At 56.8% G+C, this 57,671-nt stretch carries 46 protein-coding genes and 1 pseudogene (1 of these 47 running past the window's edge); 11 read left to right on the top strand and 36 right to left on the bottom strand.

From position 1 onward, the window contains the following. From ACIF4X_RS13855 to ACIF4X_RS13830, 6 genes are all read right to left on the bottom strand, one after another. Positions 1-1,147 carry the 5' portion of an amidohydrolase family protein gene (locus ACIF4X_RS13855; RefSeq protein WP_397482571.1) on the bottom strand. The gene continues 311 nt to the left of window position 1, outside the view, so 1,147 of the gene's 1,458 nt are visible here — the first part of the coding sequence; it begins with the start codon at positions 1,145-1,147; its stop codon lies beyond the left edge, outside the window. A gap of 1 nt (position 1,148) precedes the next feature. Next, a complete protein-coding gene (locus tag ACIF4X_RS13850; protein WP_077570951.1) occupies positions 1,149-2,009 on the bottom strand; it encodes a MurR/RpiR family transcriptional regulator in 861 nt (286 codons plus the stop codon). A 16-nt stretch (positions 2,010-2,025) separates the two neighbouring features. Then, complete coding sequence (locus ACIF4X_RS13845; RefSeq protein WP_397482570.1) at positions 2,026-3,375, bottom strand: GntP family permease; 1,350 nt, start codon at positions 3,373-3,375, stop codon at positions 2,026-2,028. Between the two features lie 340 nt (positions 3,376-3,715). After that, positions 3,716-4,609, bottom strand: a complete 894-nt coding sequence (locus ACIF4X_RS13840) for an NAD-dependent epimerase/dehydratase family protein (protein WP_397482569.1) — start codon at positions 4,607-4,609, stop codon at positions 3,716-3,718. Between the two features lie 103 nt (positions 4,610-4,712). Next, entirely contained in the window at positions 4,713-5,624 is a 912-nt protein-coding gene (locus tag ACIF4X_RS13835) for a LysR substrate-binding domain-containing protein (RefSeq protein ID WP_397482568.1), read from the bottom strand. A gap of 108 nt (positions 5,625-5,732) precedes the next feature. Continuing rightward, positions 5,733-6,323 (bottom strand): NAD(P)H-dependent oxidoreductase, encoded by a 591-nt coding sequence (locus tag ACIF4X_RS13830; RefSeq protein ID WP_108226487.1) that lies wholly within the window; start codon positions 6,321-6,323, stop codon positions 5,733-5,735. Between the two features lie 184 nt (positions 6,324-6,507). On the opposite strand from ACIF4X_RS13830, the gene ACIF4X_RS13825 reads away from it, so the two are divergent. Beyond that, the gene (locus ACIF4X_RS13825; RefSeq protein ID WP_397482567.1) at positions 6,508-6,822 is read left to right on the top strand and encodes a putative quinol monooxygenase; all 315 of its coding nucleotides are present in this window, start codon (positions 6,508-6,510) and stop codon (positions 6,820-6,822) included. Here ACIF4X_RS13825 and ACIF4X_RS13820 read toward each other — a convergent pair. Next, positions 6,812-7,576, bottom strand: a complete 765-nt coding sequence (locus ACIF4X_RS13820) for a sulfite exporter TauE/SafE family protein (protein WP_397482566.1) — start codon at positions 7,574-7,576, stop codon at positions 6,812-6,814. The two genes, ACIF4X_RS13825 and ACIF4X_RS13820, sit on opposite strands and share 11 nt — an antisense overlap. Positions 7,577-7,810: 234 nt before the next feature. On the opposite strand from ACIF4X_RS13820, the gene ACIF4X_RS13815 reads away from it, so the two are divergent. The 3 genes from ACIF4X_RS13815 (at position 7,811) to ACIF4X_RS13805 (ending at position 9,935) form a co-directional block, all read left to right on the top strand. Further along, positions 7,811-8,692 (top strand): LysR substrate-binding domain-containing protein, encoded by an 882-nt coding sequence (locus ACIF4X_RS13815; protein ID WP_397482565.1) that lies wholly within the window; start codon positions 7,811-7,813, stop codon positions 8,690-8,692. A 55-nt stretch (positions 8,693-8,747) separates the two neighbouring features. After that, the gene (locus ACIF4X_RS13810; RefSeq protein WP_141127847.1) at positions 8,748-9,323 is read left to right on the top strand and encodes an NAD(P)H-dependent oxidoreductase; all 576 of its coding nucleotides are present in this window, start codon (positions 8,748-8,750) and stop codon (positions 9,321-9,323) included. Between the two features lie 201 nt (positions 9,324-9,524). Further along, a complete protein-coding gene (locus ACIF4X_RS13805; protein ID WP_077570934.1) occupies positions 9,525-9,935 on the top strand; it encodes a MerR family transcriptional regulator in 411 nt (136 codons plus the stop codon). A gap of 69 nt (positions 9,936-10,004) precedes the next feature. On the opposite strand, the gene ACIF4X_RS13800 is transcribed toward ACIF4X_RS13805, so the two are convergent. The 11 genes from ACIF4X_RS13800 to ACIF4X_RS13750 are packed head-to-tail and all read right to left on the bottom strand — an operon-like array spanning position 10,005 to position 24,691. Beyond that, the gene (locus tag ACIF4X_RS13800; protein WP_397482564.1) at positions 10,005-12,620 is read right to left on the bottom strand and encodes an RND family transporter; all 2,616 of its coding nucleotides are present in this window, start codon (positions 12,618-12,620) and stop codon (positions 10,005-10,007) included. A 33-nt stretch (positions 12,621-12,653) separates the two neighbouring features. Beyond that, positions 12,654-13,490 carry an outer membrane lipoprotein-sorting protein gene (locus tag ACIF4X_RS13795; RefSeq protein ID WP_397482563.1) on the bottom strand — a complete coding sequence of 279 codons (837 nt, stop codon included), beginning with the start codon at positions 13,488-13,490 and terminating at the stop codon, positions 12,654-12,656. A 57-nt stretch (positions 13,491-13,547) separates the two neighbouring features. Continuing rightward, on the bottom strand, positions 13,548-14,846 hold the full coding sequence (locus tag ACIF4X_RS13790) for a DUF1302 family protein (RefSeq protein WP_397482562.1): 1,299 nt from the start codon (positions 14,844-14,846) through the stop codon (positions 13,548-13,550). A 2-nt stretch (positions 14,847-14,848) separates the two neighbouring features. After that, entirely contained in the window at positions 14,849-15,613 is a 765-nt protein-coding gene (locus ACIF4X_RS13785) for an SDR family NAD(P)-dependent oxidoreductase (RefSeq protein WP_397482561.1), read from the bottom strand. Next, positions 15,610-16,347 carry a 3-oxoacyl-ACP reductase family protein gene (locus ACIF4X_RS13780; protein ID WP_397482560.1) on the bottom strand — a complete coding sequence of 246 codons (738 nt, stop codon included), beginning with the start codon at positions 16,345-16,347 and terminating at the stop codon, positions 15,610-15,612. Before ACIF4X_RS13780 ends, ACIF4X_RS13785 begins: the two co-directional genes overlap by 4 nt. Before the next feature lie 9 nt (positions 16,348-16,356). Continuing rightward, complete coding sequence (locus ACIF4X_RS13775; RefSeq protein WP_397482559.1) at positions 16,357-19,227, bottom strand: aminotransferase class III-fold pyridoxal phosphate-dependent enzyme; 2,871 nt, start codon at positions 19,225-19,227, stop codon at positions 16,357-16,359. A gap of 54 nt (positions 19,228-19,281) precedes the next feature. Then, the gene (locus tag ACIF4X_RS13770) at positions 19,282-20,490 is read right to left on the bottom strand and encodes a beta-ketoacyl synthase N-terminal-like domain-containing protein (protein WP_397482558.1); all 1,209 of its coding nucleotides are present in this window, start codon (positions 20,488-20,490) and stop codon (positions 19,282-19,284) included. After that, positions 20,487-21,782: a beta-ketoacyl-[acyl-carrier-protein] synthase family protein gene (locus ACIF4X_RS13765; protein WP_397482557.1), complete on the bottom strand. Its 1,296-nt coding sequence runs from the start codon at positions 21,780-21,782 to the stop codon at positions 20,487-20,489. The genes ACIF4X_RS13770 and ACIF4X_RS13765 overlap by 4 nt, the downstream gene beginning before the upstream one ends. Then, positions 21,779-22,837: a beta-ketoacyl synthase gene (locus tag ACIF4X_RS13760; protein ID WP_397482556.1), complete on the bottom strand. Its 1,059-nt coding sequence runs from the start codon at positions 22,835-22,837 to the stop codon at positions 21,779-21,781. Before ACIF4X_RS13760 ends, ACIF4X_RS13765 begins: the two co-directional genes overlap by 4 nt. A 1-nt stretch (position 22,838) precedes the next feature. After that, complete coding sequence (locus ACIF4X_RS13755) at positions 22,839-24,113, bottom strand: beta-ketoacyl-[acyl-carrier-protein] synthase family protein (RefSeq protein ID WP_397482555.1); 1,275 nt, start codon at positions 24,111-24,113, stop codon at positions 22,839-22,841. A gap of 8 nt (positions 24,114-24,121) precedes the next feature. Next, positions 24,122-24,691, bottom strand: a complete 570-nt coding sequence (locus ACIF4X_RS13750) for an acyl carrier protein (protein WP_310868429.1) — start codon at positions 24,689-24,691, stop codon at positions 24,122-24,124. Positions 24,692-25,203: 512 nt separating this feature from the next. On the opposite strand from ACIF4X_RS13750, the gene ACIF4X_RS13745 reads away from it, so the two are divergent. Further along, complete coding sequence (locus tag ACIF4X_RS13745) at positions 25,204-25,548, top strand: cupin domain-containing protein (protein WP_003177747.1); 345 nt, start codon at positions 25,204-25,206, stop codon at positions 25,546-25,548. A gap of 94 nt (positions 25,549-25,642) precedes the next feature. Here ACIF4X_RS13745 and mmsB read toward each other — a convergent pair whose 3' ends face one another. Both mmsB and ACIF4X_RS13735 read right to left on the bottom strand, forming a co-directional pair. Further along, positions 25,643-26,545, bottom strand: coding sequence for a 3-hydroxyisobutyrate dehydrogenase (mmsB, locus tag ACIF4X_RS13740; protein ID WP_397482554.1), 903 nt, complete (start codon positions 26,543-26,545; stop codon positions 25,643-25,645). A gap of 9 nt (positions 26,546-26,554) precedes the next feature. Beyond that, positions 26,555-28,081 carry a CoA-acylating methylmalonate-semialdehyde dehydrogenase gene (locus ACIF4X_RS13735; protein ID WP_397482553.1) on the bottom strand — a complete coding sequence of 509 codons (1,527 nt, stop codon included), beginning with the start codon at positions 28,079-28,081 and terminating at the stop codon, positions 26,555-26,557. Positions 28,082-28,230: 149 nt separating this feature from the next. On the opposite strand from ACIF4X_RS13735, the gene ACIF4X_RS13730 reads away from it, so the two are divergent. Beyond that, positions 28,231-29,178 carry a LysR family transcriptional regulator gene (locus tag ACIF4X_RS13730; RefSeq protein WP_397482600.1) on the top strand — a complete coding sequence of 316 codons (948 nt, stop codon included), beginning with the start codon at positions 28,231-28,233 and terminating at the stop codon, positions 29,176-29,178. Between the two features lie 186 nt (positions 29,179-29,364). On the opposite strand, the gene ACIF4X_RS13725 is transcribed toward ACIF4X_RS13730, so the two are convergent. Next, positions 29,365-29,907, bottom strand: coding sequence for a hypothetical protein (locus ACIF4X_RS13725; protein WP_397482552.1), 543 nt, complete (start codon positions 29,905-29,907; stop codon positions 29,365-29,367). Between the two features lie 426 nt (positions 29,908-30,333). Between ACIF4X_RS13725 and ACIF4X_RS13720 the strand changes: the two genes are divergently transcribed. Then, on the top strand, positions 30,334-31,761 hold the full coding sequence (locus ACIF4X_RS13720; protein ID WP_397482551.1) for a hypothetical protein: 1,428 nt from the start codon (positions 30,334-30,336) through the stop codon (positions 31,759-31,761). An 89-nt stretch (positions 31,762-31,850) separates the two neighbouring features. After that, on the top strand, positions 31,851-32,813 hold the full coding sequence (locus ACIF4X_RS13715) for an HNH endonuclease (RefSeq protein WP_397482550.1): 963 nt from the start codon (positions 31,851-31,853) through the stop codon (positions 32,811-32,813). A 173-nt stretch (positions 32,814-32,986) separates the two neighbouring features. Here the strand turns inward: ACIF4X_RS13715 and ACIF4X_RS13710 are convergent, their stop codons facing one another. The 5 genes from ACIF4X_RS13710 to ACIF4X_RS13690 form a co-directional block, all read right to left on the bottom strand. Further along, complete coding sequence (locus ACIF4X_RS13710; protein ID WP_397482549.1) at positions 32,987-33,205, bottom strand: hypothetical protein; 219 nt, start codon at positions 33,203-33,205, stop codon at positions 32,987-32,989. Between the two features lie 366 nt (positions 33,206-33,571). Continuing rightward, entirely contained in the window at positions 33,572-36,322 is a 2,751-nt protein-coding gene (locus ACIF4X_RS13705) for a tyrosine-protein kinase family protein (protein ID WP_397482548.1), read from the bottom strand. Between the two features lie 30 nt (positions 36,323-36,352). Further along, positions 36,353-36,814, bottom strand: coding sequence for a hypothetical protein (locus ACIF4X_RS13700; RefSeq protein ID WP_397482547.1), 462 nt, complete (start codon positions 36,812-36,814; stop codon positions 36,353-36,355). 260 nt (positions 36,815-37,074) lie between these two features. Next, positions 37,075-37,803, bottom strand: a complete 729-nt coding sequence (locus ACIF4X_RS13695; RefSeq protein WP_397482546.1) for a recombinase family protein — start codon at positions 37,801-37,803, stop codon at positions 37,075-37,077. Between the two features lie 470 nt (positions 37,804-38,273). Then, entirely contained in the window at positions 38,274-38,504 is a 231-nt protein-coding gene (locus tag ACIF4X_RS13690) for a helix-turn-helix domain-containing protein (RefSeq protein ID WP_397482545.1), read from the bottom strand. A 193-nt stretch (positions 38,505-38,697) separates the two neighbouring features. On the opposite strand from ACIF4X_RS13690, the gene ACIF4X_RS13685 reads away from it, so the two are divergent. Both ACIF4X_RS13685 and ACIF4X_RS13680 read left to right on the top strand, forming a co-directional pair. Further along, positions 38,698-39,054, top strand: coding sequence for a hypothetical protein (locus ACIF4X_RS13685; RefSeq protein ID WP_397482544.1), 357 nt, complete (start codon positions 38,698-38,700; stop codon positions 39,052-39,054). A 34-nt stretch (positions 39,055-39,088) separates the two neighbouring features. Next, complete coding sequence (locus tag ACIF4X_RS13680; RefSeq protein WP_397482543.1) at positions 39,089-39,460, top strand: hypothetical protein; 372 nt, start codon at positions 39,089-39,091, stop codon at positions 39,458-39,460. A gap of 987 nt (positions 39,461-40,447) precedes the next feature. Here ACIF4X_RS13680 and ACIF4X_RS13675 read toward each other — a convergent pair. The 4 genes from ACIF4X_RS13675 to ACIF4X_RS13660 all read right to left on the bottom strand — a co-directional run bounded on the left by ACIF4X_RS13675 (position 40,448) and on the right by ACIF4X_RS13660 (position 45,404). After that, on the bottom strand, positions 40,448-41,728 hold the full coding sequence (locus tag ACIF4X_RS13675) for a primase-helicase family protein (protein WP_397482542.1): 1,281 nt from the start codon (positions 41,726-41,728) through the stop codon (positions 40,448-40,450). A 425-nt stretch (positions 41,729-42,153) separates the two neighbouring features. Then, positions 42,154-42,972, bottom strand: a complete 819-nt coding sequence (locus ACIF4X_RS13670) for a phage antirepressor KilAC domain-containing protein (protein ID WP_397482541.1) — start codon at positions 42,970-42,972, stop codon at positions 42,154-42,156. Between the two features lie 755 nt (positions 42,973-43,727). Then, positions 43,728-44,069, bottom strand: coding sequence for a tyrosine-type recombinase/integrase (locus ACIF4X_RS13665; RefSeq protein WP_397482540.1), 342 nt, complete (start codon positions 44,067-44,069; stop codon positions 43,728-43,730). Positions 44,070-44,243: 174 nt separating this feature from the next. Next, positions 44,244-45,404, bottom strand: coding sequence for a tyrosine-type recombinase/integrase (locus tag ACIF4X_RS13660; protein ID WP_397482539.1), 1,161 nt, complete (start codon positions 45,402-45,404; stop codon positions 44,244-44,246). A gap of 238 nt (positions 45,405-45,642) precedes the next feature. On the opposite strand from ACIF4X_RS13660, the pseudogene ACIF4X_RS13655 reads away from it, so the two are divergent. Next, positions 45,643-45,780 (top strand): annotated as a pseudogene (locus ACIF4X_RS13655) (LysR family transcriptional regulator); the annotation flags it as partial. Here ACIF4X_RS13655 and ACIF4X_RS13650 read toward each other — a convergent pair. The 6 genes from ACIF4X_RS13650 to recC form a co-directional block, all read right to left on the bottom strand. Further along, on the bottom strand, positions 45,777-46,229 hold the full coding sequence (locus tag ACIF4X_RS13650) for an OmpA family protein (RefSeq protein ID WP_397482599.1): 453 nt from the start codon (positions 46,227-46,229) through the stop codon (positions 45,777-45,779). The pseudogene ACIF4X_RS13655 and the gene ACIF4X_RS13650 sit on opposite strands and share 4 nt — an antisense overlap. A 47-nt stretch (positions 46,230-46,276) precedes the next feature. After that, entirely contained in the window at positions 46,277-47,545 is a 1,269-nt protein-coding gene (locus ACIF4X_RS13645; RefSeq protein WP_397482538.1) for a diguanylate cyclase domain-containing protein, read from the bottom strand. Next, on the bottom strand, positions 47,542-48,117 hold the full coding sequence (locus ACIF4X_RS13640; RefSeq protein ID WP_397482537.1) for a YfiR family protein: 576 nt from the start codon (positions 48,115-48,117) through the stop codon (positions 47,542-47,544). Before ACIF4X_RS13640 ends, ACIF4X_RS13645 begins: the two co-directional genes overlap by 4 nt. 119 nt (positions 48,118-48,236) lie before the next feature. Then, a complete protein-coding gene (gene recD, locus ACIF4X_RS13635) occupies positions 48,237-50,345 on the bottom strand; it encodes an exodeoxyribonuclease V subunit alpha (protein ID WP_397482536.1) in 2,109 nt (702 codons plus the stop codon). After that, positions 50,342-54,031, bottom strand: coding sequence for an exodeoxyribonuclease V subunit beta (gene recB, locus ACIF4X_RS13630; RefSeq protein WP_397482535.1), 3,690 nt, complete (start codon positions 54,029-54,031; stop codon positions 50,342-50,344). Before recB ends, recD begins: the two co-directional genes overlap by 4 nt. Then, positions 54,028-57,480 carry an exodeoxyribonuclease V subunit gamma gene (gene recC, locus ACIF4X_RS13625; protein WP_397482534.1) on the bottom strand — a complete coding sequence of 1,151 codons (3,453 nt, stop codon included), beginning with the start codon at positions 57,478-57,480 and terminating at the stop codon, positions 54,028-54,030. The genes recB and recC overlap by 4 nt, the downstream gene beginning before the upstream one ends. Positions 57,481-57,671 lie beyond the last annotated feature (191 nt).

The following is a 57,671-nucleotide window of genomic DNA, read 5'->3' as shown; positions in this document are numbered from 1 at the left end:
CCAACACCCGTGGGAAAGCACCCCACAGACGCGGGTGCGGGAACGGATCTTCCGGCAGTCCGTCAGAACCGACCATCGACAACGGATGCGCGAGGATTCTCCGTACATCCGCCTCGTCCATGCCGTAGTACACCGCGCCCGCCGGTTGCAGGCGTTTGGCGGCGTCGAGCAACGGCAGATTCCATTCCGCAGCGATGTCGATCAGGTCGCGGCCGCTGACTTCCGGGTGCGGCGTCGACCAGGTGATGGTGATGCGGTGGGCGTCGGTGACTTGCTTCAAATCCAGTGTCGAAGAACTTGCTGCATACGGATAGCAATCGCAGCCGACCGGGTGGGTTTTCGCGGCTTCTTCCAATGAGGCGAGCAACTGCGGACTGCGCCCCCAGTTACCGACACCGGCACATTTGAGGTGGGAAATGATCACCGGCGACTTAGCGTGACGGCCGATTTGAAAAGCCTCATCCATCGCTTCCAGAACCGGGGCGAATTCGCTGCGCAGATGGGTCGTGTACACCGCGCCGAACGCCGTGAGTTCTTCGGTCAGTTGCATCACTTCATCGGTGGAGGCGTTGTAGGCGCTGGCGTACGCCAGACCTGTGGATAAACCCAACGCGCCGTCCTCAAGGCTTTCGCGCAACTGCTCACGCATCGCGGTAATTTCATCCGGGGTCGCGGTGCGGAACAGGTCATCCAGATGATTACTGCGCAGCGCCGTATGGCCGATCAGTGCCGCCACGTTCAGCGTGGTATTCGCCGCTTCGACCGCCGCGCGGTAATCGCTGAAGCGTGGATAAACAAATGCCGCCGCCGTGCCGAGCAGATTCATCGGATCCGGCGGATTACCTTTCAGACTGACTGGCGACGCGCTGATCCCGCAGTTACCGACAATCACCGTGGTCACGCCCTGACTGAGCTTGGGCAGCATCTCTGGCTGACGAATCACCACGGTGTCATCGTGGGTGTGCACATCGATAAAACCGGGCGCCAGCACACGACCGGCCGCGTCGATTTCTTCGGTCGCCGTGGCATCGTGCAAGTCGCCGATATGCTCGATGCGGCCATCGCGAATCGCCACGTCAGCGCGGTAACCGGGGGTGTTGCTGCCATCGATGATCAGGGCATTGCGAATCAGGGTGTCGTACAGCATGTCAGTCTCCCAGCGGCAGGTGATCGTCGCCGCCACGGTATTCGTCGAGGGCGAGTTTGATCCGCCGCAGACGTTCTTGATTGTCTTCAGGATTGGCCAGCGCCAGCTCGGTTGCGAGCACGTCGATGGCGAGCAGCATGCCGTAGCGCGCCGCCGTCGGTTTGTAGATGAACGAGGTTTCTGCGCCTTGCAGCGGCAGGACGATGTCGGCCAGTTGCGCCAACGGCGAATCGGCGCGGGTGATCGCCAGAATGCGTGCGCCGTAGTTGCGCGCCAGTTCCACGGTCTCGAGCAGCTCCGGGGTGATGCCGGTCAGCGAACAGACGATAAGCACTTGCTCGGCGTTCAGGCTGGCGGCGGTGACACGCATCATCACCGCGTCATGACACACCGCAATCGGGTAGCCGAGGCGCACCAGGCGTACCTGCAATTCATCGCTGCACAGGGTCGAGCAACCGCCCATGCCGAAGGCGTGAATCATTCGTGCCTGGCCGAGCAGTTTCACTGCGTCGGCGAAGCGTGACTCGTCGAATCCGGCCAGATGCTGGCGCAGCGTGGTTTCGATGTCGCCGACGATCTGCCCGTAGAACGCCGACTGCTCAGGCGTGCCCGCCGGGTCGAGAAAACGGCTGCCAACGCCGCTGGCCTGTGCCAGTTGCAGGCGCAGATCACGCAGGTCGCGGCAGCCGACAGTGCGGGCGAAACGCGACAGCGTGGCGGTGCTGACTTCGGCGCGTTGCGCGAGGTCTTCGAGGCTGGCGCTCGCGGCAAAACCGACGTCGTCGAGCATCAGCCGGGCGATGCGACCTTCTCCGGCGCTGAAGGAATCCTGACGTGCGCGGATCTGGTAGAGGATGTCCATGGGCGGCGGGCTCCGGTTACAGCAGGTAAGAAAGGCCGACGGTCAGGCCGAACGCGACTACCGAGATCAGCGTCTCGAGCACGGTCCAGGTCTTGAACGTCTGCGCGACCGTCATGTTGAAGTATTCCTTGATCAACCAGAAGCCGCCGTCGTTGACGTGAGAAAAGATAACCGAGCCAGCACCGGTCGCCAGCACCAACAGCTCAGGGTGTGGATATCCCAGACCAATGGCCACTGGCGCGACCACGCCGGACGCAGTGGTCATGGCCACGGTCGCCGAACCGGTGGCGATGCGCATCAACGCGGCGAACAGCCAGCCCATGATCAGCGGCGACAGGTGGAATTCATGAGCGAGGCCGACGATCTGATCAGTCACGCCTGCATCCACCAGAATGCGGTTCAAGCCACCGCCAGCGCCCACCAGCAGAGTGATACTGGCGGTGGGTGCCAGGCATTCGTTGGTGAATTTGAGGATCGATTCGCGGTTGAAACCCTGGGCGATACCCAGCGTCCAGAAACTCAACAAGGTCGCCAGCAGCAGCGCAATCACCGAGTTGCCAATGAATAACAGGAACTGGTTGAAGCCGCTGCCCGGCGTAGAAATCAGGTTGGCCCAGCCGCCGATCAGCATCAACACCACCGGCAACAGAATGGTCGCCATGGTGATGCCGAAACCCGGCAGTTTGTCGCGCGGTTCGCGGTCGAGAAATTGCTTTTCCAGCGGGTTATCCGTCGGCAGTTGAATGCGCGGCACGATGAACTTGGCGTACAACGGGCCGGCGATGATCGCGGTCGGAATACCGATGGCAATCGCATACAGCAAGGTCTGCCCGACCGACGCCTGATAGGCCTGCACCGCAAGCATCGCCGCCGGGTGCGGCGGCACCAGCGCATGCACCACCGACAGGCCGGCGACCATCGGCAAACCGACCATCAGAATCGACACGCCGACGCGCCGGGCCACGGTGAACGCAATCGGCACCAGCAAGACGAAACCGACTTCGAAGAACAGCGGTAGACCGACCAGAAACGCGATGCAAACCATCGCCCAATGCGCGTTCTTCTCGCCAAACTTGTCGATCAGCGTGCGCGCCATCTGCTCGGCGCCACCGGACTCGGCCATCATCTTGCCGAGCATCGTGCCCAGCGCGACCACCAGCGCAATATGCCCCAGCGTCTTGCCCACCCCGGCCTCATACGCCCCCACCACACCCGACGGCGGCATCCCCGCGACCAGCGCAAGACCAATGGAAATCAGGGTGATGACGATGAACGGATTGAGCCGGTAACGGGCGATCAACACGATCAGCGCAATGATGGCAACGGCGGCATAGACCAGCAGCCAATAGCCGAAGGAAGGCGTCATGCGGTACTCCTCGAAAGGGTCACGTTCGAATGGGTTGTGAAACTCATAAATCATTTCGAGATCGAGATTTCAAACCGCATGAAAGTAATTTTCGTGGAGAGGTAAGGCGTGTCGCTGATGGATATGTCTTGTCGTGATTAATGAAAATCGCGGGGCAGGATTTACATGGTCTTTCGGTGAACGGGAAACCAATGTGGGAGCGAGCCTGCTCGCGAAGGCGGCTTCACATTCAACATCTCTGCCGACTGATCCACCGCTTTCGCGAGCAGGCTCGCTCCCACAGTTTTGATCGCATTCCTCCAGAGAGGATGCGCAAAATCTGTGGGAGTTGGTGGACGACTCACACCATTTCGTTACGAATCCATTCAACCACCGATGTACGCTTCGGTGCCCAGCCCAGCAGTTCGCGCGCATGTTTGCCGCGCACTCGGCTGTTGGAGCCGAGGCCGTAGTTGGCCATTTCGTAGCCCCATTCGGCTTCGGCGTCTTTCAGTGGCCAGTCTTGTGGTTGGCCGAGATTCAGGGCTTCGGCCATGGCGGTGGTCATGTCGATGAACGAGGCTTCGCCGCTCTCAACGAAGTAGAAAGTACCCGGTACGTTCTTGGTCAGTGCCAGCAGATACAGGGCGACGACGTCTTCGATGTGCACGTTGGACCAGATGTTCTGGCCAGGGCCGACGTGGCGCACTACGCCGCTTTTGCGTGCTTGTTTGAGCAGTCGCGGCAGTTGCACGCTGTCGCGATTGACGCCCAGGCTGTGGCCGTAGATCAGCGTGTTGCAGATGACGGCAGAATTCACGCCATCCTTTGCCGCGGCGAGGATCAGATTGTCGATGGCCACACGCGCAGCCTTGTCGACGGTCGGCTCCGGCAGATTGTCTTCGTAGTAGACGATGTCGCTGGACTTGCCGCCCGACGCATCGCCGACGATGCTCGAACCGCTGGTGTGCAGGAACACTTTGTTGGAACCGCGCAAGGCATCGAGCAACGCTTCAACTGCACCGCGATGGTCACTGCTGGCGGCGTTGATAACTGCGTCGGCAGCGCGAGCCTGTTCGGCGAGCAGTGTTTTGTCGTCGAGGGTGCCGATGACCGCAGTCATGCCGAGTGCCTGGAGCTCAGCAGCCTGTTCGGCGCTGCGCACCAGACCGGTGACTTTATGACCGGCCTGAACCAGACCGGTGGCGATCGAGCCGCCGATAAAACCGGCAGCGCCGGTGATGAATACGTTCATGGAGAAACTCCCTGCGTGAATAAGTGATGGGACGAGTATCTGCCCGTGGGTCCGAGGGAAAAACCCGCCCTCGGCCAATTCACTCTTGCGCAGAGGTCACGAATCAGCCCTTGAAATCGGCGCTGGCGTAAGCAGCGAGTTTGCTCTGGATAAAGTCGAGAAAGCACTGAATGCGCAGCGCCAGTTGCGAGTTACGGTAGTACACGGCGTTGATCGGCTGGCGATAACCGCTGTTGAACTCGCCAAGCAGGACTTTCAAGCGCCCGGCACGAAGATCATCGATGGTCATGAAGTGCGACAGGCAGGCAATGCCCTGCCCTTCCAGCGCCAGATGACGCACGGTCTCGCCACTGGAAGCGCTGATCGCCGGGGTAATCGGCCAGCGGTCGCCGTGGACGTAGCGCAGCGGCCATTGGTTGAGGCCTTCGTTCTGGGTGAAGCCGAGCAAGGTGTGCTCGCTCAGATCGGCGACTTGCTGCGGCGCGCCGTGTTTTTCCAGATAGGCGGGACTGGCGACGATCAGCAGCGGACTGCAACCGAGCGAACGCGCGTGCAGCGTCGAATCGGCGAGTGTGCCGATACGGATGGCGATGTCGGTGCTTTGTTCCAGCAGGTCAATGATCAGGTCATTGCTGTTGAGTTCGAGCTGGATGTCCGGATAGAGACGGCGGAATTCGTCGATGTACGGGACCACCGCGTGAAGCATGAACGGTGATGCGGCGTTGATGCGCAGGCGCCCGGACGGGGTTTGCTGGCGCGAGGACAGGCGCTCTTCGAGTTGATCCATCTGATCGAGAATCAGCTTGGCCTGCTCGAAGAAATACTTGCCCTCCTCGGTCAGGTCCATGCGCCGCGTGGTGCGGTTGATCAACGTGGTGTCGAGCTTGGCTTCCAGCTTCGACAACGTGCGGCTGACCGCCGACGGCGTTTGCCCGACCTGTTCGGCGGCGGCGGAAATCGAACCGCATTCGATCACGCAGACGAAAATCTGCAACTCATCGGATCTGGCTTTCACGGGTGTCCTCTTTGAGATCGCCAAGATCGCAGATGACTGCAACGCGCTGTAGGAGCTGCCGCAGGCTGCGATCTTTTGCTGTTACCACCGATAGTAGCCCGAAACCCTTCAGGCCTTGAGACCAAACACCTCGGTCAAATGCTGCTCATAACGCGCCACGTCACCTTCGATGTTCGGCCGTTTCATCACGTCGACACAGAGGAACGTCGGCAAACCGGTCATACCGAGAAACTCGTTGGCCTTGTGAAACGGGAAGTACACCGCATCCACACCTTTGGCTTCAAAGAAATCAGTCGGGTCATCGAAGGCTTGCTGCGGTGCGTTCCAGGTCAGCGACAGCATGTATTGCTTGCCCTGAATCAGGCCGCCGCTGCCGTACTTCTGCGAGGCGTCGGAACGGGTGCGGCCATCGCTGGCGTAAAGGCTGCCGTGGCCTTCGGTGAAGACTTCGTCGAGGTACTTTTTCACCGTCCACGGCGCGCCCATCCACCAGCCAGGCATCTGATAAATGATCACGTCGGCCCAGAGAAATTTCGCCACTTCTTCAGCAACGTCGTAGCCCTCGTCGATGAAGGTGGTCTTGACGTCGACCCCGCCGCGATCCAGCACGCTCAGCGCGGCTTCGTGCAGGGTGGTGTTGTAGCGACCGTCGGAGTGAGCAAATTTTTTACCGCCATTGAGCAACAGCACTTTTTTCATGAGAAAGCCTCGGCGCAGCCAGTGGGCTGGGTGGAGAAGGGAAAATGGAATGGCGGCAGATTAGCGATCCGCCTCGCGCGGAATAAGGCCTGATTGCGCAAAATACATTTGACTGAAAAGCACGAATCGAATGGCGATTATTGCCATAGCATCCGCAGCCATCTGCATTTGAGGAGTTGTTGTGATGAGTGAACGCCTGGGTTTTATCCTGCACGCCAAGACCCACCCGGAAAAAGCCGAAGCCTTCGAGGCGTTGTTTCGCGCTTACGTTGAGCCGAGCCGCGCGGAGCCGGGTTGCATCGAGTACCACATGCTGCGCGATAAAGAAGATCCAACGCTGTTTATCTTCTACGAGATCTGGGCGTCGCAAGCGCACCTGGATGTGCATTCGAATCTGCCGCACATGAAGGCGTTCTTTGAGCGACGCATGGATTATCTGGAGCGTGATTTTGATATCCGCCAGATCGAAATGCTCAGCGAGGCCTCGGCTAACCGCTGATCAGCAGATGGGCGCCAAGCACGCCCAGACCGATGAAAAACACACGCTTGAACAGCACGGCGCTAATGCGTTCGCGCAGCCATTGGCCGAGCAACATACCCAGAATGGCCGGGATCAGCGCCAGCAGCGACGCACTGAGTTCGCCGCCACCGAGGGCGCCACGCCAGAGCAATCCTGCGGCCAGTGCCAACGTCGAAACGGTGAATGACAGGCCCAGCGCCTGGACCAATTCATCGCGACTCAAGCCAAGCGCTTGCAGGTATGGCACCGCAGGAATCACGAACACGCCGGTGGCTGAGGTGATGACGCCGGTGATCAAACCGCTCACGGGGCCGAGCCAGGTTTCATGGCGCGGCTGGATGCGCTGTGTTGGCAAAAACAATCCACTCAACGCGTAGAGCAACAGCGCCGCGCCCAACCCGCGCACCACCCAATGCCCGCCCGCCATACCGATCCATAACGTGCCGACGCCGGTGCCGAGGAAGATCATCAGCAGCATCGGCCAAAGGCGTTTGATCAGTCCTTTCAAGTGCCCGCCAAAAGCCAGTTGCCAGACGTTGGTCAGTGTTGCCGGGATGATCAGCAATGCCGCAGCCTGTGACGGCGCCATAGCCAGACCGAGCATGCCCATGGCGACCGTGGGCAGGCCGAGGCCGATTACGCCTTTGATCAGACCGGCAAGGATGAAGGTCATCATGACCAGCAAAGACAGGGCAAGGCCGAGGTGTTGGTAGAAGTCTGTGAGCGTGTTCATGGCGCTACTGTGCGCCAGTCCGGGCTGGCTGGAAATCTGCCATATACTGAGGCTGCCTCTTCTCCTACAAGAGGCTGAAATATTCTTTGAAGCTGTTGGCCTCATCGCTGGCAAGCCAGTTCCCACCGTATTTTTGTTGTTCACACATTTTGAGATCAACACTGAAACCTGTGGGAGCTGGCTTGCCAGCGATGGGGTTAGCCCAGACACCACAAAAACCAGAGGCTGCCAATCATGCACTTCGACCTCACCGACCTGCGCCTCTACCTGCACATCCTCGATACCGGCAACATCACCGCCGGCGCGGCGCGCAGCCATTTTTCCCTGGCCGCCGCCAGCGCCAGAATCCGTGCGATGGAAGCCTCGCTCGGCATCGCTTTCCTCGAACGCGGCCGCCGCGGCGTCACGCCGACGCCGGCCGGCAAAGCCCTCGCCCACCACGCGCGCATCCTTCTACAACAAGCCGAACGCCTGCAGCAGGATCTCGCCGATTACGCACAAGGCGTCAAAGGCCAGGTGCGTTTGCTATGCAACACTACGGCGATCACCGAATACCTGCCGGAAGTACTCGCGGACTTCCTGCGCGGTCATCCCAATCTCGACATCGACTTGCAGGAACTGCCCAGCGCGCGCATCACGCACGCCCTGCGCCAAGGTGCGGCGGACCTGGGGATCGTCTCCGACGCGGTCGACACCCACGGTCTGCAAACCCGGCCCTTTCGCGACGATCCCTTGGTGCTGATCCTGCCCCCTGACCATGTTTTGGTGAGTCGGTCGTCGCTGACGTTTGGTGAAACCCTGGCGCACGACTATGTCGCGCTTGGCAGCCGCAGCGCGCTGGCGATTCACCTGGAGGAACAAGCGCTGCACATCGGCCAGCGCATGTCGATCCGGATCCGTGCCGATGGCTTCGAAGGCGTCATGCGCATGGTCGCGCGAGGTGCGGGGCTGGCCATCGTGCCCAAAGTGGCCATCGAGCGCTGGGCGGCGGTGCACTCGGTAACGTGCCGGCCGCTGGACGAAGTCTGGGCGCATCGCACTCTGCAACTGTGCGCGCGGGACTTCGATCACCTGCCCGGTTACGCCCGGGCCTTGTTTGATGCGCTGGTGCCTTGACTCTACCGCTAGGGGCAGACTCTATCCTGTGCGCTTCATTTCAGGAGTACACACAATGAGCAAACGAATGCTCGTGATTCTGGGTCACCCTTCCACCGACAGCTTTTGCGGGGCATTGAGTGACACCTACGTTCAGGCCGCCAAGGACGCCGGGCATGACGTGCGGCTGCTACGTCTGGATGCGCTGGAGTTCGACCCGGTTCTGCACGAAGGCTACAACAAGGTGCAGCCGCTGGAGCCGGATCTGCTGCAAGCGCAGGCCGATATCACCTGGGCCGAGCACCTGACATTCGTTTATCCGATCTGGTGGGGCGGGATTCCGGCGCTGTTGAAAGGCTTCGTCGACCGGATTTTCCTGCCGGGTTTCGCCTTCAAATATCGCGAAGGCAAAGCCTTCCCCGACAAGCTGCTCAAGGGCCGCACCGCGCATTTGCTGGTGACCATGGACACGCCGTACTGGTACTACAAATGGATCTACGGCATGCCCGGGCTGAATCAGATGCGCAAGACCACGCTGGAATTCTGCGGCATCAAGCCACTGAAGACGCTGACCTTCGGGCCGATCCTTGGCTCCAAGCCAAACCAGCGCGATGCGTGGCTGGAACAGGCGCGCGTGACCGCCGCCGTCTAGGTTTTTCCAGCCGCCTCAACTGACGGCGCACCCGCCGCCGTCAGTGCCTCTTCCGGGTTCCCTTCACGAGCCCGTCCGTCGCCTGTGCACGTGATTTACGCGCAGTTGCAATTTTCAGATGGTATTGGACATATAATCGCCGCCGATCCGGCATGACGCCTGATCGCGCTAAGCTATGTTTGATCATCGAGACGGACCTTTATGTATATCGGCAAAGCCGCCCAGCTGTCGGGCACCACTGTCAAAAGCATTCGCCATTACGAAGAAATCGGCCTGTTGCCCGAGCCCAAGCGTGAAGGCAAATACCGCATCTACAGCCAGCAAAGTGTCGAGGTGTTGACGTTCATCAAGTGCGCCCAGCAATTGGGCTTCAAGCTCAAAGAGCTGCAGGTGATCCTCAACAACTACCGCGGCGACGAATTCCCGTGGGACATGGCGCAACGAGCCATTGCCGAAAAAAAAGCCGAACTGGTGACCCAGATCGGCGATTTGCAGCAATTGCATGATGGCCTCGAAGCGTTCGAAAACAACCTCAACGACGCCCGCCAGGAATGTCAGTTCGAACGCATCGCCCGCTATGGCGAAAAAAACCCGGTCAATACACTGAACTGAAAACCCTGCTGCGCCGCATGACCAGACTCGCCTGCCGTCTCAGGGCAGGCGCGCCCACGCGGTGGCGAATCAGCCCGGCACCGGCTCCCCCTCTGTGCGCCGTGCTGGGGCCGGCGCATGCACCGGCGCAATCGCCGCAAAGAACCACGGCGATACCAGCGTCACCAGGACAATGGTCATGACCCCGCTGGAAAACAGCGCCATCGCCACCAGTGCGCCGAGATCGACAATCGGCTTGAAGTCGGAAAACAGCAGCGCCATGAAGCCCACGGAGAAGATCACCACGTTGATCACCGTCGAACGGCCGACGCTGTGCATCGCCTGCAAAATGGCCGCGTCGATCTCAATGCCCTGCTGCACCAGCAACTTGATGCGCGACAGCAGGTGCACCGCGTAATCGACCACTCCGACCACCAGGAACGTCACCAGTGTCGTGCCGATATTCAGTTCAATGCCGAACAGGAACATGAAGCCGTACACCGTCACCGAAGTGGTCAGCAAGGTCAGCATGCCCAACACCCCCAGGCGTACCGATTTCAGCCAGTACATCATCATCAGCGTGACGACCAGCAAGGCCAGCGAAAAACTCAGCACCTGACCCTGAGTGATTTCCTGCAGTACCCCGGTCCAGATCAACGGCGTGCCGGCGTGGGTCACTTCCAGGTTGGCCGGTTTGTTCACCAGCAACCAGGCATCGAGGCGATCGAGCATGCCCTGATAGTCACTGGCGACCGACGAGGTCATGGTGTACAGGGTCAAGGCCTTGGAAAAATCGGCGTTGAGCACGTTGTTCAGGTCCGAGCCGCCACCGTTTTCGAACAGCATCACGTGCTGCTCGATCAGTGAATTGCCCGGCACTTCAAAACGCTCGACCTGCCCGTCGTCATTGACCGACGTCACTTTTTCCACGGCATTCGGCACCCGCAGAAATTCCGGGTTCATGTCGTTGAGCACCAGGTTCATGCGCTTGACGTACGTGGCCAGGGAATAGCCGTAACTGACATTCGGCTGCTGTTTGATGAAGTGGTCGAGCTTGTCGATGAACTGCACCACTTCGGTGGTCAGTACGCCGCGTGGCTCTTTGCTGTCGATGGCGATCCAGCCCGGCGCCGTACCCGCCACTTTGGCGTGGTTGATGAACTGATCGGACACACGAATGTGGCTTTCCGGCTTGAAATAAGCGATGCCGGAGTCTTCGATATCGACGCGGAACGTGAATACGGTGGCCAGCGCCAGCACAGGCAGAATGACCATCAGGATCGGTTTTCGAAAGCGGATCATCCAGGCACAGAACGCGACCAGATACCGCGAGATGATCGATTCCTTGTGCACCTCAGCCTTGGCCTGCTGCGGCTGATCCTTGCCCCAGATCGCGATCCACGCCGGAATCAGCAACAGCGAAATGATCAGTGCCGCGGTCAGGCCGATCGACATGAATACGCCGAAATTGCGAATACTGACAATGTTGTTGGTGGTGGAAATCATGAACGTGGCGATGGTCGTCACGGTCGTCAGCACCACCGGTACCACCATCAAACGCTGGGTTTCGCGGTTGGCCTCGCGATTGCTCTTGCCGGCGCTTTTCTGCTCGTAATACTCAGCCATCACGTGGATCGCATCCGAGCAGCAAATGGTGAACAGGAACACTGGCAGCACACTGGTCAGCAGGTCGAACGGCACCCGCAGCAGCGCCATCAGGCCCAAGGTCCAGATGGTGCAGAACAGAATATTGAACAGCGGCAACAGCACGCCCAGCGGTTTGCGGAAGAAGAAGATCAGCAGCAAGGTAATCAGCAAAAACACGATCGGGAACAGCACGGCCAGGTCGTGATCGATGATTTCCTGCTGCGCGGCGATGAAAATCGGCATGCCGGCAATGAAGATGTCGTCCTTGTACTCCGGGTGCTCGGCCTGATATTGCGCAACGATTCCGCGCACGATCTGATAAGCCCGCAGTTGCGCCTGAGCGTCGTCCTGCTTGGTGCCGAGTTCGGCCACCAGCATCGCGACTTTCTTGTCCTTGGACACCACCCCGTCGACCATCAGTTCGTTGCCCATGATCTGCGACTCGACCAGCGCCGGGTCCATGTCATAGGCATTCAGGGTTTTGTGGATCAACAGCTCGCCGTCGTCGGTCAGGACGATGTTTTCCAGGTCGCCCATCGAGGCCATTTCGCGGATCGGGTTGATCCGCTCGGCGAGAAAGGACAGGAACAACTGATCATGGGCATCCCAGTTTTGACTCTGGGCATGATCACGCAATGCCTTGGCGCTGGCGTAATCGTTCTGCGAAAAACCACTTTCGAGAATGTCCCGGGTCAGCAACTGCGCACGGCTGTCGTCTGGGTGCCGGGCGACAATCTGCGCCAGCTGCTCCTTGTCGGCATCGTTGGCCAGAATCATTTTGCGCACCGATTGCGACATCGAAAACAGCGCGTTGAGCGTCGATTTGTTGAACACCGTTTGCGGGTTGTTCAGCGCCACCATCACCGAGTCGAACGTGCCGGTGAACTCACCCTGCAAATCGATGATGGTCTTGCGCGCCGGGTGGCTTTCCTTGAGCAGATAGGGGTTGGTGTCGTACACCAGCGCGCCCAGCGTATAAGTGAAATACGCCGTAATCGCCACCAGCAGGAAAACAATCGCCCGCGCATAGCGCTCGACGAAATTCAGATATCTTTCCATGATCATGCGGTTCCAGGTCGTCGGGGTCGGCGCTTAGCGGGCAGACACGGCAAAGTCCGGCAGGTCACCGGTTTTCAGCCCGCGCTTGATGGCGGTCTGGGTGAAGAGGCGGTCTTCCAGAGAAACGTTGTACTGCAACTGGTTGAAGCGCATTTCCGAACGGGTGCCGTCGATAAAGTGCTCGGTCTCACTGAGGACGATGCTGTCGATCGAGTCGATGGTTGCGACTTTCTGCGTGCGCATCTGCTTGATCAACACGCCTTTGACGTCGAAGAAATCCTGACGCATGACCAGGAAGTTCTGCTTGTCGATCCACACCTTCAGCTTGTTGTAACCGGTCTTGGCCAGCACCTCTGGGGACGCCGGTTCGCGCTCGATCACGTAGCAGTCGCGGCCCTTGATCTGTTCTTCGCCGACGAGTTTCTGCGAGTAGTCCTTGACGCGAATCTTGTCCAGATCGGCGTACGAGTATTCACTGCCCATGAACGAGCCGCGCTTGTCGGTGGTGGAGATGCGGCGGGTCTGGCGGCTGACTGGCAGGTACATCCACTGGCTATCTTCCTGGCCGAGGGTTTCGTGCGGGTTTTCAATGTGGAAGGCGACGTCACGCACGTCAGTCGGCGCGGAAAAGTACATGCTGAACTTGTCGCTGTCCGGGTAATCCTTTTGCAGGTAGGTGAACTCGCGAACGCGGGTATTGCCTTTCTTGTCATGCAGGATCAGTGAAACCTGGGACATGAAGCTGTTCCCGTCATTGCGATCGCGTACCTGACGGATAATCTCATCGGCATTGCCGGCCTCGGCGGCACTGGCGCAGGCGCTGCCAAGGATCAGAGCGGCGGTGGTCAGACTTTTCAAAAACGGCAACATGACAACTTCCTTTTCGTTGGATGAATGCACCTGCGCGAGCGCGGCAGGCATGATGGGTCAGAACAGATAACCGGCCGACAGCCGCACTTGGTCGCGCTTGCTGTACTCGCCAAAAGACCTGTCGGGTTTGCCGAAGAACACATCCACTTCCAGGCCGAGCTTGATGTAGTCGACCGGCTTGTAGGTGAAGATGCCTTGCAGCAAGGCGTTGTCCTGAAACGGTGGTGAGGCGGCGGCCACCAGACGACTCTTGAGGCGGTCCTGCCAATGGGTGCCTTCGGCCGACAGGGTGAACAGCGGTTCGCGTTTGTCCTGCAACATGCCGTCCTGCCAGTCGAGCAGCACTTGTTCCTGCCACTGCGCGGAGATCAGCCAGTCGCGCAACAGGTAGTCGACGCCCAGCAACGACTTGACCATGGGCGTGCTGTCGGCACCGTAGGCACGCGTCGGATTGGTCACTCGCCAGTTGTCGAAATACGCGACCTCGCTACGCACGACGATGCTGTGCCCGGCGTCGATCGCCAGCCCGGCACCGCCCATGGTGTAACGGGGAAACTGCCGTTCCAGCCTGGTGCGACCGTCGTCGGCGAGGCCTTCGACCGCGTACACCGGGTCTTGCTGACGGGCGCTCAAGGCAACAAAACTGGTGTCCACCGCGCCGATCCGGCCGTTGGCGCTCAGGCCATAGGAATAGCCCTTGTCACCGTCATAGCCGGGTTTGGAATCGAGCAGGAAATACTGCGGATCCGGCGTGGCAAACAGTGGCGCGGCAAATTCACTGCCCTCTACCGGCGCCCGGTTTTTCACGAAATCGGTGATCCACAGCGCCTCCAATTCCCACTCGCCCACCGGTTGCGCAAAACGCACCATGGGCACAGCAATGCGGCTGTCTTCGAGCAGCGGCGTCAGGCCATCGCGATAGTCCAGCGGGTTGATTTGATCGAGCACGCGCAATTCATCCGCGCGGCCCCAGACCACTTGCTGCCAGCCCACCGTCACTTCGCCGTCACCTAGGGAATGGCCGACGTAGAGGTGCCGCCAATCGGCATCGAAACGGTACTTGTCGCGCGCCCGCTCGCTGTACGGATTGTTGCCATCGTAGCGCGCGTCGTAACGCACGCGGCCCTTGGCCTTGTAGTAACCGCCCTCCCAGTTGTCTTCCAGATTGGCTTTGAAATACACGGCTTTTTGCGTGACCTGATCGTCGCCGTGCAGGCGCAAAGCCGTAGCCACGCCGACTTCACCGTCGGCGTAATCAGGCTTCAGATCATCGACGGTCAATTCCGCCATCGCGCCGGGCGCAGCCATGCACGCCCACACCGCACACATGATGTGACTGTTGTGAAATCGAGGCATCGCTACATTCCCAACCCGACACCGCCATCGATCACCAGACTCTGGGCAGTCACCCCGCCAGCCTCGGGGCTGGCCAGGTAACGCACCATCGCCGCCACTTCTTCGCTCTGGATGAAACGGCGCATCGGCAGTTTCTTCTTCGCGTTGCGCACGATCTGTTCCTGGGTCAACCCGGCAATCGCCGCTTGCGTCGCCAGTTCACCCTGCAACATCGGCGTATTGATCCACGCCGGCAGAATCGCATTGACGGTGATCTGCCGCGAAGCGAGATCCAGCGCCAGCGCCTTGGTCATGCCGACGATGCCGTGCTTGGACGCGCAGTACGCAGTGTTGCGCACTTTGCCGGCGCGGCCGAGGATCGACGACATGTTGATGATCCGCCCACGGTCGGGCATCAGCGCCAGGCACAACGAGGTCACGTAGAACGTGCCGTTGAGGTTGACCGAAATCACCTTGTGCCAGTTGTGCAGATCTTCCGGTTCGTTCTCGTTGCAGATGCCGGCACTGTTGACCAGTACATCAACGTATTCGACTTGCGAACCGAGGGCTTTGAAGAACGCTTGCATGGCCGGCAGGTCGGCAATGTTCGCCGCATGGGTTTCGACTTTCGCCTTGATCTGCTCCTGACGCTTGTCGACCCAGCGTTGCAGTTCCGCCAGATCGAGATCCAGCAGGATCAGGCGATTGTCGGCGTCGGCGGCAAAGTTCTCGGCAACCGCGCGACCGATGCCTTTGGCCGCACCGGTGATCAGAATGGTCCGGCTCATGGCATTTTCAACCCGCCGTTGACCGACAGGACCTCCCCGGTCAGGTACAAACCGCGATCGGCGAGGTACAGCACCGCTTCGGCAATTTCTTCAGGTTCCGCGTAGCGCTTGATCAGCAGACGCGACTGGATTTCTTCTTCCTGACTGCCGATCAGCGCCGTACTCATCTCGGTCTTGACGATGCCCGGGGCGACCGCGTTGACGCGAATGTTGCGCGGCGCCAGCTCCACCGCCAAGGCACGGGTCAACGATTCGACCCCACCCTTGGCGGCGGCATAGTTGCTCTGCCCTTTACCGGGCTTCTGCGCCGCCACCGAACTGATGTTGACGATGCAACCGCTGCGCTGGCGCAACATGCCCGGCACCACCTGCTGACAGCAGAGCATCGTGCCGATCAGGTTGGTCTGGATCACCTCAATCAAGTCACGCGCCGACATCGTCGCCAGCAAGCCGTCACGGGTGATGCCGGCGTTGTTGACCAACAGATCGATACGCTGAAAATGCTGATCGACCCGTTCGAAAAACGCCTTGATGCTATCGCCGCTGCTGACATCGCACTGCAACGCCAGGCAATCGATCCCCGACGCCTGTACCTCATCGCGCAAGGCCATCGCCGCGACTTCATCGCGTACGTAACTGAACGCGATCTGATAACCCGCCCCGGCCAGTGTCTGGACAATCGACCGACCGATGCCACGACTGCCACCGGTCACCACTGCTACTTTATTCGGCATGACCGTTCCTTAGAGCGAGTTGTCGGTTTTGAACTGCGCGAGGCTGAAGCCGTGGGTCGCCGCCAGTGCACGAATCTGCTGCACTTGCTCGCGGCTGATGTCGCCGTAGGAGTAGTGCTGTTTCATCCCGGACAGGCCCATCAATACCGACTCGGCCATGCACGCGTACAACTGACCTTGCTTGAGATAGGCACGAACGTTTTTCACCAGGCCATCACCCAGCGGCGTCTGCACGATGCCGCCGTGCATGTAGAGCACGTCGCTGCGCTGGCTGGCGAGGTTCTGGTCAACGTTCAACGGTACGGCGATGTCGCAGATCACGCTGCTTTCGGCGAAGTGTTCGGCCCCTAGAAACGGCTGCGGTGCGTTCGCCGCGCAGAGGACGATGCGCGCCTGTTTCAGCACGTCAAGATCGTTGCTGACGGTGATGAAGGCATTCGCGCCCAGGCGTTCTTCGACCAGTTTCGCCACGCGCTGCCCTAGATCGGCACTGCTGCCGTGGGCCTGCAAGAGTCCATCGATTCCATCAATTTGCTGCAGGCGACGGGCGAGGCGATCGTGTTCGGCGACACCCTTGAGAATCGCGCGGGCGGCTTCGGCGTAAATCTGTTGCGCGGTTTTTTCCAGACGACGCAGGGAACCGTCGCGACCGCTGCCGATGAGAATCAAATGCTCGACGCTGGTCGACAGCAGTGAGGCGTAGGTCGACGCAATGTTGCCCGCCGCACCGACCACTGCAGCGGTCTGCTCGCCCAGCTCGAGACCTTGCTGCTTGCAGCCCTGTTCGATGGCTTCCAGGCCCATGCCGATGGTCAGGGCGTTACCGGAGGTCAGCGCCATGTCGGGGATCTGCAGCGCCTGGCAGTTATTGGTGACGATCGAGGTGTACATGCCCAGCCCGGCGACGGTGTAACCGTCAGCGCGGGCATCCTTGATGCGATTGCCGACTTCTTCGCGGATGGTTTGCAGATCGCCGCTGGCGATGTACGCCGCCATGGCATCGGAATCCATGCACAGCGGGTACAGGGTGAACTCCACGGCAGTGCCGAGTTTCGAGCGGATCTGCACCGGGCCGATGGGCGCGGCACGGCGCTCGGGGGCCATGCGTTTGATGAATTCGCGTTTCTGCTCAGCGCTCAGGGTCGACAGTGAAGGATCAACGTCACTGAGCATGTCCGAATCAATCAAATGGTTGATGAACGCCACGCGAGCCACCACGCGCACGTTCTCGTCAGACTTTGGGCGGTTTTCGCTCTCCTTGAAGCTGACCTCGCGGGCCGGCACTTGCGCGATGCTGTCGGCGCACACACCGGCCGCCAGCGGGAAAGCATCGCGGCGGCGCAGCATGTCGCAGACTTTCTGCAGGGAGCCGATCAAGCCATCGATTTCTTCGAAGGTGATGCACACCGGCGGTTCCAGACGAATCACATTGGCGTTGCTGCCCGACGGCGCCACGCGCAGCGATTCGAATTGCAGCAGGTAGCCGGCAATGATGTAGCCCAGTGCGTCGTTGTACTGCGCCGAGGCCTGAACCAGCGAACTGGTGCCGGTCAGGTCGTGCAGTTCGAAGCCCAGCAGCAAGCCGCGACCGCGCACGTCGGCGATGACGTCCGGGTACGCTGCTTTGAGTTCCAGCAGCGAAGACTTGAGATACTCGCCCTTCTTGTTCACGTCCTTGAGCATCGCGCTGTCGTTCTCGAACAGACGGCGTAAAGCCGACAGAGCGATATGGCAAGACGCATCATCTTCGGCAAAGGTCGAACTGTGGATGTAGCTGAAATCGTTTTCGTAGTGGCTGGCGCGGATCACCGTCGCGGCGATTTTCATCAGGCCACCGCCCAGCGCTTTCGACAGGCAGTAGTAATCGCCCTGCAAATTGAAATGACTGGCACCGAGCAAAGTGCCGGTGCGGCCGAAACCGGATTGCACTTCATCGATGATCAGCGGGCACTGCTGTTCGTTGCACAGACGCCGCAGGCCCAGATAAAACTCATTGGCGAACTCGTTGATGCCGCCCTCGCCCTGAATCGGCTCCAGCAATACAGCGGTGATCGCACTGAACGCCTCACGGCGCACCTGCAGGGTTTCGCCGCTCCATTCCAGGCTCAGCCAGTGACGCACGTGACGGACCGGCAGATCCTGCAATTGCTGTGGCTGCTGCGGGTCAATGAACTCGACGTTGAGGCCGAAACGGGCGAACGGTTTGCGGTACTGCTTGCCGTACGTCAGTTGAACGGTGTTCACCAGTTTGCCGTGGAAGCTGCCGCGCACGGCCAGGAACACCGGCTCGACATGCAGCTGCGCCAGGTTGTGCTGACGCGCCGCTTCGGCCACTTGGCGCACGGTGACGCAGGACAGATTCTGCGGCAGCAGACCAGCTGGCAAATCGAGATCGTCGATATCCAGTTCGACGTAAGCCTTGTCACTGGCGACCAGATTGGCGAGGGCGAAATCGCGCTCGTCGAATTGCTTCTGCAGGTTCTTCTGACGGCGGTATTCGGCGTGCTTGACGGCGATTTCCACCGACTCGGCGCCACTGTTGGAGAAGGTCGAAATATAGCGCTCGCTGTTGTTCAGCTCACGGTTGAACGCTTCACTGAGTTCACGCCCCAACTGCCCCGCCGCACCGCGCACCGACATCTGCGCGTTGAACGGTACATCGGCACGCAACAGGTCGACGAGTTGATCGACAAATTGCGGATCGTTGTGGCCGTACAGCGCGGCGCCGTAACCACCGAGGAAGTCGGTGACGGTCACTTCATCGCCCTGCCGGTCGCGGTAAAACAGCTTGCTGCCCAGCGCTCTGTGGAACTGGCATTCCAGGCCCAGAGCCTGCATCAATTCAACGAATTTCGGCCGTACGTAATCGCGGTAATCCATGACAGTTCTATCCCTTGAGTAAAAAATCAGCTGCGTTTCGTTGCGGGCGGACGGTCAGTCGGCCGCGTGAAATTCGAGTTGGTAGCCGGCACTGAAGCCGTTGTCGTCGCGGTTGATGACCAGGCAATCGTGCAGCACGGCATCGCGCGGCCCGCCGATCACAAACGGCAGGTGCGCATCCACCGGTTGCTCCAGACCGCTGACCGGCGGGATGCTTTGCGCCTGCAAGGCCTGCCGCGCGAGGATCAGATCCACCAGGCTCGGCGCACCGCTGAGCATGCCGGTCAGCGGTGTGCTGCTGGTGATGTGCGCGGCACCTGTTCGCGCCAGCGTGCGAGCCAGATCGGCATCCTTGTGCGCATCGCCAGTGGCGCTGCTGATCAGCAGATCCACCTGTTTGTCGGGCAAGTTCAGCGAGTCCAGACGCGGATGGGCGAACAGTGCTGTCAGGCAGGTTTGCGGCCCTGCCGGCAGGTCATCGGCGCGGCGCAGTACCAGCGCCGCCGCACCTTCGCCGGCAATGCCGCCACGGCCCTGGCGATCAAAGGCGCGCAGGCTTGGCGAAGCGTCGGTGCTGATCACGCCAGCCTCGGCCAGTGCAGCCAGCGCCAGCGGATCAAGCTCACTGCCGGCGCCGACCACAATCGCCGCATCCACTCGACCGCTTTGCAGCGCGGCGCAGGCCTCGCGTAGCGCCGCCAGATTGCCGGCCACGCCTTGCATGTAGGCGTTGCTTTCGCACTCCAGTTTCAACGCCAGACTGACCACTCCGAGCAAACCGTTGCTGAGGCTTTTGAGGACCAGAAACGGATCGAGCGCGCGCTCCTGCAACACGCGTCTGGCCAGACGCTGCATGTCGGCACCGCTCTCGGTCTGACACTCGTGCAACAGTTCGCCGTAAGACGCGAGCGAGGGATGGGTGTAACCGCCCTGGCAGCAATAGAGACCAAAACGCACGTTGTCGCGGCCCGGTTCAAGCCCGGCCTCGACCAACGCCTGGCGCACGGCACTGACGCCCCAGATCACTGCCGGCGGGCAGTAACGCTGGAGGTTTTGCGCGACATCCTGACGGCTACGTTGATGGTCTCGATCAGCGATGTGCCCGAACGCGGTGACACGCTCGCTGTGGAACATCGACGAGTTCAGGGGCGAGATCGCGCTGCGACCGTCGCGGGCCGCCGACCAGAAATCCTCAACGCCCCAGCCTGTGGGCAACACACAGCCGCTGCCGGTGATCGCTATACGTACAGTGGCGTCAGTCATTGTCCGTGCTCCCGATATTTGCCAAGGGCCAGTGAGGTGTTGAGGCCACCGAAACCGAAGGAATTGCTCAGCGCGTAATCCACTCGACGACTGACGGCCTGACCGGCGCAGTAATCCAGATCGCACTGTTCGTCGGCGTCGTGCAGGTTCACCGTGGGCGTGACCAGATCGTTCAGGCAGGCCAATGCGGTGACGATGCATTCCGGTGCGCCAGCGGCCGCGATCAGGTGACCGAACTGTGATTTGTTGGCGCTGACGGCCAGGGTTCGATAATGCTTGTGCTCGGCGAAGACACTTTTGATCGCGAGGGTTTCGGCAACGTCATTGAGCGGTGTCGAGGTGCCGTGGGCGTTGATCAGATCGATCTGCTGCGGGCGTAGCCCGGCGTCGTCGAGCGCGGCCTGCATCGCCAGTGCCGCGCCACGTCCCTCGGGTTGCGGTGCAGTGACTTTGTAAGCGTCCAGGCTGCTGCCGAAACCCAACACCTCGGCATATGGCGTGGCGCCACGGGCCAAGGCATGTTCGAGGCTTTCCAGCACGACGAAACCACCACCCTCGCCGGCGATCAGTCCGCTGCGATCACGATCGAACGGCCGACACAGGTCGGCGCCCCAGCGTTGTTCGCCCGACGCGGCGCCGAGCAAGTACAGCGCGGCCATGGTGTCGAGATTGAGCACCGAGTCGGCGCCACCCGCCAGCGCCACGCTGACTTCACCACGACGAATCATCTGAAAGGCATTGCCAATGGCTTGTGAAGCGCCGGCACAGGCACTGCTGATGTTGATCACCGGTCCTTCACAGCCCAGATCATCGGCGATTACCCGCGCCAGACGGTCGTTGCTCTGACGCAGCGAACCATCGGCATTCACTTGCCCGGCCCGCGGCATCAGGTGTTGCCAGCCAGGGGCAGCGCCATCGGGGGCGGCGGTCAGCAACATGTCGGCGAGCATGTGCTGCGGCGCGCCCGAGGCACACAGGACCGCTGCGCCACGCAATTGCTCCGGTTGCAGGCCGCTGTCGTTGACCGCTTGCGTAGCGGCCACCCAGCCAAAACGGCTGCGTTTCTCCAGTGGCATCGTCCACGCCGTGTGGTTGTGCAGTTTTTCCGGCAACAGGCTCATGTCGACAGGCGCTGCATAACGCACCGCGAACGAAGCCTCTTGCAAGTCGTCCGGCTGCCATGGCCGCACACAATGTTCGGCGCCGAGCATTTTTTCCCAGAGGGTCTGCCATTCGAAACCGAAACCGGTGACGGCGCCCATGCCGGTGATCACAATCCGTGTCGCACTCATGCGTGCTTCTCCATGGTTTCACTGGCCAACAGCAATGCGCCCCAGTGACCGGCGCGAGTATGGCTGACAAGCAACGTGTAACCCGGCGTCGCCGCTACTTCACGGCTGAGGTGCAAGGTCAGTGCGACCTCTGTCAGCAAGCCGCTGGCGCCCAGTTCACCGGTCATGGCGCGGGTGCTGCGAATCTCGCGCGGGAAAGCTTCGAGCAACTTCATCACTTGCCCGTCAGCGCAATGGCCGACGATATGCTCGACGTCGCCGACACGCAGTTTCTCGACACTCAGGACCTGGTCGATCACGCGCCGACCCACCGCCACAGACCGTTGCGGATCGGTGCTGTAACCACGGGCAAACCCGGCAATGCGCACCGCGTGTGCCGCACCCGGCGGTGGTGTCGACGCCAGCAACAGCGCGGCGGCGCCCTCACCGAAAAGCGGTTCGCTCGCCTGATCGGGCTCACGCAGGTACAGAGCCGGGGTCAGGTTCGGGCTGCTGCTGACCACCAACGCGGCGTCGGCATGCCGCTCGCCAATCTGCTGGCAGGCTTCGATCAGCGCATCCAGCCCGGCGTTGTCCTGGGAACAAAATCCGCCCATTGGCCCGTGACAATTGAGCGCTTCAGCCACATACGCCATCACGCTGCTGTTGAGCAGGGTCAGCGCATGCAGGGGGGGCGTGTTGGCCAACAATTGGCTGAGTTGTTTGTGGGGCTGTTCGATGATCGCCTGCACCGCATCCCAGCAAGGACTCGGCGCATCGACTTCGGGAATGGCCGCTGTCAGGGCAATGCGTGACGCAGGCAATTGCAGCGCCGCCAGTGCAGGCGCCAGCCGTGCGGCGCAATGCAACAGACGCAAACCCTGCGGCTCGACGCTGCGCTGGATCTTGCGGTCAAACAGGTCACTGGCCAGTCGCGGCGTCGGCAATGCATACGCCCGACGCTGTGCGTCAAATGCCAGCGGTTGGGCCGCGCAGGGTGTGCCGAGCAAGTCAGCGCATTCACTGCCCGCCACATTCAGCACCGCAGCGGCATTGAGATAGATGGCTCGGTTCATGTCATGCCCTCCCCAGAACCAGCGAGCTGTTGATGCCGCCGAAGCCGAACGAGTTGGACATCACCACGTTGATCGGTTGTCGCACCGGCTCGCTCAAGAACTTCAGCGAAGGGTATTCGGCACGCTCGTGGTCGTAATTCAGGGTGGGCAACAGCACACCGTCACGCAAACTCATCAGCGACAGCACCGCTTCGATCGCGCCACTGCCTGCCAGGGAATGACCGATAGCGGACTTGTTGGCGGTGAAGGTCATGAAGTCCTGGCATCCGCCAAACAGTCGCTGCAACGCCAACGCCTCACAACTGTCATTGGCCTGCGTGGAAGTACCGTGGGTGTTGACGTGTTGCACGGCGCTGCGCAGCAGGCCGGCGTCTTCGATTGCTGCTTCCATGCATTCCTCGTATTTACTGCCGTCGCGGCTGCTGGAGGTCATCTTCTGAGCCTCGCAGACATTCGCGTAACCCAACACCCGGCCCAGTGGCGCAGCCTTGCGCCGCCGGGCGTGCTCAGCGGACTCGAGGACGATCATCGCCGAGCCCTCGCTGAGTACAAACCCGCTACGGTCAGGCATGAACGGACGGCTTTGTTCGCTCGCCGGCAAGTCGGCCTGACAGAGCGCGCCGAGACTGTTGAACATGTAATAAGGCAGTTCGTTGGCCATCAGCTCGACGGCACCACAAATGGCCAGATCAATCTCACCGCGCTCGATGGCCCGGTAAGCACTGCCGATGGCCATGGTGCCGGCGGCACAGGCATCGGAATGGGTCGAGATGTGATCGCGGATGCCGAGCCGATCGGCCAGATGCTGCGTCTGTTGATCGACCCGCCGGATGAAAGCCGCACTGGACGCTGCCGGACTGTCCAGCAGACGGTCGAGGTCGACGCGTCCGGCCTTATCCATGCAACGGCTGAGCCGCTGCAGGTCGTGGCTGTCGGCACAGTACTTGTTGGCGCCCAGAAACAGACCGCTGCGACTGTGGGCAAAGTCTGCCGGCGTCAGGCCGGCGTGCTCCAGCGCTTGTCGGGCAACGTATTCGGCCAGCACACTTTGCCGTGGGTGCAGCGCCGCGTTGCCGCCGAAACCGGCACCGATCAGCTGCCACTGCGTATCGTCGATAAATCCGGCTGCGCTGTTGTTGAATCCCAGCGCCTTGAACCGAGGATGTTCGCGGACACAGGATTGCTTCCGGCAAATCCGCTCGAACAACGTGGCAGCGTCCAGCGCCATGGGCGCCACCAGACCGAACCCGCTCACATAGACTTCTCGTGCCCGCATGAGAACTCCTACACCGCTTCTTTGATGTGAGTGGCGACGAACTGCTCAACCAGTTGACGGGACACTTCATCGCCATCCGCCGGCACCAGGCGCGCACTGCACGCGCCGCAGACCACTTGTTGGCGCTCGTTCAGAACTGCCTGGTGAGCGTTGCAATCCGGGCAGGTTGCCGGCAGGTAGTTGAAGAGATTACGGCACTGATTGGCCCAATTACGCACGGTGGTCGCGGCGAACACTTGAGCCGGCTGCATGCCCGCCTTCAGTTGATCCGGGGTGTAGGTGCTGAGGCTTTGCTCAAGCAGTTTCTTGCCGCTTTCGGTAATGCGACCGTTGGCGAGAAACTCGCTGGCATCACCGCAAACCGCCACCGCATGGTCGAGCACGCTGGTTTTCGGCAGTGTGCAGCCATATTGGCGGCCCAGCTGGAAACTCAGGTCAACGATGTCCAGCGAGTCGGCACCGAGGTCTTCGACAATGCTGCTGTTTTCTTCGATGTCATTCGCATCCATCACCAACAGCTGTGCGAGGATTTCGCGAGTGCTGGCAACGACATGTTCCAAGTCCAATGGATTGTTCATTTCTATCTCCCTATATGTCGTGACTACTTCATGAATTCGACTTATGAAAAGTAACTTTTCCCACAGCAACTTCTCACGCGGCGGAAATCTAAACTCTGCCCTTAAGGGGAGAGTCAACGAACTATTCAAGGTTTTTTTACAACTCGAAAAAAGTCTGCAAAACCCCACAGACACCGCACCTCATTGGTGCGACGGACGACTTATTTACTTAACAAAGACGGGGTATGGTGAGGCGCCCGCGCTATCGGGCAGGCTGACTATCGAAAGCAACTAAGGCGGCAACGGAACCGACGCACTAAAAGCAAAAACCAGACAAGTAAAATAGTTATAACTTCATAACCTTTGTTTCAGATCAGTACTACCGCTAATTGAATTTGCTGGAAGGTTTACGCCTCCATCCGTAAAACCTGGCAGCGTTTATGGATATCTGAATGTCGAGCACAGACATCTGGGCCCAGGCACGGCGCTATAGGGTGCAGCTTCCGTTTGATCGCCTTGTCTGGAGCCGACACATGACCGCCCCTATCACCGTTCTACGCGACACCCATCCGCTGCCGGTTCTCGATGCCTGCAAATGGGAAAAACTCGAAGGCGACCCGCACACCGTCAACCTCAACGCCTACACCAGCGAAGACGGCAGCAAGATCATGGGTACGTGGATCTGCACACCGGGCAAGTGGCGCGTCGATTATGTGAAGTGGGAGTACTGCCATTTCCAGGAAGGCTACTGCGTGATCACCCCGGACGGCATGGCGCCGATTCATCTGCGTGCTGGCGATATTTTCGTGGTTGAACCGGGCATGAAAGGCACGTGGGAAGTGGTCGAGACCGTGCGCAAATATTTCGTGTTCGCCTGATGCAAAAAAGCCGGGAGATCACCCGACGTGATTTCCCGGCAAACAATGTCTGATACACACAAGTCCCCTGTGGGGGCTAACTCCCACAGTTTGTTCAGCGCTGCCCTTCTATTGCAGGCTTGCGATAGCTGTTGATGATCGCCGAGAAATCTTTGCCGCCATCCCCGCGCTGACTCATCGCCTGATACAACTGCTGCGCCACCGCGCCGAGCACCACCGGTTGGTGCGCCTGACGCGCCGCTTCCGTCGCCAGCCCCAGATCCTTGAGCATCAGTTCCGCGCCAAACCCGCCGGTATACCCACGCGAAGCCGGCGCCGTTTCAACAATCCCCGGCCACGGGTTGTACATCTCCGAACTCCAGCAACGCCCGGTCGAGCTGTTGATGATCCCGGCCAGCACCGAGGTATCGATGCCCAGCGCATCACCCAGTGCCATCGCCTCGCTGACGCCCACCATCGAGATTGCCAGCAGCAGGTTGTTGCAGATCTTGGCGATCTGCCCGGTGCCGACTTCACCGCAATGCACGATATTACGGCCCATCTGCGCCAGCACTGGTTGCAGCGTGGCGAACAGTTCCGCAGTGGCGCCGACCATGAAGGTCAGCGTGCCGGCGGTCGCACCGCCCGTGCCACCGGACACTGGCGCATCGGCCATGGCCACGCCCTGCTTCGCCGCAGCGGCCGCCACATCGCGAGCCGTTTGCGGATCGATGGTGCTGCAATCCACCGCTGGCACGCCTTTGCCGATGCCGGCGAGCACACCGTCCTCACCGAGCCAGACGCTACGCACATGCACAGCGGCCGGCAGCATGGTGATCACCAGTTCGGCATCCTCAGCCGCCTCACGCGCCGAAGCGCGAATGGTGCCGCCCAGTTGCTCCAGTTCCGCCAGCACCGTTTTATTCAGGTCGACCAGGTTCAGCGAGTGGCCAGCCTTGATCAGGTTGCGCGCCATCGGCGCGCCCATGTTGCCCAGACCGATAAATGCGATTTTCATGGCCGTTCCTCAGCGCAGGTTGATGGTGGTGTTCACGCCGTCGTTGACGCTGTCGTCATCGAACCAGCGCGCCGTGACCGTTTTGGTCTGCGTGTAAAACTGCACCACTTGCTTGCCGTACGGGCCGAGGTCGCCGAGTTTCGAACCGCGCGAACCGGTGAAACTGAAGAACGGTACTGGCACCGGAATCGGGATGTTGATGCCGACCTGACCGACATCGATTTCAGTCTGGAACTTACGCGCCGCCGCGCCGCTCTGGGTGAACAGGCCGGTGCCGTTGCCGAACGGGTTGGCGTTGACCAGCGCGATAGCCTGATCGAGGGTGTCGACTTCCAGCACCACCAGTACCGGTCCGAAAATTTCCTGGGTGTAGATCTGCATGTCGGTGGTCACGCCCGAGAACAGGGTCGGGCCGACAAAGTTGCCTTGCTCGTAGCCCGGCACCTTGATGTCACGACCGTCCAGTTCCAGCTTGGCGCCTTCCTTGATGCCGCTTTCGATCAGCTCAAGAATTCGCGCCTTGGCTTTCTTCGAGATCACCGGGCCAACATCGGTGCCCGGCTCGTTGCCGGCGTTGACGGAGAGTTTCTGCGCCAGCGCTTTCAGGTCCGGCAGCCATTGTTTCGCCGCACCGACCAGCACAACGACGGAGGTGGCCATGCAACGTTGCCCGGCCGCACCGAAACCGGCACCGACCAGCGCGTTCAGCGCTTGCTCGCGATTGGCATCGGCCAGCACCACGGCGTGGTTCTTCGCGCCCATCATCGATTGCACGCGCTTGCCGTGCTTGCCGGCCAAGTCGTAAACGTGGGTACCGACAGCGGTCGAACCGACGAAGGACACCGCTTTGATGTCCTTGTGCGTGCACAGGCCATCGACCACGTCTTTACCGCCGTGCACCACGTTCAACACGCCGGCCGGAACACCGGCCTCGATCGCCAGTTCCACCAACAGCATGGTCGACAGCGGATCCTGTTCGGACGGCTTCAAGACGAACGTGTTGCCGCAAGCGATGGCCATCGGGAACATCCACAGCGGAATCATCGCCGGGAAGTTGAACGGGGTGATGCCGGCGCACACGCCGATCGGCTGACGCAAGGTGTAGGTATCAACGCCGCCGGCGACGTTCTCGGCGAACTCGCCCATTTGCAGGCTGCCGATGGAGCACGCGTGCTCGACCACTTCCAGTCCACGGAAAATATCGCCCTCGGCGTCGGCAATGGTTTTGCCTTGCTCGGCGCTCAGGACCACGGCGATGCGTTTGGAGTGTTCGCGGATCAACGCTTGCAGCTTGAGCATGATGCGCATGCGTGCGCCGATCGGGGTCAGTTTCCAGGTCTGGAACGCACGCTGGGCGGCGCTGACGGCAGCATCGACTTCAGCGGCGGTAGCGAACGGGACTTTCGCCAGCACTTGCTGGGTCGCCGGGTTGACGATGTCGTGCCATTCGGTGGTCTGCGACTCGACCCACTCGCCATTGATCAGCAGCTTGACCTTCTGGACCGTGGTTTCGTTGGGCGTAAGCGATGCGTTCATGCTGGTCTCCGAAACTTGTTTTTATCGTAGGAGCCAAGGCGAAGGGTTCGCCTTGAGATGAGGCGTGTGTCACGAATTGGTTGTCGGACTGTTTTTGGAGTATAGATGTGCAAACTTCTAATAAGAACGCACATATAAGCCCGTCCATCATGCAAAAAAACATCACCTCACTAGGTTCGCTGAACTGGGACGACCTCAAGTTTTTCCTCGAAGTCGCCCGCACCCGCAAGGCCAGCACCGCCGCCAAACGGCTGGCTGTCGACTACACAACCGTTTCGCGGCGCATCAGTTCGCTGGAAGCGGCGTTGGGGACTTTGCTGTTCGAGAAGTCGCGGACCAGCGGCTTCGTCCTGACCACCGAAGGCCAGCGTTTGCTCGGTTATGCCGAGTCGATCGAAAGCACATTGCACATGGCCTGCGAGCAGGTATCAGGCTCCGGCGTGGCGTTGTCCGGGCATGTGCGCATGGGTTGCACCGAAGGCTTCGGCAGTTTTTTCATCACCCCGCAGTTGAGCCATTTCATCGACGCCTACCCGGCGATCTCGGTGGACATCCTGCCGCTGCCGCACTTCATCAGCCTGTCCAAGCGCGAGGCCGACATCGTCATTGCACTGGAGCGCCCGGAGCACGGGCCGTACGTGTGCTGCAAACTCTGCGACTACCGTTTGCAGCTCTACGCGACTCAGGACTACCTGGACAAACACCCGCCGATCCGCCGTCCGGCCGATTTGAGCAAGCATCATTTCATCAGTTATGTGGATGACCTGGCGTTCAGCTCGGAGCTGCTGTACCTGGCGAACGTGCTGCCCGGCGCCAGCGCCAACTTGCGCAGCACCAGCGTGATCGCGCAGTTTGTCGCGGCGCAGCAAGGGCGCTCACTGGCGATTCTGCCGTGCTTCCTCGCCGCGCAGGATCCGCGCCTGCTGCCGGTGTTGCCGGAGGAAATCGACATCACCCGGCAGTTCTGGATGTACTGCCGGGAGGATCTGAGGAAATTAAAGCGAATCACCCTGTTGTGGGATTACATCCGTGAGGTGACCGAGCGCAATCAGGGTCTGCTGATGGGGCAGACCCGCGAGATGCAGTTCGCCGACTAAAAATTTTCAAGAAATCAGGCAGCGGAATCGTAACCAAGTCAGCAAGCCTTTTCCAACAGTTTGTAACAGGAATTGGTACTCAACTTGTAACACCTCGACGTCAACATTCAGAGACGCACAGGCACGCGATAAGGACCACGCGAGGGCTCTCATGGGGGGCGCCTGCACATTTGCGTACTGAGGTGGTCACTCAGGTTTTTCTGTCAGATTCTCAAGGGACTTCTTAGGGGCCGATGGTTGTATTGGAACTACCGGTCCTTGCGTCCAGGAGGCGGCTTCTTGCTTGGCTATCTCGGCATTGACGCTGCTTTCGACCGCATGGATAAGCTCTTCGATTTGAGGAAGCTTATTCAACAGAACCGCATAGTCGTACCCCTTGAATATCATGGCGTAGCCATGGAACTCACCATTAGGCCCATTGAACGCCTGCGCTTCTGGGGAATAGTAGGTCAGGTCGGTGTGTGCGAACTGCTCCATTCGGACCCTCACGAGCTCGTTGTGGAGGGGTTTCATAAGCGTAGGCACGTGCTGTTTAACGCTGAGAGTATGCTTGGATAGAGGCCCTTGATTTGTCGAAAAGGGCCTCACATAAACAACAATAAGGTCTCGCAGTAGAGCGTATTGAACGTCTGGACGCCTGTAGCGCTTCAGAATCTTAATAGCTCCACGCGCAGTGCTGAAGTCAACTGAGTACATCCGAAGAAAGTAATACAGTTCGTTGAATTCCAATTTCAGCGCTCCTTCAAGGGTGATCTTAATTCTAGCCGAGGCGACATCAGCAAATTCGCGAGGTCAACCATCACAGCCGCCAAGCAAAACGCAGACGACATTCACAAGGACTTCGATCAAGCCTATCCATGCAAATGAGTATTGCTGCATGATTTCCAGCCCCGCGAAATTCGGGATTGCACTTCTCATGTGATCTCCCAAAATCCTGCCCTAAATAATGGCTCTGGGTTCGGAAGCCTCCCTTTTCATGTTGAAAACGGTCGGAGTGGGCTAGGTGCTTAGCACCGCACCAGCAGGCCAGGCGGCATCCCCCATATCACCTTGCTTCCCGCACGAGCGCTCTGCCATGATTGAGATAGCTGGTGGCACTCTGATCTCGTCTTGGCCACATGAAGGATTTACTTTTGGGGCGAATGGAGTCGGTAAATGGCAACAATTAAAAGCCCTGCAACAATCAGTACCGAGTTTGGAATTGATCCAGATCGTCTGCTCGAGCTGGGGATAATTGACACCCAGTTGGCGAGTGATACCAATCTATTTATCGACCCTCTCCTGCTGGCGGAAAGTTTTCATCCAGAGATAAACACAGGGGCTGTGACTGCTTACGAACAACGATTTGAATGGATAGTTAAACTGCTCATCGCCTCGAAAGTGAAGGGAGATGTACCTTGGCGACAGGTTGAAAAACTCTTTAAATTTTCCGAGGTGAGCTGGACTTGTCTCGGATATAGCTCTTCAGTGCATGGAGCGGGGTTTGGGAAAGAGCTGGCTGCTCATGCACTGGATACGGCATTGGAAATTGTTAAGCTAGGCATAACCGATGTCGACTTCTTTATGGGGCTTTCTCTTTTCGAAGAGGGGATTGGTGCGGATCGTATAAGCGATATGACAACCAATATCATATTAAAAGATCTTGTTCAATTGACTCAGCGGGTGAACCTAGAGCTCGGGATTCCGTCTAAGGAATTTGATGTTGTGGGTGGCAAGGAAGTTTTGCCGATAAATCCTTACACGAATGACCCGTTGATATTTGTTCCTACGGATATTGTGCGTGATCTTCCAATCGCAACTGACTGGAGTGATATTTCACGTGCTGTTAAGGCTAACGAAGATCTGCGGGAGCGGGTAAGCGGTAGAATCGGAGAGATTTGGGCCACGATGAGCAGGAAGGATAAGTCGCGTGTTAAGGCGGCGGCCTTGTCGAGCAAAGAATCGTTTGAACAACTGCTAGAGATGCTCAGAGAAGTACCGAAGGAGTCCTATGACTTTGCGAAGGACGAAAATGGCGAGGTTTTCTGGGCAAAGCTGACGAGAATTGCACAAGAGCATCCGCTGAAATTTCAAGGGGCTACTTCTCCATCCTCTCCAGAAGAAGCGGTCAAGCTGGTTGAGGAAATAGTGCTTCAGTTCCAAGATCTCGTCGAGAACAAGGGCATCTGGAAGGAGCTTTGGACTGATGAGAAGAAGCCCAGGAAAGAGAAGGCCGCTCAGCGATTATTCTTCACTGTGGCCTATTCTTATTGCAAGGCGAATAATTTGGATGTCACTCCCGAGGCGGATGCTGGTAACGGACCCGTAGATTTTAAGTTTTCGTCAGGCTTTAATGCTCGTGTACTGGTGGAGATAAAACTTTCAACGAACTCTCTGTTGCATGGATATGAAAAGCAACTGGAGATATATAAAAAGGCCGATGACACCGACCTAGGAATTTACTTGGTGGTCGATGTCGGTGGGATCGGTCAAAAGTACGCCGAAGTACAAAGATCTAGGCTTGCGGCAATAGAGCGTGGAGAGAAGACATCTAAAATCTTCTTGATTGACGGGAATAGGCGAGCTTCAGCCAGTAAGCGCTGATGTCGTTAGATTAGTACTGACTGCCACTGATTAGCTCCCGCTGAGTAGGTGGGAATGTCAGTTGCTGGAAATTGATGCGGGGGTGGGTCGTGGCAGTTTGGATGATTGCGGCTGGTGGGCTGGTAGATAAGGCTGCCATTGACAACTATAGCAAAACTTTAAGCTCGCCGATCTCTGCTGCACGGCGAGCGCTTATACCTAGCAGTGTTAGTCTTCCGTTTGGTGATCTTTACGCCTGGGGCTTTCCAGATACACCGAAGGGTGGAAATCGGAAGAAGATTGCGGATATTGCTATAGGGGATACCTGCTTTTTTTGTACTACCGATGTTGCTGGCAAACGAACAGATTGGAAGAATGCTTACCGTTGGGTCGCAAGGGTCAGCGGGAAAATTGATCCTGAGTATTTCTCAAGCGTATCGTTAGCGTTTTGGGATTCCGAAAGATTTTTGCCTTACCTACTCGAAAAGCCAGTTCCAATTAATCTGAGTTTTGAAGAGTTTTCTAGACTGATAGATCCCTCTGGAGCTTTTTATAATAGAAGCCCTCAGGGTTCGACTAAGCTTGCTGATCCTTTCAAGCTTGCCCATCTAATAGGTCACTATGATTCAATGGACAGCTGGGCCGAGAACTTTATCCAAACAGTTTTACAAGGGTCCAAATCTTTTGGGAAAGGGGATGGTAAAACCACTACAGGATTACCAAATAGAAGTTCATTAGAAGATCGTGCTGCAAAATTTTGTAGTGTGGAGGTTCGTCCCGAACAAGCGTCCTTCAGGAGAAAACTGTTTATTGCGTATAACGGACGATGTGTGATTACAGGTTGCTCTGTCGTTCAGGCATTAGATGCGGCTCATCGGCGTGGTAGTAAGTGGCGCGATGGGCAGAACGACATAAGTGATGGCTTATTGATGCGTAAGGACTTGCATGCACTCTACGATGCCGGGCTACTTCGAATCTCAGATGATGGATATGTACATATGGTAGAAGGAGCGCTAGAGCATTACCCAGAGCTTGATGGTGTGCAGGTCGCCTGTGTTGGCCAGGTACTGTAGCGAGTCAGCTTTCTGTATAGCAGTGTTACGGTAGCTTTGTCGGATGGATTATGCCATACAACTCATGATGCGATCCGAATTCGCAGGAAGAAAGGTAAACAACCCTAGGTGCTTGGATCGCTTAGTAGGTGGCTCCGGGCTCAGGGGTTGCGAGCCGAGGGAGTTATCTAAAGCTATGAACGCCGTATCCGCATGATCGCATCCGTGATTGCTTGTGCATTCGTGTCCAGCGTTTCCATAGCTGCCGTAGCGTTCGCGGCAATATTCCCTACTCCGTTCTCTGAGAGCCACATGGTTACCTCTTCAATGGCCGCAGCTAGGGCATGTTGGTTATGGAGCAGCAGCGTCAGTGCGTCTGCAGTGTCGATTGTAATTCCTGAGGCGCTCGACATGACATTGTCCTTTAGTGATGGTGCCTCAAGCCTAGCTCATCACACGGCAGGCTGGAGGTCGATTTGTATTTACTCAAATCTACGTGAATGTCCGTTTCGACTTTGATCGTGAATTGGGCTCGATTGAAATAGCAACCTTCTTTGTCATGTTTCATAGTGCTTACCAATACCTGCTATTTTGACAGGCGGATTTATTGATCAGTGAAGGCAATACTAGAAAACCAAGCCAATGCCCAAGAGATACAGTCAGATGTTTGAAAAACCACGCCTTGATTAACTCTTATACTACCATTAGCTTCACTCTTAATCTCTCAAATTGCTCCAATGCCCAGCGGGATACCACTGGGCATTGAAGTTATTGAGCAACTATATCCCTAGATAGTTGGTATACAGGTATGCAAAGCCATAACGTGTTTTGCTTCCTACCATGTACGGAGTGATGATTTTGTTGGCAATCAGCGTTTGCTTGAATTCTTCTAAAGTTCCGTTCTTGATCGTAGGGTCATCGTTGTTGTTGTTTTTTATATCCTCAAGAAGCCTGTCAAAATCATCACCATTAAGGACGTTCTTCTTGTAATCTGTATTGATTTTATTGTTGGCAAAATCCAAGCAAAAGATTTTTACAAACTCGTTGCCTTTTTCGTTCCACAAATCCTCTAGATAATTTACTACAGCATCCTTTCGAACTTGGCTGCTGGTGCAGTAAGCAATGCCAAGAATGGAATTCTTACGATAATTTTTTTCCTTATCCTGCTCTTCTTGCTCTTTTATAGCGTTGGTTATCAAATCGATGAAGGGACGAAGGTTAACTGTCTTGTCTGCACTTTGAATGTTTCGATAGAGGTCTTCGTAAGCAGTGCTAGATGTACCGTTACGCTTAGGTTTTGGAGCTCCAAAAAATGCGTTGATTACCGGCTGAATTAGGTACTTGTCTAATGGTAGCTGATTATGTTCGTGCTCTCGAGTTTTTAACTTCTTTCGTATTTGACTAATGAAACTTTGATTTGAAAGTGCGCGACTGAGGAACTCGAAAAAATTATCTTTAGAGTAGCTGAATACAATTTTCAGGAAATATGAGAATATTTCGTTTTGCGACCACTCAAGATTGATGGTGCGTGCGCTAAACGAGTTTTTATTTGTAAGGTTTCCAAGGCGGTCATATAAGTCTCGTCGAAGAAATAATTTTGGGTGTATGAAATCGTAAGAGAAGCGCATAACAATTTTAACGAGAGGAGCAATGACGTCATTCCATAGAAATGGTTTTACAATATTGTCTAGCTGATCAAAGGTTACTATGAGACGTCTATCTTTCCTTTTGAGATCGGCATTTATCTCCGACAAATCTTCCTCGATTTTTGCGTAGGCATCTGCATTACTTAGAAGTGCTTTGATTTTTTCTTGAGCTGCAAAGTTATCGAGGTTAATAAGCAAATGTTTGTTTTTTCCGCCGTAATCGCTTCTAGAGCAAATAGCATTCCAGATATAGAACATCCAAAATCTTTTGATTGATAGCTCATCCTTGATGAGTTCGTCGAGGCCTAAAAATTCAAAGTTATCATTTTCAAAGTTGGTAATATTTAGCACGTGGTAATCAAGATGCTTTTTCTGTGCTTTGGAAATAAGCATTTGAAAAAAGCTGTCTATTTGTAGTGCTTTATAGAAGGCAGTTTTTCCTGTGCCTTTGTCCCCCAACAAAATGCACTTTTCAGGTATGAGTAAATCTTCCATGCAAGGCCGAAAATAAAAGAAGTCTCTAATGTATTCGGGTGAGTACTCAATGTTCTCTGCATACAAGTTAGGAAGCCGCCCTTTGATGTCATTAAGGACTTTATCTTGAATTGTAGTGTCGCAAGTTATTGCGCTCACTTCCACAATGGCAACTGAGTCACTGTCTGAAAGGATAGATATCTCTTCCGAATCATCAATCGAGACGAACGCTTCGTCTAGTGTGACTGTCTGACTGGCTTTTTCGGACGGGGTGGTTATTTCGAATATATATTTGAAGAATTTTTGATATTGTGCCGAGCCATTCTCGCCATTGATGAAGTCATCCAAGTCATCCTGATCTTCGAGCGAGGTACCGATAAACTCCAATGTGTTTTGCCGATCAAAGTAAAATACCTCAGCATCAAAAGATGATAATCCCTGAATTTGGCTGGCAAAGTTACTATAGCGCTTGCTAAAATTTGCGCTTATTATGGAGAGAACAAAGCAGGCGCTGATATTCATTTCGTTCAGCGTTTTAGTGACATACTCTGTTCCTGGTTGGTTTTGCGCATCATCACCTGCCAAGACAACCACAGAATTGGAAAGCTGGGCTAGTGCGCCAAATGTATTATTAAAGCCTGTCCGAGAATCTATGAGTATGACATCAGGGCTATATTTGGAATTTATGTCATCAATTAGGCTGCCTAAAACCTCCACCAACCCTTCACCTTGCAGGTCAATTTTAGCTAAACCCTCAAGATAGCTAATGAGATCTTCATTGCTTTCCATTATATTCCCGGCCGGCATTAAGTTAATGCTGCCGCTACCAGAATAACTTTTCTCTATGTCGTACACATAATCTTCAATACTACAGCTACCCAAAAATCTTCGATCGTTAAGATATTCGACTAAGCCGCTTTTAAATTTGTCGACTTGGGACGTGTTGAAGAAATTAATAAGACCAGGTGCTTCGAAGTCGCAATCGATCACAAAAACCTTTTTTCCCTTCCGGGATAGATAAGCTGCTGTGAGCGCTAAAGAGGTCGTACGGCCTACTCCCCCTTTATAACTAAAAAAAGTTACTACATTGCTTCTTTTGTGTTTCTTGTTTTCGTCCATAGCCAATAACGCACCAAGTGAGCGGCGTAGCCCAACTGATTTCTTTGTTCCAGAAAATAAATAGCTATAATCTTCTTCCTGAGATTTCTTCTCACTGATGAAGGTGTACTCAATATTGGCATTCTGCAACTCTTCAATAGTAGTTGCCTTGGTGTATAGTTCGCTGTTTTTTTCAATCGAGTCACTAACGATATAGACCTCAATGTTTTGATTTATTCGGAGCTCTATATAGAAGTCAGCAATATTATTTTGAAGGATATTTTCTCGAAGGTCGTCTTCGAGTCTGTTCATGAAACTGATTGATTTGAGCATGCCGTGTTCTCACATTTTTCTTAAATATTGACTTGAGTGAGCATAAAACTCTTTGATCTGATCGTACTCCAGATCAATATGCGAATAGCGTATTTCAGGATTCCAATCATTCAAAAGTCTATTGATTTCACGCTTGTCGCTTATATGGGAGAGTCCGGTTACCAGTGAGTCTAAATAGTTTTGCAAGGAGCTGAAATTGTGGGTTTTTATTCTTTTTTTGTAATTTATACCGGCATTGGTGCAATTCGCCTCGTCCACCTCTAGAGCAGGATCGTACTGTTTTAGTTCGAATATCTTAAACTTCAGTGCGCACTCTATGATGTATCCAGATAAGTAATACATGCTCAAGACTAGGAATTTGAATTCCTCGCTTCTGATGTCATTCTCATCGAATGTGTCTAGCTTTGCCTTCAATACCCGACATGCATGATTATGTCGCTTCGCAGATATTAAATACTCTGTGTATTTCATAGGCCATTCCTTTGGTTTGTATAGTGGCACTATAGCATTGGGCGAGGCAGAGTATACTCAAATGTAGGTCTTCAAAATGCAACTTCGCTCCTATGATGAAATACCCGTTGTGATCCTACAGATAAAGCATTTGAGAGTGCTACGCTCAGGCAACTAGCAAAAAATGAGGGGCGGTATCAAGCGTTTAGCTGGTGATGGGAGCGCTTGTCAGTGGCTAATCGCCAAATATCGCAGCCCCAAAACGAACCAGAGCGTAGCTCCTAGGAGCATCCGGACACTGAATCCGCCTTGTTCAATTCTAAGCCAAGGCGCCGCATTACACGCATCACTGTGGTCGGCGACCATTGGCCACCACGTGGTGTGGGTATGTTGCGGGAGATTAGGCACTCCGCAACCATCTTTAGGCTGCCGGCTCCTTTGAGAGTGCAAAGTTCGATAACGTCTTTTATCAAAGCCGCACGCTCGTCTGCTTGTTGACGTTGGGTTTCGTGACCTTTTGAGCGGTTCAGCAGATTGCGGCCCTTAGCAAGCGCCTCAGATCGGTTGCTAATCTTTTGTACTGCCTCAGTATCACCCCTAGCGGCACGTACTTTCAAAGCTCTTAAAGCCTCCTTGGTGCGTTCGCTGATGAAGGTGCGTTCCTGCTCCGCCAATACCGCGTAGATGTGCAGTTGAAACGTGTCAGCAGTGGGCATCGTGGCTACCCGGAATTTGTGTCGCTTCATTAGTCCGGCGATGTGTTCAACGTCCCGACTCATTCGATCTAGCTTAGCCACCACAATAGGACGCCCATCAGCGAACGCCTTTGCGCTTGCTGGACGCTCCAGAGGGTGAATCGCCCCTGATACGCCCACGTCTTCAAACTCTGCCGCCACTATCCATCCTTGCTGCTCGGCGGCAAATTTAACGTATTCTCGCTGGGCATCGAGGCCGAGGCCCGACTCACCCTGACCTTTGGTGGATACGCGGTAATAGGCGATAACTTCCATGCTAAGGACTCTTCAAAAAATGCTGGCGAATCAAATTTACAGCTGTTAGAACGACCGATCAACCATTGTAATGGCAAAAACTCCGCTTTTGTAGGCCCGGTTACAGGGGCTTTGGGTAGAGCTGGCGCCTCATATCAGAGCGTGTGCAACGACATTGCGAGTGGTGTGCAAATTGGTGTGCAGGCCGCTTCGGGTGGTGCAGCTCGATCCGGCGATGCCGCCCCCGCTGTAGCGCAGGTCTGGCAATTCCTGGTGCTGTAATCAGGCTGGTGTGAGGAATCTGGCGTTACGGTGGGAAAGCGCGTGTCGAGAGGACTTGGCTTGACCCGGCTGTAGCGTAAACCCCGGAAATAGGTGCTTTGGCGAGCCTAGGGTGGTGTAGGGGATGTGACCGACGCCTGAGAGAGGATAGATGTTGATTAGTTTTTGATCAGTTGGATACAGGGTGGCTGTAGGGAGATCGACATCCTTCACTTGCCGAGAACAAGTGCCTCCACATCAGCTATGAGTGCAGATGGCTGGCATTTCAATGCAACGGCAAGCTTGAAGATGATGTTGATGGTCGGTTGATTGACGCCTCGTTCGATGAGACTTACGTAATTCCGCTGAACATCGGCCTCCAGTGCCAGCTGCTCTTGGGTCAGCCCTGCGAGCTTCCGTCTCTCGCGAAGAACCCTACCGAATGCCAACCCTGCGTCCAAGCCGTAACCCCCTGTGTGAGGGGTGAACTGTCGTTCCCAAGACTTATTACGTCTTCACAATATACTGTGAATATTCGGTTCTACATGGCACTATTCTCCATTGCGTTGTTGGCATTATTGGTCAGCCTGAGGGCCAGGCTAGAGCCATCGTGTGAGCTAGTTAAATCGACTACAGACCCCTCGGAGCTACGTGATGAGCGAACAGAATGTTTCAACCCCATATGCTGCTGACGGCGAAGATGAAACCGTATACGCCAACCCATTATTCTTAGGGAAATTGAGTGGGATGAACCGAACAAATCCCCACGCAACGTCAGTCATGCTTATCCTGATGTCGAAAATGGCTGGCAATGGGTCGGTGAGGGTTACTCAGGCGACCATAGCCAAGGAGTGCAACAGCACGCTACAGCAGGTCGAGAAGGCCATCGCCGACCTTGCGGAGGCTGGTTGGATCTACTCGGTGGATGCGAGTACCGAACCTGGTGGTCCGCTGGTGTGCTTTGTGAGTCCTGACCTGGCTAGAGCGGAAAAGCCCGACGAGCAGGTGTAAACCAACTCTCGGCTCCATGGTAGAGAACTGAGTGATGACTGATCGAAAAGTACCCAAGCACCAAGCAGTACATGTGCCACGGTATGCTCTTGAAGCTATGGCAGCTTGTGCAGCGCTGGACGGGGACAAGGTAGTAGTGATGCTGCTTCTGCTGATGCGAATGGACAGTAACGGTGCTGTGAGGATCGACACGTCTCTGTTGTCTGATTTTCTTACGCTCAGTATTGAGCGGATGGAGCGTGCGATCTCGGGGCTCATCAAGAATGGCTGGGTAGACTCAGTTGATGATCATTCGATGCGATATCGCATCCTCGATTGCGTTGTCCACCCAGCGTTCATCCACGCAGACTTCGATACGCTGATGAGGATAGTAAATACCCGCTTAACGGCGGTGGGTGTTCACTAGGCGGAGAACGGTCCCAAGCCCATCTCTGTACATTAATGATCACATCTGGACGTTAACGTGCGTGGGATGGACTACCCCTAGCCCATCCAGGTGGGCTACTTAAAAGAATCTCAATCGTCGCCGCTGCATTCCGATGCTCGGCATCTGGGTGCTAAGGCGCTTCCTGTGAGCTACTTATGCGGCTTAGCCACGGGTAACTATGCATGTTCGAGATCAGTTCTTTCAGGCTCCTTATGCCGCTCGGCATGGTCAACATCAAGACCAAGAGCAGGGTGGTGGCTGAGCACCCTATCCTCCCTATTGAATAGATTCTTGCCCCACTGGGTGGCATGTAATCGGTGGGGTAGGAGCAGACAAACCCCACATGCTTTTGATCTGAACCGTGTAGGTGTGGTGACTGACAGTCACGGATAACTGACTTCCAAGTCTGTAATCTCCATTATCCCTACCTGTGCCTCAGGGCACGATTAACAACTGTACATAGAGCAAAGAGAAGATGGGGATAAACCCATCCCCTGATCTTGCTTTAAATTTTACAAGGGAGATGGTGCCCGTAGGCACAGGCAAATTTCCCTGTGACCGTAGTCACCGTTAATCTTCATACGATTGGTTAATCGTGGCTCAAGCCACAAGTTATCCCCGCAAGGTTCAGTGCAAAAGCAAGAGCGGGAGGGGCTTCTGCCCCTGTCTCCCTGAACTATATAGAGTTGGTTTCCGTGCCTCGGGGCACAAGGATTATGTTGTGGCGTAGGCGCCACCGGATAACTGTTTAGACGCGCAAAATCTCTAGTCGAACGCATTGGTGCTGCTTGGTCTTATCCATCTGCGGTAGCCGTGAACATATCGTGCAGCCATGTGAATCTCCCTTACTACAAGAAAGCGCCGCCAACCCGTCATACCCTACATAACATTGCTCAAGCCCTTGCTGCGTGGGACGTGTAGCCATGACGGGTTGTTTTGTAACCCGACATGAACCCGTCATACCCGTCATGGCCCCCTCGTGCTTGAGTAAGCTCGTCGCAGCTCTGCGGGCGGGGATGACTCCGATAGGTCGGCTGCCAAACCCTTGGGAGTAATCCAGAATCTCCCGTCGGTAGTTCGTTTCGACTTGCATCCCATTTCGAGTAACTCGCCAGCCACAGCACGGTTGCCAAGGACCTCCTCAGTGTCTGAGTAGTATCGCGCTTCGATGTCCAAAGCTTTCACAACCATATGGTCTGCAATGTAATCAGCAATGAACTCGGACAGCCTTTCCCTAGGGCAGAAACCGATCATTTCCCGTTTGCTGACGGTCATCGGTGGATCACCCCAAGGATGGAACTCAGACAGATCGACCGTCTCTAGTAAGTCCCGCACGATCTGCATCCCACCCTGTTCCAGCAGCCACGGCTTCAACTTTGTGTTGATGAATTCCATGGTTTCCGCTTTCGACTCCCTGTGTTTGATGAAAGCAGGCACCCAAAAGCGGCGGTCCTCCTGCTCCAGCGGCAATGGAAATTGGTCATTGCTCGACATAATGAAATTCAAGAAGTTATCCACCGTGGTATCGGGGATATGCTTCCGTCGCAAGGTGATCGTCTTGTTCCCCTGGATGGATTTCAGGGTGTTAACCGTCGACTCGGGATTTTTGTAAACCTCGTCAATCAGAATGACGGTCTTACCAACGAGGGCGTCATTAAAGTTACCCACCACTTCACTTAAAGCCACCGTGCCTACGCTGGACTTTCCCAGCAGACCCGGCAAAAGCGTTTCAGCCAAGAAACCCTTGCCGACCCCATGGTCTGAACGCAGCAAGACTGTGGCATTGATACGCTGGCCGGGATAGCGGACGGTATGAGCTAACCAATCTCGGAAGTAATGTCGCTCTTGGGGGATGGGGAAGAGGCGTTGTAGGAATTCAATGAAGGGCCCTGCGTCGCGTCTCGACACCACATTGCCACTCGCCCGGATATCCGGTCCGGTCCACATGTTCAATAACCTATTACCGCCGTACTCTATGACTCTACGGTAATCACCGGGGCGAAAGTCCTCAGCGAATACGATAGGCAGCTTGTTGAGCAGGCTTTCGCCTGTGACGTCTCCAGTTCCACCAGCATCTCGGTAGGCCTGGACTAGCATCATGGGGTTGCCTTGCGGAGCGACTCCCATGTTTAACAGGTCGCGAAACTTGGGGCGGCTGTCCGTTGAGGGGACAATCACGAATCGATCCTGCACAGCACGAATTGCTGCAATGTTTGGGCTTGCTTGTTTAACGATAGTTGTTGGCATTTGCGTCTTGTTGATTTGAGTGTACAGATATTACCTCTCTGCAAACCGGGGGCTTCCCGTAAGTTAGAATGATTAAGCCAGAGTGGCATTAGGCCGATCAAGGTTTTTGCCTTTTCCCAATCAAAGCGAACCCCGCTTCTGCTCAGCGAACTATTAGCCTCAGCAAGAAACAATGTCTGTATGGAGGTTCTGTCGGGCTTGGTATTTGTCGCCGGAGATTATTTCGGTAATTCGTTGTAATGTGCATAGTAGATGGCCAGTGCATTGCGCTGTCACCAGCCACCTTCTAAGAATATATCGCCAAGATCGGTGCATAAGGTCGCTCCCGGCTCAGTATTTTCCCAGTTTTAACTACTCACTTAATTTGCAATGATGATGTTGTGATACGCATCAATTGCCAACTTTGCAGCGTCAAGCCAATCGTTTTACAGACCATCTCGACCGTTCTGCTCAATGAACCGGCTCAGCCAAATCAAACCTTTTCCGGTGAGCATTGGATGCGCCTTTGCTTCAATCTCTCCAGTCTTACGATTTTCGTAGTCACCCAGCTTAACCTGAAACAGTCCGGCGTCCAGGTACTTCTGGTATGGCATATTGATACGGTTCGGACGACTCATCAGAATCTTATGGTCACGCAGATACTGTAAATAGTTAGTGCGTCCTGTACCGAAAAGTTTAGAGGCTGTGATTGGGTTTAATAGGTCTTCTGTGCCAGTCATACTGTCATAAAAACTCACCTTTACGGCGTCCTGTTGAATCTTCTCATCCTGCTTCCGTAGATGATTCGTGCAGGTGAACACTAGGGCCTGAAGGGTGGGGATATCGCTCAATGCCCGGAATGGCTTCAAGATGTCTCCCTCCAGTTCATGCAATCGATCAATAACCTTCGCCCGCAGGGATACGCTATAGCCTGTAAGCAGGATTTCTACCTCTCGGCGTGGAAGCATAATTTCCGAGGTGTATCCGCGAGAGTCTTCGCGAATTTCTACATGACGCAATTCTGCGTCATCCTCCAGACCAAGGTCCGTAAGCATCACCTTCACGTCGCGAATTACATCTCCGTGGCGCTTTTTTGTTAGCTTTGCTAATTCTCTAGTACTCATGGTGATGAGGGGGGCTGAATTACCAATGTAATCAACCGCGTCGCTCTGCATATGGTGAGCGATAGGGCTCCCATTAGCCATGATGACAGCAATTGCGGTTGGGCTGTGTGAAGCGCTTGCGTATGTGTTTTGCATTTTCATATTATTCGTATCTTTATAAATTAAGGATGAAGCTTCCCGTCGCTACAACTTAGTAGCGTTTGATACGGGAGTAGGTAAACGTGTCTCGCACATTGTTGCAATACTGGGCGAGTTCAGTAGGTGTGTGGAGCGGTGCTAGGTCATAGCTGTGTCCTATAGTGTGTTATTCGGATTTCTCGGGGCAGCAGAAGGACGCCACGGGAACTTAGAGTACCGTTGTATTGTTAGGGGTTTTGGAATCAAAGTGCTTTTATGGCTCTATGCTCAGCCAAGTATGCGAAGGCGATTCACTTATGTCATTTTATGTTCTCCGTCATTGATTGAGGGGTGGCACAGTCTTATCTTGCAGTTATGGCATGGTAGTTACTCGTATAATTGAAACTAGAGCTACAAGTTATGGATTTGCCAAATCGCAGGCACGCAAAAAACCCTGTGCAGTTCTCGGTATTTCCCGAGCTCGGCAGAGAGTTGTGGTGCTTCTTTGTCCGATGGACCTGTACATCTGGGTGAGGCGTGCTGCTAATCTTAGCGAGTTGGTCATCGCTGTCAACAGGTATTCGCGATTTTTTGTAACTTGGTGGAGGCACCTTTGACAGGGCTGTTGTTTCGTGTTGCTTTTTGTTGGTCTGAATACTATCAGGGTGGTGCGGATTGTCAAAGTAAACTTTTTCGTAAGTTCGGGGTATTTGAACTTCTGGCAACTTTGGTGTCAGTGCGACATCAACTTCTAGGAAGAGTAAATGACGCCGGCTTGTTTATCGTAGCGACACATCTTTGTATAAGGTGACTTTGTCCTGAGCGTCGGGCATCGCCTTCAGCGGGCTGCGTCTGCCATAGATGCTGAACGTGACCAAACCTTTTTCGTGCCCGACAATCCGTTTGATCAGCGAGTCCTGCACCCCGGCATCCCGCAGGTCGTCAATGAGCGTGTGCCGGAAACTGTGAAAGGTCTTCCTCGGGTCGGTGATGCCCTGCTTGGTTTTGTACCGACCGAACCACTTCGACGGTGCGCGACCAAGCTTCCCCCGCACAGCTTCCAGTTTAGGAAACAGGCGATCTGTTCCGGTGCTTCTGAATGACTCGACGTTGAGCAACAACCCCAGGCCGATCAAGGCCGGGGGGCAAGGGCAGCATGCATCGGCTGGTGTTCCTGAGGTTGTCCTTCACGACTATATCGATGCGGATGCACGGGATGCCCTGTTGGTGAGGACATTCTGTGTCATGTCGGGGTCGACAGGTAGGGAGGCGTCAGAATAGTCCCCAGCAAACCATCACTGATTAACGCCAACGAACAATTCCGTAAGCATCTCCGCGATGGTCGCAACGGGCACCCCTGAACCGTAGACATCAAAAGTTATCGTGCCCGACGCATGCCCCATCACGGCCTGTGCGTAAGCCGTAGGAACTCCCTTGGCTTGCATCAAAGACGCCAGCGAGTGTCGCATGGAATGGAACGTTAAGCCGGGACCAAAGGACTCCCCCAGAGCCGCTGGGATTGCCTGTTGGTTAGCCCACTCACCGCCTGTCTTGTAGCCAATCTGAGCTAATGAATCCGACCCACTGAACTTGCACGCCTCGACGTACCGCAAGAATGCTGCGAGGTCGAAACCGTAAGCGCCTTCCGTCAGTGGTACCAATCGTTCACTACGCTTGTTCTTGATTGACTTGCCTTCGCCTGCTTCGTTGATGTGAATGGCTGTGATACCTGACGCAAGGGTCTGTACATCTCTTACCGTCAACTGTGAGATTTCATTCAGACGCCCGCCAGTGATAGCCCCGAGACTCAGAAGCCAGCGCTTCCACGAAGTCTCAGGCAGCGTATTGGAGTAAGCCACCAGCTTGCCTACCTGATCCTGTGTAAACGCCCTACGACTCGACTCAAGGCCCTTTGTGAGTTTCAGCTTCTTGTCGTAAGACTTGGGGATGTGGCCATTTTCAACTGACCACGCAAGAACAGCTGACAGCTTAATGAGCAGCTTATTGACCGTTGAAGGCATGCGACCATCTGAAAGGCGATCACGCAGGGACACGAGGTCAGCCCGCGAGTGCGTCCCCATGTCCACTTCACCGAGAGCCGCAGAGATGGTCCCGTGGCAAATCTTGGTTTCCTTCAGGGTCGATGCCTTCTGGTCCTGTGCACGGTCAGCCAAGTAGAGGCCCGAGAGAATCTCAAAGGTCATCATGGGAGCCAATACAGATATCGATACCGGAACGTCCGCTACTGACTTCAGGGATCGCGAAGAGCTACCTACAGAACCCGAGTAGCCATCATGCAATCCGCCCCACACCTGCGTAATGTCGCCATCACGTCCAGACGCAAACAGCTCCACCGAGACAACACGAAAATGTTCTTTCAGCTTGCTCCACGAAGCATCAGCGTTATCCAAATGGAACGCCCTGACGAACCCCGCAAGCTGTTCTGAAGCATCCAAGGCGTCCCGCCTGTTACTCGTCTGGAGGGAAACTGAAGCGAACTCAGTGGTGCTGCCCGTGGCCCTGAGACGCATGTAGTAAATCCCGTTACGCCTGAAGTGATACGGCTTGGCGAGTCTGGTTGTCGGCTTCACGGGAACAGCGAGGTTTGTAACAGTGTTTGTAACAGCAGATCGAACTTCAAGGATGCTCATAGCGATTAGCCCCTGTATTCATTGGGTTAACCTGAGTTCCTTGAAATTCTGGATGTACTGCCGGGAGGATCTGAGGAAGTTGAAGCGGATCACCCTGTTGTGGGATTACATCCGCGAGGTGACCGAGCGCAATCAGAGTCTGCTGATGGGGCAGACCCGCGACATGCAGTTCGCCGACTAGTCGGCGCTGACCACAATCGAGACCCGGCGGTTTTCGGTGCGACCGGCCGCCGTGTCGTTGGACGCCACCGGTTCTTTGCTGCCCAGACCCTGCAACTGGATGTTCTCTTGCTTCATGCCGACCGTGCCCAGCACGTTGGCGACACTTTTCGCACGGCGCAGGGACAGTTGCTGGTTGTACGTCTCTTTGCCCGATGCGTCGGTGTGACCATCGACGCGCACGCGCTCGATGCCGACACCCAGCAATGCCTTGCCGATGCGTTCGACGATCTCGGTGCTTTGCGTGTTCAGGCTTTCGACATCGCTGCCAAACAGCACTTTGCCGGACAGGCCAAACTCCCAGCCCTCGTCAGTCAGTTCAAAGCCCTGTTGTTTGAGAACGGCGACTTGTGCCGGGGTCAGGCCTTTTTGCGGCGCAGTCTGGCAACCGGTCAGGGCCAGTACGGCCATCAACAGCACAGCGTAAAAAGATCGAATGGACAGTGTGAACACGAGAGTCAGCTCCTGGTGTGAAAGGAATCGACCGGGTGCTCCGCCCCGGCCGTGAATTGGGCGCCGCGCGACAAGCGCTTGGCTTGATACATCGCCGCATCGGCGGCATCGAGCAAGGCGCCCGGCGTGGCACCATGATCGGGAAAAACCGCAATGCCGATACTGAGCGAGGTCACCACACTGGTGTCGCCCGGAAGCGCGATAGGCATATCCATGCTGGCGAGGATCTTGTCGGCAATCCGCTCGGCATCTTCGACCTTGTGCAGCGGCGTGAGCAAAACGGCGAACTCGTCACCGCCCAGCCGCGCCACCAGATCCTCTTCGCGCAATTGCGCGCGAACGCGATTGGCCACCGCCACCAACACCGCATCACCGGCGGCATGGCCGAAGTTGTCGTTGATGCCTTTGAAGCGGTCACTGTCGAGAAACAACACGGCAACGCGCTCGTCGTGTTTGCTGGCATTGCGCAACGCTCGGATCAAGCGCCCTTCGAAAAACGCTCGGTTTGGCAGACCGGTCAGGCTGTCGTGACTGGCCTGATGAGCGAGGGTTTGGTTTTCGTTTTGCAGATGGGTTTGCCACGACTCCAGTTCGTCGAGCAAGGCGTTGAAGTCATTGCCGAGGTTGTCGAGTTCGGCGATCTGCGCCGGCGGCACACGGCGGTCCAATGCGCGTTCGCTGCGTGCGGCGTGGGCCACATTGGCCAGACTGCGCAGAGGACCGGTGATCGCGCGTAACTGCCGGCGCGCCAGGTAGAGCGCAACCCAAGCGCTGATCGCGGTGCAGAGGATGATCCCCGCCAGACCGCTAAGCAGAAAGCGCATCAGGCTGCCACCATGGCCGGTGAGCAGCACACGACCGATTTCACGGTCCTGATGCTCGATCGGCAGGCTGATGGGTTTTTCCAGGATGGCGCGGGTGATCTGCATTTCCAGCTCAGAGAACAAACCGTTTTCCGGGCGTTGCCAATGCGCGAGCAGTTGTCCCTGGCTGTCCAGCACCTGGGCGTCAGCGACCTCTTCGGCAGAAGCAATCAGCGCCAGCGATTCGTTAGCGGCCGTCTTGTCGTTGAACACCACCGCGGCTTCCACCGTGTAGCTGATCGAACGGGCGATCAAGTGCAGGTTGTGGTCGGCGTACACCCGTAGAGCCAGCACGCCGAGCAACGTCAGCGAAACGCTGGCCATCGCCACGCCAACCAGCGCGACAATCAAATGCCCTCGGCCGATGACCGAACCCAACGTCGGGCGGCTACTGGTTCTGAACAGTTTCATGGCGCCGCCGGTTTGCGACGCGACAATTGCAGCACGCTTGGGTGAATGCGCACGCCGCTGCGGGCAACGGAGTCGAGATTGACCTCGAACGACACTTGTTCATCGCCAACGCGCAGACAGAACAGGCTGCCGACCGTGCACTGATCGCCGCCTTCACTGATGCTCAGCACCGGGTGACCGATCAGCGAAGCGAACAAGCGAGTGCGTTCATCGGGCGTGAGTTTGCCGATATACACCGCATCGCATTCGCTGACGATGGCCGGGTTATCGGCCAGCAGACGACGTACGGTGACCGGCCGGCCGGTGGCCTGAGTGGTGCCTTTGACCAGATCGTCGGTGTATTCGGTCGGGCCGACGATGCACAGGCGCAATTGCGCCGGTTCCACTGGCCAGCGTGCGTAACTGAGAATGCCAAGAACAACCTGCGTGACAGATTTGGCCCGCTGTTCGGCCATGCCTGTCGGCGCTAGTGGTTGCGCGAAAGCCGCACCCGTCAACAACCAGAGCAGACCGACAAGCAACGCGTGCTTGCAGACAACTACGCGCTCTGTCGCCCAGACAGACACCTTCATGCAGGGATTCTCTTGGATCGTAGCAAAATGATGCCGCAACGATAGCACAGCAGTGAAACGCCAGCGAGACAGTGACCTCTGACCGGTTGGTCAGTAATCGCCATCAATCGTCAGGATTTTCACCTCGCAGGCACGCCCCCCTCCTCCAGTTCCAGCATCAGCCCGCTCAGGCGTTTGACCCTGCGTTGCACCGCCTCCTCGAACACCCCGGGTCGGGACTCGATCAAGGTGAACCAGTGTTTGGCCCGGGTGATACCGGTGTAGATCAGTTCTTTGGTCAGCACCGGATTCAAGGCATCGGGCAGGATCAGCGCCGTATGGGCAAACTCCGAGCCTTGGGACTTGTGGACCGTCATCGCGTAGACGGTTTCGACATCATTGAGCCGGCTCGGCAATACGAAGCGCACACCGCCCTGGCCATCGTTGCGCGGGAACGCCACGCGCAACACCGGTTTTCCCGCGTCGGGACCTTCGCGCTCGGGCAGTTTGAGGGCGATGCCGATGTCGCCGTTCATCAAGCCCAGACCGTAGTCATTGCGGGTCATCAGCACGGGCCGGCCTTCGTACCATTGCTGATCGTTTTCAATCAGACGTGCTTTGAGCAGCGCGGCGGTGATGCGCTGATTCAGCCCTTCGACGCCCCACGGCCCTTTGCGCACAGCGCACAGCAACTGGAAGGTGTCGAACGCCTGCAGAACGTCACGGGCCCAAATGACCCAGTCCGGATGTTCGAGTGGCCGGCCCGCGGCTGGACGCTGATCACGCAGCACAGTCAGATAATGGCGGTAGCCTTGTGGGCCGTCGCCATGTCCCTCCAGCAACAGTCGCTCCAGCTTGTGATCGTGCTCGCCCTTGAGCGGCAACGAATACACATCATCGTAGTGGCCGGCCGTAAGCAACTGGCGCGCTTCATCCGGCAGCTGTTGGTTGACCCGACGCGCGAGCTGGCCGATCCCGCTGCCCTCGCCGAAACGCCGGGAGTGACGCAGCATGACCACTTGCTGGGCCAGCGGGTGAGCGCCATCGACGTCTTCATGCAAGCCACTGTCCTGCAGCGCCTCACCGCTGACCGACTCCAGCCACTGTCGGGTCTGCGGGTTGTACCAGCCACCCTCGGCGTCACGGCACAAATCCCCCAGCACCGCACCGGCCTCCACAGAGGCCAATTGATCCTTGTCGCCGAGTAAAACCAGTCGAGCATGCGTAGGCAATGCATCCAGCAGGTTGGCCATCATTTCCAGGTCGATCATTGAAGCTTCATCGACCACCAGCACATCCAGTGGCAGGCGATTGTCGGCATGGTGCCGAAAGTGCCGGGTGCCAGGACGACTGCCCAGCAGACGGTGCACGGTGGTGACGTCGCAAGGGATCTTCGCCCGCACCTCCTCGGTGACTTTCAGCGACTGCACTTGTTGGCTGATGGACTCGGTCAGCCGCGCCGCCGCCTTGCCCGTCGGTGCCGCCAGACGAATCCGCAGCGGATGACCGGTAGCGACTGCGGGCGCTTGAAGCAGGGCCAGCAAACGCACGACCGTGGTGGTTTTGCCGGTCCCGGGACCACCGGTGACGATGCTGAAGGCACCACGGGTCGCGATGGCACAGGCGAGTTTCTGCCAATCGATTACCTCGCCGGCTCTCGCGGATCCGAACAACTCATCCAGGCGCTGCGGCAGATCGTCCGGCGTCGGCTCGACTTGTTGCAGGCGCTGGCGCAACGCCGTGTCGATGCGCCGTTCGTAGGTCCAGTAGCGTCGCAGATACAGGCGTTTTCCCGCCAACACCAACGGGCGTTGTTGTGCGAAATCGCTGGTATCCGCCGCCAATGCGATCAGAGCGCTGCCCGCCAGCACCTTGCACCAGTGAGCACCATCAAGCGCCTCGAGCAATTGCGAAGGCAGCAACAACACACCACCTTGTACGTCCCCTTCGGGGGGCAGCGAAAGTGCGAAGTCGGGAGCTTTCAGGGTTTCGTACAGATCAAGGCAGACGTGACCGTGGCCAAGTTGATGACTGGTCAGGGCCGCAGCGAGCAACACCAGCGGATCCGTGTCGCGCTCGAGTTCGTGAAGGAATGCGACGAATGCTTTGTCCAGCGCTCGCAACCAGCCGCGCTCGACCCAACGCGTCAGCAATATCAACAAGTCATCGGCGCTGGTCAGTGGCGAAAGTTTCGACAGACTGTCGGCTGCCAACGGCGTGGGTAGCAGGTCGGCAAAGGTGCGGCTCATAGCAGGACTCCCTGTTCCCAGGCGGGTTCAGTCTTGGGTTCGGGTTTGCCTTGGAACATCCGGTCGAGGCGTTCGATCAGCTCGCGGGGCGGACGAATAAAATAGACACCGCGACTGTCGGCGCGAGTACCACGCAGAAACAGATACAACGCCCCGCCGACATGCCGGTCGTAGTCATAATCAGGCAGCCGGGCCTTGAGTTGGCGGTGCAACGCCAACAGGTACAACACATATTGCAGGTCATAACGGTTGTCGAGGATCGACTGTTCCATGGCCTGCTCGGTGTAGGCCAGCTCATCCACGCCGAGCCAGTTGGATTTGTAGTCAGCCACGTAGTAACGGCCATTGTGTTCAAAGGTCAGGTCGATAAAGCCTTTGAACATACCGTTGAGTTGCACCGGTTCTGCCGCCACGCGGGCCACGCCTCGGTGAGTGTGCTGACGCACCAGTTCGTCGAGTTTGAGCACGTCGACTTTATGGCTGGCGAACCAGAACTCCATCTCGACCCGGTATTGCTTCAGCTGTTCTAGAACAACAGACGGCTGCCCGTCTGCAACTGGCAGTGGCGACTTGAGCAGATGCTGCAGCCAATCACTCAGGGTAGTGATCCAGCCCTCCCAGCCACGCAAGTTGCAGCGACGGGCGATCGCATCTTCCAGCGCCTCGCGGGTAACGGCAAAGCCGTCATCACCGGCCCATTCCAGCAAACCGTGAAGAAACGTTCCTGGATTGGGGCCACGAGGAAAGCGATGGATGTCGGCGCCACCGGCAATGATTTCCCTCGGGGCGTCGGGATCGAGGCGCTCATCATCGAATAGTTTTTGCGCTTGCGGACTGTCCGGAGCCTCATCGCTGCCGACACTCAACACGTCGCTGATGCGCAAGGCGCTGTAGGAGGCGATCCACCAGTTTTCGCTGGCCTTGCGCTTGGGCAACAGCGTGGCACTCAGCACGGCGTCATTGCGTGGCGGCTGGTAATGCTCATCGGTAGGTGGCGGTATTTCACCGGTGCTGATGGCCGGGCAATCTTGTTGCAGGTCTTGCAGCCAGCGTTTCAGTTCGCTGGACTCGCCTAGAGATACGCCACCACCGAGCAAATAACCCAGCGCAGAGAGGTGCAGTACCGAGCTGTTGTTGTTGCCACGCTTGAGATCCGTCACGCCCAACCAACAGGCGTGCTGCGCCCGCGTCAGGGCAACGTAGAGCAGGCGCAGGTCTTCGGCCAGACGCTCGTCGTCCGCTTGCGCAATCAGTTCAGCGGTGGGCTTGAGGCTTATCTGGGCCTTCCCCGCAGCGTCGTGGTAATGCAGCGGCAAGCGACTGCCATCCACGGGTTTCGCCGAACAAATGAACGGCAAGAACACCAATGGATACTCCAGGCCTTTTGACTTGTGGATGGTCACGACTTTGACCAGTTGCTCATCACTTTCCAGACGCAGAATCTGCTCTTCACCGGCCTGACCGGACACGGCCAGCAGTTCGCCGAGATGGCGGATCAGCGCTTGTTCGCCGTCCAGTTCCGCAGCCGCTTGCTGCATCAATTCCGACAGATGCAAAAGGTTGGTCAGCACGCGCTCGCCATCCGTGCGTGTCATCAGGGTTTGCGGCAGGTGGAAGTCGTGCAGCAGGCGTCGCAACATCGGCAGCACGCCTTGCTTGCGCCATAGCTCGCGATAGCCACGGAACTGCATGACCCGGGTTTCCCATACCAGCTCGTCCTGGTTCAGACGTTCCAGCTCTGCCAATGGCAGGTTCAAGGTGATACAGGCCAGCGCGGCTTTCAGGGAACGTTCGACATCCGGTTCGGCACAGGCCTTGAGCCAGGACAACAGATCGTGCGCTTCTTGGGCCGCGAATACCGAATCCTTGTCCGACAGATAAACACTGCGCACACCTCGGCTGGCGAGTTCACTACGTACGGCCTGGGCTTCTTTGCCGTCGCGCACGAGAATCGCGATGTCGGACGGCCTCAGGCCTCTGAAGTCTTTGTCGTCCTGAACAAACCCCGCGCTAGCGTTTTGCCCGCCATTGAGCAGCGCAGTGATTTCGCTGGCACATGCCGCTGCCAATTGCTGGCGATAGACCACCCCCGACAGTGGCTGATCGGTGGGTAAATGCCAGACATTCAAGGCCGCGACTTCCTGCCCGGCAACCTGCAGGCGCTCTTTGCGGCCTTGAGATTCCACGGGCAGGAACGGCACCGGATTGTCGCCGTTTTTTTCGCGGAACAAAAACGCGCCGCGTCCCCGCTCACGGGACTCGGCGCGCTCGAATACATGATTGACCGCGTTGACCATGCCATGGCTGGAGCGAAAGTTGGTGCCCAGCGTATGCAGCCGGCCAATGGTGGCCTGACGTGCGCGCAGGTAGGTGTAGATGTCTGCACCACGGAAAGCGTAGATCGCCTGCTTCGGATCACCGATCAGAAACAGGCCGGTGTCAGGACTGTTGTCTTCGATGCGATAGATGCTTTCAAAGATGCGGTACTGCACCGGGTCGGTGTCCTGAAACTCATCGATCAGCGCGACCGGAAATTGTTCGCGAATCAACGTCGCAAGGCGTTCACCACCGTCGGATTGCAAAGCCGCGTCCAAGCGTAACAGCATGTCATCGAAGCCCATCTCGGCGCGACGCCGCTTCTCTTCTTCAAAGCGCGTGCCTACCCATTTGGCGGCATGTTGCAGCACAACGGCATCCGGGGTCGGCAATGCATCCAGACTCGACTTGAGTTTTGGCATGGCGTCCAGGCCCGGGTGGTTCGGGGCCTGACCTTTCCACGCTTCGGCCATGCCGTCGGGGGTCAGTCGGGTGAAACCGGTGCCGATATCCAGTTGCTCCAGCGACTCGTCTTCAGCCCATGCCTTGAGCTTTTCGAACCACGGTTCGAAGTAACGCGCCTGCATCTTGCGCCCGTCGACGGTTTTGCTCGCAACGCCTTGCTGACAGATAGCGAGCAATTCGTCTGCCCACTGCCGCCAAGGCATTTTCAGTTCGATCAGCGCTGCACGGCGCTCTTGCAGGCATTCATCGATCAGCTCTGCCGGAGCCTTTCCCTCGTCACTCTCGCGCTCACTCGCAAACAGGCCGCGCACACGAGGCAACAATGCCGCAGGCCCGCCCCAGTTGCTACGAACCCAGTTCAAGGCATCGCCCTGCATCGGGTAACAGAACAGTCGCCAGTAATCGCGCAGCACTTCGCCGAGCAAATCGCTGTGATCTGTTTCCAAAGATTGGGTGAACAGGCTACCGCTGTCGAACGCGTGCTCACGTAACATGCGCTGACACCAACTGTGGATGGTCGAAACGGCGGCCTCGTCCATCCATTGCGCAGCGACATCGAGGCGGTTGGCACAACCTGGCCACTGCTGTGGTTCGAACTGATCGCGCAACTCAGCAATCAGTCCGTCAGGGGCAGGCGTTTCGTCTCGAAAAAATCGCGCAGCCTCAGCCAGACGTGTGCGTATGCGCTCACGCAGTTCCTTGGTCGCGGCATCGGTGAAGGTTACAACGAGAATTTGCGGCGGCAGCAATTCACGACCAAACCCGTTCGACTCTCCACCGTGCCCCAGGATAAGCCGCAGATAGAGCGCAGAAATCGTGAATGTTTTACCGGTACCGGCACTGGCTTCGATCAACTGGCTGCCCTGTAACGGAAAGGCCAGTGCGAGGGGTGTCTTTGTGCTCATGCGCGAGCCCCTTCAGTGGACAGTGAACGCCATGGTGCTTCAAGCAGTGGGCGATACAACGCGTCGCACCAACCGGAGAATGTTTCGTCCTCCAGCAGTGCATCGAAGTCGGCGTATTGTCGGGACAACGCCGGGGTCTCGCGGCGCTCACCTTCGCTGGTCTGCCCGTCACCTTCGTACGCTTTACGTGCCGCGGCTTCGGCCTTCAGAGGGTCGGTCTGGGAAAGCCACGCAAAAGCGGTTTTTACCGCGACTGGCAGTGGCTGTCGCATGCCTGCCTGCCAAGCGAGGAGCAAGTCGCCAAGGAAACGTATCGCCCATGCTGACTCCATGGGTTCAAGCAGCAAGGTATCGTCGCTGGCGACCAATGCTGTCGTCAGCGAAAGGCCACTGGCGCAGGCCACCAGATGATTGATCCAAGGCTTGGTCAGGCGATGCCATTTGCGGTTTTTGATCGAGCCAATGCTATTGGGAATGGTCGTGACCGACAGCAGGCCACCGTCGGTGCGCTGGTGCAGTCCGGCGAGCCAACCTTCAAGACGCAAACCCTGCACCTCTAGATTGATCGGCATCGCACTGTTCAGTGGGGTGGGCCAGAGTGTCAGCAGTTGTTGATAACGTTGTAGCAAATCCGGCAAAGGTTCGATCAACTCTCGTTGCAGGCACTCGCCAAACCCGGCCATTGGCAGCAGGCCGCTGTTCTGCAGACGTCGGGCCTGGGCAGTCAGAGCCTGATCGACATTGTCCGGTTGCCTGAGAGCCGCTTCGAGCAGGCTGTCGCTGAGCGTATAGCGCTGCAATGCGTCCAATACGAAGGGTTCTTCGTCGGCCAGCGGTGCTTCGGCAGCCTCGAAATACACCTTGAGGCGCTGGGTGAAAAAATGCCGAACCGGATTGCGCAAAAAATCCTGCAACAAAGCCAGGCTCAACGGCTCCTCTTGTACATAAGGGGTAAGTAGCTGAGTTTCGTTTTGAGGCTCATGCTGTTGATGCAGAACCTGCCATTCACTGGCATAGCTGAAGAGTTGATCGCCTTCATGAAAATAGCGCGCACTGAACGGCTGCAGTGGATGCTCTTGCGTCATGGCACCCAGCAGATCACGATTTTCGTCGAGCAATCGCCAGCCGCTGGCGAGGTGATCGCGCAATTGGCCGATCAACACTGAAGCCGGCCTCTCGCTGTTATCGCGGATGCTACGACCAACCCAACTGATGTACAGCTGGTTGCGTGCTGACAAAAGCGCTTCAAGCAAAAGATAGCGGTCGTCTTCACGCCGCGAACGGTCGCCCGGACGGTAGTCGCTGCCCATGAGGTCGAAATCCAGCGGCGGCTGCGCACGGGGATAATCGCCGTCATTCATTCCCAGCAGGCAGACCAGTTTGAATGGAATGGCGCGCATGGGCATCAGCGTACAAAAATTCACGGCGCCGGCCAGAAAGCGCTGAGACAAGCGTCCCTGATCCAGCCCCGCGAGCCAGGCTTCACGAACCACAGTCAGTGGTAGCTCATCCGACAGGCCTACAGCCTCGCACGTTTCCAGCCAGGTCTCACGTAGCTCTTCGAGTTGGGTCAACAAGTAGTCGTCATGCTCGTTGCTGGCTTTGAAGAACAATTGCATCAGCGCCTGCAATCGATACCCCCACTCCTTGGGTTGAGCGGGTTGGGTGAGCTGTTGATGGGCGAGTTCCAAGGCATCGAGCAGAGCCACCAACGGCCCGATCAGTGCGGCGTCGAGTCCGCCGATTTCATCATAAGGTTCGATCCCTTCACAGGCGTTGGCGCTGCCGACGGCATACCCCAGGAGCATGCGGCGCAGACCGAAATGCCAGCTGTTCTGCTCAAGCTCGTCAGGTAAACCCAGCCCCGCCCGCTGCTCGGCGTTCATTCCCCAGCGCACGCCGGCGCCCTCAATCCAGCGGTGCAGTGTTGGCAGGTCGCGTTCCTCTACACCAAAACGAGCGCGAAGTGCGGGAACGTCGAGCAGGTCGAGGATTTCACTGACCGGGAAGCGACTATCGGGAAGCTTGAGCAGGTGTTCGACCGCGATCAGCAGTGGATCACGACCACGTTGTCCCTGATCGGCCAACGTAAAGGGAATGAACCGCGCATCATGCCGATCAAGCTGACCAAACACCGCGCGGATATGCGGTGCGTAGCTATCGATGTCAGGCACCATTACGATCACATCGCGAGGACGTAGATCCGGGTTGGCACTGAAGCGCGCCAGAAGCTGGTCGTGCAGTATTTCAACTTCACGTTGAGCGCTGTGGGCAATGTGAAAACGGATCGACTCATCAAGAGTCAGATCAACAGCGGGCCAGTGTTCACGGGTTTCATTGAGTGGGCGCAACTCCAGGATGTCGTCCTGTAGTTGATTGAGCAGGCTGTGTGGCTGAGTATCGCTGAACAGGTCTATGCGACCATCGCGAAAAGCCGCCCGATAGCTGTTGGGGTCGTCATAACTGTCGAGCAGGTTGATGTAGTCCCGGCCTTGTTTGCCCCATGCGGCCAATAGTGGATGAGCGTGTTGATGCAAAGCATCAGGGTCCAGGACTGTGGGCATTCCAGTCTTGCGCGATTGCCGCTTGTATTGATGTCGCAACAGGTCCTTGTCGGCAACAATATCGGCCCAGTGGTGTCGGCAGGGATTATGTACACACAGCAAGACCTGGCTGAAACGCGCAAGCCCGGCCAGTGCTTCGAGCACTTGGGCTGGCAGCGAAGAAATCCCGAAAACGATCACTCGTGAAGGCAATCCTGCAGGAACTTCGTTCAGGTTGTTGATGCGCTCGATAAACCGTTGGTGAACGCCGGCACGACTCTGAGCCATCCCCTGTTCGCCTACGTCATCCAACAGCGCACGCCACAACTCTGCCTGCCAGCAACTGGTCGGCGGCAGTGGTTTTACTTCGCCCCTGACGCTGCGCAACTGATGTCGACCCTCGGCCCAGTCTTCCAGCCAGTCGGCACGGTACACCTGATACTGGTCGAATAGATCCGCCAAACGTTCAGACAGTTGGTAGCGCTTGCGCAAGTCAGTGTCATTGATGAGAAAGCGTTGCAGTGGTTCAAAATGCGGACGATCGATAACTTGAGGAAGCAGGCGCATGAGGCGCCAGGTCAACGGGGCTTTATCGAGCAGCGATTTAGGAGGAATTTCATCCCGGCCCAATACCATGCGATAAAGCTGCCACATGAAACTGCCCGGCAGTTGCACATCAATCGCCGCCGCAATGCCGCAACCTCCGAGGTCGTCTTCCTCAGGGTCTTCAGCCAAGGCCAATTTGAGCCACTGGGCAATGCCGTTGCTCTGCACCAGAGCTATCTCGTTTTCCAGGGGCGCCAGCGGATATCGCCGCATTATGCTGATCACAAGGCTGCGCAGTTCGTCCAGGCTATTGCTCTGAACCACCATGAATGCAGCGTTGAGGGACTGGGCGTCCGGCATAAGGGTTTCCTTGGAGAAGTACAAAAGCCAGGGCAGAACCTTAGCATTGTCGGCAGATTGTGACAGCCGGACGGCGCCTGCGAATGCTGTAAGAACTTTCCTGCGGACAAAACAAAACCCCAACTGCTTTCGCAATTGGGGTTTCGGAATTTAATCTTGACGATGACCTACTCTCACATGGGGAAACCCCA

This window comes from Pseudomonas sp. NPDC085632 (assembly GCF_044541255.1).
Classification (GTDB): Bacteria; Pseudomonadota; Gammaproteobacteria; order Pseudomonadales; family Pseudomonadaceae; genus Aquipseudomonas.
This window is presented reverse-complemented; position numbering and strand designations above follow the sequence as displayed.

What these genes read in the sequence shown, in the direction of transcription:
- ACIF4X_RS13850 (WP_077570951.1), bottom strand. Translation starts at nt 2,009, where the DNA reads ATGGACATCCTCTACCAGATCCGCGCACGTCAGGATTCCTTCAGCGCC.
- ACIF4X_RS13845 (WP_397482570.1), bottom strand. Translation starts at nt 3,375, where the DNA reads ATGACGCCTTCCTTCGGCTATTGGCTGCTGGTCTATGCCGCCGTTGCC.
- ACIF4X_RS13840 (WP_397482569.1), bottom strand. Translation starts at nt 4,609, where the DNA reads ATGAACGTATTCATCACCGGCGCTGCCGGTTTTATCGGCGGCTCGATC.
- ACIF4X_RS13830 (WP_108226487.1), bottom strand. Translation starts at nt 6,323, where the DNA reads ATGAAAAAAGTGCTGTTGCTCAATGGCGGTAAAAAATTTGCTCACTCC.
- ACIF4X_RS13825 (WP_397482567.1), top strand. Translation starts at nt 6,508, where the DNA reads ATGAGTGAACGCCTGGGTTTTATCCTGCACGCCAAGACCCACCCGGAA.
- ACIF4X_RS13820 (WP_397482566.1), bottom strand. Translation starts at nt 7,576, where the DNA reads ATGAACACGCTCACAGACTTCTACCAACACCTCGGCCTTGCCCTGTCT.
- ACIF4X_RS13815 (WP_397482565.1), top strand. Translation starts at nt 7,811, where the DNA reads ATGCACTTCGACCTCACCGACCTGCGCCTCTACCTGCACATCCTCGAT.
- ACIF4X_RS13810 (WP_141127847.1), top strand. Translation starts at nt 8,748, where the DNA reads ATGAGCAAACGAATGCTCGTGATTCTGGGTCACCCTTCCACCGACAGC.
- ACIF4X_RS13805 (WP_077570934.1), top strand. Translation starts at nt 9,525, where the DNA reads ATGTATATCGGCAAAGCCGCCCAGCTGTCGGGCACCACTGTCAAAAGC.
- ACIF4X_RS13800 (WP_397482564.1), bottom strand. Translation starts at nt 12,620, where the DNA reads ATGGAAAGATATCTGAATTTCGTCGAGCGCTATGCGCGGGCGATTGTT.
- ACIF4X_RS13795 (WP_397482563.1), bottom strand. Translation starts at nt 13,490, where the DNA reads ATGTTGCCGTTTTTGAAAAGTCTGACCACCGCCGCTCTGATCCTTGGC.
- ACIF4X_RS13790 (WP_397482562.1), bottom strand. Translation starts at nt 14,846, where the DNA reads ATGCCTCGATTTCACAACAGTCACATCATGTGTGCGGTGTGGGCGTGC.
- ACIF4X_RS13785 (WP_397482561.1), bottom strand. Translation starts at nt 15,613, where the DNA reads ATGAGCCGGACCATTCTGATCACCGGTGCGGCCAAAGGCATCGGTCGC.
- ACIF4X_RS13780 (WP_397482560.1), bottom strand. Translation starts at nt 16,347, where the DNA reads ATGCCGAATAAAGTAGCAGTGGTGACCGGTGGCAGTCGTGGCATCGGT.
- ACIF4X_RS13775 (WP_397482559.1), bottom strand. Translation starts at nt 19,227, where the DNA reads ATGGATTACCGCGATTACGTACGGCCGAAATTCGTTGAATTGATGCAG.
- ACIF4X_RS13770 (WP_397482558.1), bottom strand. Translation starts at nt 20,490, where the DNA reads ATGACTGACGCCACTGTACGTATAGCGATCACCGGCAGCGGCTGTGTG.
- ACIF4X_RS13765 (WP_397482557.1), bottom strand. Translation starts at nt 21,782, where the DNA reads ATGAGTGCGACACGGATTGTGATCACCGGCATGGGCGCCGTCACCGGT.
- ACIF4X_RS13760 (WP_397482556.1), bottom strand. Translation starts at nt 22,837, where the DNA reads ATGAACCGAGCCATCTATCTCAATGCCGCTGCGGTGCTGAATGTGGCG.
- ACIF4X_RS13755 (WP_397482555.1), bottom strand. Translation starts at nt 24,113, where the DNA reads ATGCGGGCACGAGAAGTCTATGTGAGCGGGTTCGGTCTGGTGGCGCCC.
- ACIF4X_RS13750 (WP_310868429.1), bottom strand. Translation starts at nt 24,691, where the DNA reads ATGAACAATCCATTGGACTTGGAACATGTCGTTGCCAGCACTCGCGAA.
- ACIF4X_RS13745 (WP_003177747.1), top strand. Translation starts at nt 25,204, where the DNA reads ATGACCGCCCCTATCACCGTTCTACGCGACACCCATCCGCTGCCGGTT.
- mmsB (WP_397482554.1), bottom strand. Translation starts at nt 26,545, where the DNA reads ATGAAAATCGCATTTATCGGTCTGGGCAACATGGGCGCGCCGATGGCG.
- ACIF4X_RS13735 (WP_397482553.1), bottom strand. Translation starts at nt 28,081, where the DNA reads ATGAACGCATCGCTTACGCCCAACGAAACCACGGTCCAGAAGGTCAAG.
- ACIF4X_RS13730 (WP_397482600.1), top strand. Translation starts at nt 28,231, where the DNA reads ATGCAAAAAAACATCACCTCACTAGGTTCGCTGAACTGGGACGACCTC.
- ACIF4X_RS13720 (WP_397482551.1), top strand. Translation starts at nt 30,334, where the DNA reads ATGGCAACAATTAAAAGCCCTGCAACAATCAGTACCGAGTTTGGAATT.
- ACIF4X_RS13710 (WP_397482549.1), bottom strand. Translation starts at nt 33,205, where the DNA reads ATGTCGAGCGCCTCAGGAATTACAATCGACACTGCAGACGCACTGACG.
- ACIF4X_RS13705 (WP_397482548.1), bottom strand. Translation starts at nt 36,322, where the DNA reads ATGAACAGACTCGAAGACGACCTTCGAGAAAATATCCTTCAAAATAAT.
- ACIF4X_RS13700 (WP_397482547.1), bottom strand. Translation starts at nt 36,814, where the DNA reads ATGAAATACACAGAGTATTTAATATCTGCGAAGCGACATAATCATGCA.
- ACIF4X_RS13695 (WP_397482546.1), bottom strand. Translation starts at nt 37,803, where the DNA reads ATGGAAGTTATCGCCTATTACCGCGTATCCACCAAAGGTCAGGGTGAG.
- ACIF4X_RS13685 (WP_397482544.1), top strand. Translation starts at nt 38,698, where the DNA reads ATGAGCGAACAGAATGTTTCAACCCCATATGCTGCTGACGGCGAAGAT.
- ACIF4X_RS13680 (WP_397482543.1), top strand. Translation starts at nt 39,089, where the DNA reads ATGACTGATCGAAAAGTACCCAAGCACCAAGCAGTACATGTGCCACGG.
- ACIF4X_RS13675 (WP_397482542.1), bottom strand. Translation starts at nt 41,728, where the DNA reads ATGCCAACAACTATCGTTAAACAAGCAAGCCCAAACATTGCAGCAATT.
- ACIF4X_RS13670 (WP_397482541.1), bottom strand. Translation starts at nt 42,972, where the DNA reads ATGAAAATGCAAAACACATACGCAAGCGCTTCACACAGCCCAACCGCA.
- ACIF4X_RS13650 (WP_397482599.1), bottom strand. Translation starts at nt 46,229, where the DNA reads ATGGCCGTACTGGCCCTGACCGGTTGCCAGACTGCGCCGCAAAAAGGC.
- ACIF4X_RS13645 (WP_397482538.1), bottom strand. Translation starts at nt 47,545, where the DNA reads ATGAAACTGTTCAGAACCAGTAGCCGCCCGACGTTGGGTTCGGTCATC.
- ACIF4X_RS13640 (WP_397482537.1), bottom strand. Translation starts at nt 48,117, where the DNA reads ATGAAGGTGTCTGTCTGGGCGACAGAGCGCGTAGTTGTCTGCAAGCAC.
- recD (WP_397482536.1), bottom strand. Translation starts at nt 50,345, where the DNA reads ATGAGCCGCACCTTTGCCGACCTGCTACCCACGCCGTTGGCAGCCGAC.
- recB (WP_397482535.1), bottom strand. Translation starts at nt 54,031, where the DNA reads ATGAGCACAAAGACACCCCTCGCACTGGCCTTTCCGTTACAGGGCAGC.
- recC (WP_397482534.1), bottom strand. Translation starts at nt 57,480, where the DNA reads ATGCCGGACGCCCAGTCCCTCAACGCTGCATTCATGGTGGTTCAGAGC.